The following is a 57671-nucleotide window of genomic DNA, read 5'->3' on the forward strand; positions in this document are numbered from 1 at the left end:
ATATGTCCATGTATGGGCTGGAGGACTACACCACCGTGCGGCATGTGATGTTCAAGCACTGATCGGATCTGACCGTAGGACCGGCTTTAGCCGGGAGAGCGCCCTCCCGGCTAAAGCCGGTCCTACGGCTTTTTTTCCTCGTGAATCTCCCTGACAAAATAAATCCATTTGAGTGATTTTATTAGCAACACCCACTCATTTATACGGTCAACCCCACAGTGCCTCAAAAAACATGGAGAATGGTCGTTATCCGGATCAAGCCGGGCCCACCCGCTTGATCAACAGGGACGACCGTTCATGCGCAATTCGGCCTTCATGACTTGCCGCCTCAGGAGCCTGCCACTGTGATTACCTCCCTGGACTTCCCCGCAGGCCACAGCGAGACCGCGCGGGCAATCAGGGCTATCGACTGGCATGAGTCCGCCCTCGGCCCCCCGCAGCAGTGGCCTGCGGCACTGAAAACCGCGTTGAACCTGATCCTCAACTCCCCGGAGTCGATGTACGTGCTCTGGGGGCCGCAACTGCTGTTTTTCCATAACGATGCTTATGCGCCGATCCTCGGCCCGCGCAAGGCCAACGCCCTCGGCGCGGTGATGCAGGAGCTGTGGGGCGATGTATGGGACCAAGTGTCAGCGATGATCGAGCAGGCCCTGAGCGGCCAGGCGTATCAGTGCCAGGACCTGCCCCTGACCATGGCCCGTTTCGGCGTCGCCGAACAAACCTGGTGGTCGTTCTCTTTCTCTCCCCTGTTCGATGAACACGGCAACATTGTCGGCATGTTCTGCACTACCCGGGAAACCACCAAACGCGTGCTCAACGAGCAGGCCCTGCGTATCAGCGAGGCCAGGCGCATGGAGCTGATCGCCGAGGCAGAGCAGGCACAGGCCCTGCATGTGATCGAGGAAGCTCTGCACCAGTCGCAGAAGATGGAAGCCGTCGGCCAGTTGACCGGTGGTCTGGCCCATGACCTGAACAACCTGCTGATGGGCGTCACCGGCAATATCGAATTGCTGCAAAACCGCGTTGTTCAGGGACGCACCAGCGAATTGGGGCGTTATATCACCGCCGCCCTTGAGGCTTCGCGCCGGGCGGCTGCCCTGACTCATCGCCTGCTGGCCTTCTCCAGGCGCCAGACCCTGGCCCCCAAGACCACCCATATCAATCAGCTGGTCGAGGGCATGGCGGACTTGATCAGCACGACCATCGGACCGTCCATTGTCATGCAGATCCAGGGTGCCGAGGAGTTGTGGCCGACCATTGTCGACCCACACCAGCTGGAAAACGCCCTGCTCAACCTGTGCATCAATGCCCGGGATGCCATGCCCGACGGCGGCCAGTTGCTGATCGAGACCCATAACCGCGTGTTCGACAAAGGTTGCGCTACCCAGGGCGAACTGGCCTCGGGGAGCTATATCGAGTTATGTGTCAGCGATACCGGCACCGGCATGACGGCGGACGTAGTAGCGCGCGCATTCGATCCATTTTTCACCACCAAGCCCATCGGCATGGGGACCGGCCTGGGCCTGTCGATGATCTATGGGTTTGCCCGCCAGTCCGGTGGTGACGCACGGATTGATTCGACGCCCGGCACAGGCTCGAAATTCCACCTGTTCCTGCCGATGCAGCAAGGTCAGAACAGCCCGGTCGAGAGCAGCCCGGGACCCGAGCAACACGCAGTCAGCAGCAACGATGGGGGCACAGTGCTGGTGGTCGACGACGAACCGGCGGTGCGCCTGCTGATTACCGAAGTGCTCGAAGAACTCGGCTATGACGTGTTACTGGCCCACGACGGCGCAGAGGCGCTGACCATCCTGCAATCCAAAGCCGTGATCGACCTGCTGATAAGCGATGTCGGCCTGCCCGGCGCCATCAATGGCCGCCAGGTCGCCGACGCCGCCCGCAGCCTGCGCCCGGCCCTGAACGTGCTGTTCGTGACCGGTTATGCGGAGAATGCCGTCCTCGGCGAAGGCGCCCTTGAGCCGGGCATGCATGTGCTGACCAAGCCGTTTTCCATTCCGGCGCTGACCGGGTGGATCGGCAGGTTACTGGAAGGGAATGCGCAGGAAAATTGATGCCCTTGGTCTGTAGGAGATCCTGCAACATCGCGCAGCAAACATTTGAGCAGGGCAAGAAACAAATTCTGTGGGAGCGAATTCATTCGCGAATAGGCCGGTACACCCGACGCATGTATCGTCTGAAATAGCGCTTTCGCGAATGAATTCGCTCCCACAGAGTATTGGTGATTCAGCAGTTTGCACGTTGTTTGATAAGGGCTCTCATTTCACAACATAAACGGCATCGAGTTTGACGACTCAATCACGCAAATCCGACTCATGAATCGGCTGGTCGCGATGGGTCGCGCGCTGATACTGCGCAGGCCAGGTCGCCAGGCGTCCGCCCAGGTCGTCATCGGCATGCAGCGGCCAGTACGGGTCGCGCAGCAGCTCACGAGCCAGCAGGATAATGTCGGACTGCCCGGTGCGCAGGATATGTTCAGCCTGGGCAGGCTCGGTGATCATCCCGACAGTACCGGTGGCGATACCGGCTTCCTTGCGTACCCGTTCGGCGAAGCGCGTCTGGTAGCCGGGGCCGACCGGGATTTCCGCATTGGCCGAAGTGCCGCCTGACGACACGTCGATCAGGTCCACACCCAGGTCTTTCAGGCGTCGCGCCAGTTCCACGGTTTCATCCGGGTTCCAACCGTCTTCGACCCAGTCGGTGGCCGAGACGCGGACAAACAGTGGCAACTCTTCGGGCCAAATGTCACGAATGGCCTGGGTCACTTGCAGGGTCAGGCGGATGCGATTCTCGAACGAGCCGCCGTACTGGTCCTGGCGCTGATTGCTCAGGGGCGAGAGAAATTGGTGCAGCAGATAACCATGGGCAGCGTGGACTTCGACCACCTTGAAACCCGCCGTCAGCGCCCGCTTGGCTGCGGTGACGAATGCCTCGACCACCTCCTGAATCTGGCTTTCGCTCAGTTGCACCGGCTTGGTGTAGGTCGGGTCAAAGGCGATGGGCGACGGCGCCCAGGGAATCCAGCCGCCTTCGCTCTCCGGCACGCTGCCATGCTTGCCCAGCCACGGCCGCCAGGTGCTGGCCTTGCGCCCGGCGTGGGCCAACTGGATGCCAGCTACGGCGCCTTGAGCGGTGATAAAGCGCGTGATGCGTTGCAGCGGCTCGATCTGTTCGTCGTTCCACAGCCCCAGGTCTTCCGGGGTGATGCGGCCGTCACGGGTCACGGCCGTGGCTTCGGTCATGATCAGGCCCGCGCCGCCAACCGCACGACTACCGAGATGGACCAGATGCCAGTCATTGGCCAAGCCATCGACGCTGGAGTACTGACACATGGGCGATACTGCGATGCGGTTGCGCAGGGTCAACTGGCGAAAGGTGCAGGGTTCAAGCAACAGGCTCATGGGGACCTCTCAGACAAGGAAATCGGACTGTTCTGACAATCTTTAGAGACTAGTCGACAATCCGATCGCCACTGGGGTTCCTGAGATGCTCCGGGTCAGCGCGGGGCGATATGCACCACCATCAACTGCACCGTCTCATTGCCACGGAATTCGTTGACGTCCAGCTTGTAGGCCAGCTCGACCCAGCGAATATTCGGATTGGGCCAGATATCGCGGTCCACACCAAAGGCAATGCCGTCGACCTTAAGGCTGCCGCATTCGCTCTTGAGCACCATCTTCAGGTGACGTTCGCCCACCACCCGTTGTTCGACCAGCTGGAACACGCCATGGAACAACGGCTCGGGGAAATGCTGCCCCCAAGGGCCGGCATTGCGCAGGGCGCGGGCCAGCTCCAGGTGAAACTCTTCCACGGCCAGGGTGCCGTCCGACAGCAAACGACCGGTCAGGTCGTCCTCGGCGAGATGGCGACGTACTTCCTCGTCGAAGGCCTGGGCAAACAGCGGGAAGTTGGCTTCGCTCAGGGTCAGGCCGGCCGCCATGGCGTGGCCGCCGAACTTGCTCATCAAGGCTGGATGGCGGGCATTGACTGCCTCCAGCGCATCCCGAATATGGAAGCCCGGTACCGAGCGGGCCGAACCTTTGAGCAAGCCCTCCCCGGCATCGGCAAAGGCGATGGTCGGGCGGTGATAACGCTCTTTGAGGCGCGAAGCGAGAATCCCGATCACGCCCTGATGCCAGTCGGCATCGAACAGGCACAGGCCGAACGGCATCGACTCCAGCGGCAGGTCCTTGAGCTGCGCCAGGGCTTCGTGCTGCATGCCCTGCTCGATACTCTTGCGGTCCTGGTTCATGCCATCCAGTTCCTGGGCCATTTCCCGGGCACTGGCCGGATCGCTGCTGAGAAGGCACTCGATGCCCAGGCTCATGTCATCCAGGCGCCCGGCGGCATTGAGCCGCGGGCCGATGATAAAACCGAGGTCAGTGGACGTGATGCGCGAAGCCTCGCGCTTGGCCACTTCCAGAATCGCCTTGATGCCCGGCCGGGCGCGACCGGCGCGGATCCGCTCAAGGCCCTGATGGACCAGGATGCGGTTGTTGGCGTCCAGCGGCACCACGTCGGCAACGCTACCCAAGGCCACCAGGTCGAGCAATTCACCGATATTCGGCTGCGGCGTGCTGGCGTACCAGCCCATTTCGCGCAAGCGCGCACGCAGTGCCATAAGCACGTAGAACATCACGCCAACCCCGGCCAGGGCCTTGCTCGGGAACGGGCAGCCAGGCTGGTTGGGGTTGACGATGGCATCGGCCAGCGGCAGCTCGGCACCGGGCAAGTGGTGGTCGGTGACCAGCACTTGCAGGCCCGCAGCCTTGGCCGCCGCCACGCCTTCGATGCTGGAAATACCGTTATCCACCGTCACCAGCAACTGCGGCTTGCGCTCCAGGGCGACGGCAACGATTTCCGGGGTCAGGCCGTAGCCGAATTTGAAGCGGCTCGGCACCAGATAATCGACATGGGCCGCACCCAGCAGGCGCAAGCCCAGCACACCGACGGTACTGGCGGTAGCGCCATCGGCGTCGAAGTCGCCCACGATGAGGATGCGTTGACGCTGCTCCAGTGCCGTAACCAACAGATCAACGGCAGCATCGATGCCCTTGAGTTGCTGGAACGGGATCAGCCGCGCCAGGCTTTTATCCAGTTCGGCTTCACTGGCGACGCCACGGGCTGCATACAAACGGGTCAGCAGCGGCGGCAGATCGCCCAGAAATGGCAGGGTCGCAGGCAGCACACGGGGTTCGATACGCATTGATCAGCCGCGCTCGCCCGCAAGCCATTGCAACTGCACTTCGTGCTGGCCGCGATCGTCGGTGACGAAAATGGTGCCTTCACTGATCATCACATCCCACTTGATGACCCGAGGCATGTCCTTGGCCAGGGTTTCCAGGATTTCCTGGGGCACGGCGGCAATATTGACGTTTTTCAGGGTCTTGATCGCAGGAATCACCTTGCCTTCCCAGACACGCAGGCTACCGTAGGCCAGCAGGCTGGTACGTTCGGTACGACGCGAGCACCAGGTCAGGCGATCGGCGTCCGGCTGGCCGACTTCGATCCAGTGCAGAACGCGATCATCCAGGCTTTTTTCCCACAGCGCCGGCTCGTCGACTTCCGACAGGCCACGGCCAAAGGACAACTGCTCGTTGTACCAGAAGGCGTAAGCCAGCAGGCGCACGGTCATGCGCTCTTCGGTTTCCGAGGGGTGGCGGGCGATGGTCTGCTTGACGCTCTCGTAAACCCCGCGGTCGAGGTCGGTGAGGTTCAATTCGAATTTGTAGGTCGTGGACGGCTGGGCCATGAACGGACTTCTGGAAGCGGAGAAAGGCGGCAAGTCTAACCGATGCCGAGGCGGCGAACGATAAAAGCACAGGGTTGACTGCTGGCATATACCCCCTTGATGGCGGCAATCGCCCGCCCTTAAGGGCTTTCGGTAAAAAATCCACTGGCGCGAAGATGGCCGCATGCCCTTTAATTACCGACCAAAGTCTCAAAAGACTCATCCGTTTTTACCCCCTAGACTCTCTATCCGGACTATCCGGGTAGTAACGGGGGCTTTTTGCCGGGCGCTTGCCCTTCCTGCATGCAACATTTTTCGGGGATGACATCAGCGAATGGTCGGACACGCCTCAAGAATTGCGCGCTCATGCATGAGTTCATTGCTATTGGGACTGGCCCTGTCCAGCATCGCCGGCCCGAGCCAGGCCAAGGACACCCTGACCTGGCTGCTGCGTGACCTGCCACCGTCGACGATCTTCGCCGGGCCTCTTGAGGGCAAGGGGGTCATTGATCAATTGATGCCGTTGCTGATCGCACAAATGCCCGAATATGACCATGTGACGATGCGGGTCAATCGCGCCCGTGGCATGCAAATGCTGCAAGAGACGTCCCTGACCTGCGACCCGACCCTGATCTGGACCGCCGAACGGGCGAAGACCATTGCCTTTTCAATCCCGACTTATGCCGTGCTCAGCAATGGCCTGATCGTGCGTAACGATGACGTGGCCATATTCAAACCGTTCATCCAGGAAGGCCATGTCGATCTCAGCGCCCTTCTCGCCAGCAAGACAGTAAAACTGGGGGTTGTCGCCGAGCGCAGCTATGGCGCGGTCATCGATCAGATTTTGAAGGGCGTCGCACCCAGCGAAATCAACGTCCATTACGGTAACAATGCCATCGGTAGTCTGCTGCAAATGGAACGTATGGGCCGGCTGCAGGCGCTGATCAGCTTTTGGCCGGAAGCCCGCTACCTGGCACAACAGCAAGGCATTGACCCCGAAGAGTTGCATTTCCTGCCGATAAAGGACGCTCCCAAGTACCAGTTCACCCATTTCGGCTGCTCGAATACGCCAGAGGGCCGCCAGGCAATCGAAATCATCAATCGGGAAATGCGCTCGCTGCGCCAGACCCGGCTGGTGGAGTTGTACTCGCAATGGCTCGATGGCAAGACGCGCAAGGATTATCTGGAAGATGCCCGGCATTTCTATGACAAGCAGTGAGGGATCGCGGCGCTTGTAGAGGGAGACACAACCCTGTGTATCCGAACGAGATTCCGGACAAAAGAAACCCCGAGCAGCGGGGAGACTACTCGGGGTAAACCGCGGTCCATTCGGACCCGAACGACAGGCCACAATCACCGGAGCACAATGTTTGAACCTGCCGTACTTCATAGGAGTACCGCACAAACATAAGGTTCCCGCGAGTTAAACAAAACCTGCCGAAGCAGTGAACGCACGGCTTGATGCGACGTGGCGCAGGGCAGCAATCATGCTTGGCTCAAGACGTCCTTCGGCGATCAGCAGGTCCCGGTGAAACCCGTCCACGACATCCGTCAGCAGACGCTTGTCACGCAACTGCTCGGCCGAGACGACGCGCTCGAGCACAACCGTGCCGGCGGCATCTTTCAGGGTAACCAGACACTCGCCCCGAGAACCGGCAGCGCCCAGGCTGGCGTGGTACGGGGTCAGCGCTTCGCTTAGCAACAAGCTGATATTTTCCATCTGGATCACCACTCAACAGTTTGAATGCAAAGGTGCTTATCAATGACCTTCGGCCAATGCAGAAAGTTCGTCGGCACCATGTGCGGGTGAGTTGCGGCTACCCGAAGCTTCGAGCATGCCAGCGGATTGTGACAGAGAGAAAACTGACTGCCGGTCCACGGCGGGCGGGCCTTGCCAGTGTGTATAGGGCAATGGGCCAGATAAACGGGCCAACGCGAAACTGTAGGAAAAATCGCGAATAATTATCTCCATGCCTTACAGCTCGTCCATCACATGCAGGCAATCACAGGTCGCGGGTTCATGTGCAATAGCAGCCATCAATCCGGTCAGGGACGTCCTCGACCACCTTGCCATGGAGCCATACCGTGAGTGCTCTTATTGATCGAACCTTGCGCATCATCCTGGCGGACGATCATCCGATTTTCCTGATCGGGCTGCGGGTCGTGCTGGAACAGGACCATCTCGCCCAGGTGGTAGGCCAGGCCGGCAGCCCCGACGAACTGCTGCAACTGCTGCAGCGTCAGACCTGCGACGTGCTGGTCACCGACTTCATGATGCCGACCGAGCAGCAGAATGACGGCCTGCGCCTGCTGCAACGTATTCGCCGGGACTTTCCCGAACTGCCCATTGTGGTGGTCACGACCCTGAACAACGCCGCGCTGTTTCGCACCATACTGGCACTGGGCATTCAGGGCCTGCTCAGCAAAGCCAGCGTAGCCAGTGAACTGCCGGAGGCCATCAGCAAGGTACGACGGCAGTCCACTTACATGGCTGACTCCGTTCGTCGTACGTTACTTGAGGCCGGGGATTACGGGACGGACGAGAGCACGCCGGTACACAAGTTATCGCCCCGCGAGCTGGAAGTGATGCGCATGCTGGCCAGCGGCAATTCCGTCATTGGCATCGCTACCCGCCTGAACCGCAGCAAGCAGACCGTCAGCGCACAGAAGATCAGCGCCATGCGCAAACTGGGGTTGGTCAACGATGCCGCGCTGTTTCTCTACTTGCAGGAAAACGGGCTGTCCTGAAGGGGCGTCATGCTGCGTTGAGCTCGATCCGCGATCCAGACGAAAAGGTCCGTCGTGCCCATCGGGCGGGCGATGAAGTAACCCTGCACTGCCGAATCTCCCAGGCACAGCAGGGAGTGAAAGTCATCGAGAGTCTCCACCCCCTCCACCACCACATCCAGGGCCATGCGCCGGGCGATGAGCATGGCGCCGCTCACCGCAGCGCACTTGCGCTCGTCGTCAGCCATGCCACGAACGAATTCGGCGGGAATCTTCAGCTCGGAAAAAGGCAGTTGCAGCAGACGCTGGATGTTCGAAGCACCAGTGCCGAAGTCATCGATGGACAACTTGCAGCCCTTCATGCGCAGACGCAGCAGCCCTTCGAGTTGCCAGGCGACCGGCTCATCGCCGCCCCACTCGACGATCTCCAGGGTCAGCACCTGCGCGGGCAAGGCAAAACGTCTGAGCAGGCCTGAGACCCGACTGGCGAAATCAGCCCTCTCGAGTAATACCGGAGCGATATTGACCGCCACTGGCAGCGGCTCACCTTGTACCCGCAAATGCTCGGAGGACAGGCGCAGAGCATGCTCCATGATCCGCCAGGTCAGTGCCTCCAGTTGGCCCGCTTGCTCAATGGCCGCCATGAAAGTGCCCGGGGTCAACAACCCATGGCGCGGGTGCTGCCAGCGTGCCAGGGCCTCGACGCCGAGCAGTTGGCCCTTGAGGCTGACCTTGGGTTGAAAGTGGGCAATCCATTGCCCGGCGATGGCCTGCGGGTCCATGTCACCGCACAGGCTCGCGTAACTGAAGGATCGGCGCAGCGACGGCAGCCGGGTTACGGAGCAAGAAGGTGGCCGTTCGTCAAAGCGTTGCAGCAGTCCAGCCAGGACCATGGCCGATGCAGGCTTGGGCACGCAGCCCAGCACCTCGATGCCCTGCTTGCGCGCCAGGTGCGCAACGGCGTCCAACACACCGCGCTCAACACCGCTGACCAGAATCAGCGCGCGAGCTGCCTGGCTTTGCGCCAGATAGGCGATGAACGCGATGCCATCGGGGCCTTCCATCTGTAAATCGCATATTGCGATATCAACCCCGCCCCCCCTCTCCAGAGCCCGGCAGGCATCGGCGACGCTGGACGCCACCCGCACATCGAAAATCTGGTTGGCATTGAGCATCTGATGCAGGGCCATCAGCTGGAAAGGGTTGTCTTCGAGAATCAAAACCTTGAGCGCGTGCATCACTGGGCTCCCAACATCAGCAAACCTGCACTCTAGCGGTACCGTCGGGCCCGCCACATAGGACGAGTCTTAAAGTGCGCAAACGGCCAACTGCTGTGCGATATCGGCCCGCAGCCGATCAATCGACAGCTCCAGCTCCGGCCAGTGAGCCCCGAGATCATGCGGCCCCTGCGAGCGGAGCCGGCCATTCAACTGCGCACAGGCTCTGGCCAGGGGTGCCGCATTGATCAGACAGGCCGCGCCGTTGAGACGGTGCAGCGAAGCCTCCAGCATGCGCAGGTCCTGCCGTTCCACCGCCGCGCGTATGACGTCCCGTTCTTCGAGCAGGTTTTTGTCCAGCTCATTCAACAGACGCTGCATCTGCTCTTCATTGGCCTGAGTCATGCGCCGCAGTGTCCCTGGATCGAAGCTCGACTCCTTGAATCGCTGAGCCAGCAAGCTCGACAACTGCGTCAGCGACACCGGTTTGACCAGCAGATCGTCCATACCCGCCTGGACGCAGCGCGGCTTTTCCTCAAGGGTCGCATTGGCGGTACAACCAATGATCACGCCTGGGCGGCGTTGCTCCTGACGTTCCAGGCGACGCAGGGCTTCGGCCAGAACATAGCCGCTCATGCCCGGCATATTGCAATCGGTAATAACCCCGTCGAAGCTGCCGTCGCACCAATGCTGCAAAGCCGCATCGCCGTGTTCGGCGCACACAACGTCGTGGCCGAGAAACTCCAGTTGCCGGGCCAGGACCAGACGACTGGCCGACAGATCGTCCACCACCAAAAGGCGCAAACGCCGCTCGGCAGTGGTTATCGGCGCTTGCACAGGCTCAGCACAAATGGGCGGCGTCATACTGCGCGCCAATGGCAATTCGAGACTGACCCGAGTACCCCGACCTTCGACACTGCTCAGGGTAATCTGCCCTTTCATCAGCTCGACCAGTTGCTTACAGATGCTCAGGCCCAGACCGCTGCCCCCAAAGTCCGCCGCCGTCTTGCCGCTGCCCTGAATGAACGGCTTGAACAGATTCGGGAGTTGCTGCGTCGCAATACCTGCTCCTGTGTCCTCGACAGTGATCCGCAGAAGGGCCTCGTCAGGGCCGGACTCAAGGGCCTCGACGCGAATCGTCACCGAACCCCGAACAGTGAATTTCAAGGCATTGCCAAGCAGATTGTGCAGAACCTGGCGCAGGCGCAACGGGTCCAGCCAGTAATCGCCTTCGGCCTCGGCAGCGAACAGCAGTTGCAAGTCGAGCCCCGCCTGCCGGGCGCGACCGTCGAACAACTGGCGAATGTTGTCCAGCAACGGCCGCAAGGACGTGACGACGGGCGCCAGTTGCATGCTGCCTGATTCGATCTTGGCCAGGTCGAGGCTGTCGCCGATCAGCTCAATCAGTTCCCTCGCCGAGCGATAAGCCACGTCCAGACCTTCGCCGAGGGTTTCACCTCGTTGCAGCGCCTGCTCACTCTCCAGCTCCAGCAGACCGATGATGGCGTTCATCGGCGTGCGAATCTCGTGACTCATGCTCGCCAGGAAAGCGCTCTTGGCCTCGCTGGCCTGATCCGCCCGGGCGCGCGCTTCCTCGAGTTGCGCCTGCAGGCGTTTGCGTTCGGTGATGTCGATCCAGCCGCCCAGCAGGCCCTGTAACTGCCCATCGGCGCGGAAGAACGGCACCGTCCATTGCCAGACATCAACCTGCCGATCCGACAGCCTGAGGCGGCGATCAGCAAACACCGGAGCCGGTGGCTGAGTGCGCAACAGGGTCATGTGATCTGTATGCAGCAGCTCGGCGCTCTCGCGGGGGATAAGATTGATATCGATCAGGCGTCGACCACTCATTTGCTCGAAGCTCAGGCCAAAGCTCTCCTCATAACTGCGATTGCACGACAGCAGACGCCCCTGCAGGTCACGGACGTAGATGGGGATAGGAATGCCGTCGAGCAGCGCGTGCTTGAACGCCAGTTGATCATTGAGCTGCTCTTGCGCCTTGCGCCGCTGCCGAATCTGTACCTTCAGGCGACTGCTCCAGAGCAGCGACACCAGACCCAGCAGCAGTGCCAGCACGACTGTCCAGTGAACCCACTGGGGGACTCGCTGCCATAACGACGGTGCGGGAATCAGCGCACCGCTGAGCCACTTCACGCGAATCGCCCGCATCTCGGCCACGGGAAACTCTTCCAGCGCCTTGTTGAGGATGCTGAGCAGCTCTGGCTGGGATTTCACCACGGAGAAGCGATCCGGCGACCACAGCCCCTCGACCTGGCGGCCAACCCTGAGTTTGCCTGGCGGAAACAGGTGGGCACCGGCCTCATTCTGGATCGTCACCTGCGCCTTGCCTTCGCTGACCATCCGGCGGGCATCGTCGTAGGTGGCGACGGACAACAGGCGGATACCCGGATATTCGCGCTGGATCAACTCCTCCAGGGCATGCCGGGCGGGCAACGCGAGGACGTGACCATTGAGCTCACGCAGGGTGTCGGGCGACGGTGCATCGTCCCTGACGACAAACACCCAACTGTTGCCACCGAACGAATAGGTGAAATTAAGAAAACGTTTGCGCTCGACGTTTTCCGCAAGGGTGGTATTCATGTCGGCCTCGCCGGCCCGCAACATCTTGAGCGTGGCCTGGGTCGAAGGGCTTTCCTTGAACACGAATTGCAGACCGGTCAGACGCGAAACCCGCGCCAACACCTCGATATTCAAGCCGATCCACTGACCGTTCTTGTCCCGATAGATGTAAGGCGGATGCTGAGCGGCAACAACGCTGACTACCGGGTGCCGGGTAATCCAGTGTTGCTCGGCGCGGCTGAAGGTGATGCGCTGGCTGGTTACGTCAGAACCCAGGCCGAGGGTCCAGCGGCCGAGGATTTCCCGGCTCACAGAAGGCTCGATACTTCCCAGAGCGGTGTCGATAAGACGTAGCAGGCGTTGATCATTCTGGCGCGTAGCGAAGGCGAATCCCACGGCCGGCAGCGCACTTTCGAATTTGATCTGCAGATCCAGATAGGGCCGCAAGGCCAGGTATGCGCGCGCGATGACTTCATTGCCAACGAAGGCATCGACCTCGCCCTGGCCAACTGCCTCCAGCGCACTGAACAAATTCGGCGCCAGGACGATTTCACTGTCCGGGTAAGCCTTGCGCAGTGCCCTGGCATCGGCATAACCGTCGAGCACCACCACTCGGTTGCCCTGCAGCCCAGGCATTATCCGGGTGTCGCTGCCACGTCCGACCACCACAGACCGGTCGGGCATGTACTCCGCCGAAAAGCCCAGCTTGTCTACGCCGCGCTCGAAGCCGTTGGCGCTGGTAAGAATATCGATGCGGCCATCGTGCAAATCACCGATGGCGTCATCACGCTGGGCGAAACCGACGACCGTGACAGGGATGCCCAACCGGCTACTGATCAGGCTCAGGTAGTCGGCGCTGATGCCTTGATAGCGATTCTGATCACTGGTGATATCGATAGGCTCGTAATCGGCAATGGCGATGCCGACCCGCAGTTTCTCGCGCCGGGCAAGCCACTGCCGGTCGGCATCATCGAGGACCAATGGCGCGACCGTGACAAACGGCGGCGGCAGGCCGAACGGCAGACTCTCGGCGGCCATTGCCGATTGTCCGGCTATCAGCAGCAAACATAAAAACAAGACAGGAGTAAAGGCGCCATACACAAGCCTGAAGGAGGCTCGCTGGTAGGTTTGTTTCACAGCCACAGACAATCCGTATGAGTTCTTGAACCCGCAAAGTGTGGCACGCAGAAAGCAGAAGGCCCGCCAAGTGGCGGGCCCTAAGTTGTTACACAACGATACCGTTAGAGCGGCTTGCCACGATTACCATGCTGACTGACGAAGGCCTGTATGGCTTTCAGGTCATTTGGCAGAACGGTGCAACGTTCTTCGCGCTCGAACAAATCAGACAAATGTGCAGGCAGCTCAAGCGCTTTTCCTACACCCGCCTTCTCCACTGCCTCGGGGAATTTGACCGGATGCGCCGTCCCCAACACCACCATCGGAGTGTCCAGGCTGCGGCGGCAGGCGCGCGCGGCCTTGACGCCGATGGCGGTGTGCGGATCAAGCACTTCACCGGTAGCGGCAAAGACTTCGGCGATGGTTTCGCAGGTCTGCTCGTCGCTGACAGCCAGGGAGTCGAACAGCTTGCGGGTCTCGTTCCAGCGGTCGTCTTCGACGCTGAAACCGCCACCCTGCTTGAAGGTGTCCATCAGACCAGCAATGGCCGCACCGTTGCGCCCATGCATGTCGAACAGAAGGCGCTCGAAGTTCGACGAGACCATGATGTCCATGGACGGCGACAGCGTGGCGTGCAGGGTTTCCTTGACGTACTGATTGCCGCTCATGAAGCGGTGCAGGATGTCGTTGCGATTGGTTGCAACGATCAGCTGGCTGATCGGCAGGCCCATGTTGCGTGCCAGGTAACCGGCGAAGATATCGCCGAAGTTGCCGGTCGGCACCGAAAACGCCACCGAGCGAGCCGGGCCGCCCAGCTGCAGGGCTGCGTGGAAGTAGTAGACGATCTGGGCCATGATCCGCGCCCAGTTGATCGAGTTGACGGCGACCAGACGGGTGCCCTTGAGGAAACCCTGGTCGGCGAAGCTGTTCTTGACCATTTCCTGGCAGTCGTCGAAGTTGCCTTCTACCGCAATGTTATGGATGTTTTCGCCGAAGATAGTCGTCATCTGCCGACGCTGAACTTCCGAAACACGGTTGTTCGGGTGCAGGATGAAGATGTCGACGTTGTCGCAACGGCGGCAACCTTCAATGGCTGCCGAGCCGGTATCACCGGACGTGGCGCCAATGATCACCACGCGCTCGCCACGCTTGGCCAGCACGTAATCCAGCAGGCGACCCAGCAGTTGCAGGGCGAAGTCCTTGAACGCCAGGGTCGGGCCGTGGAACAGCTCCAGCACCCATTCATTGCCATTGAGCTGACGCAGCGGCGCAACAGCGCTGTGGGCGAACACGCCGTAGGTTTCTTCGAGAATCTTCTTGAAATCGGAATCGGGAATGCTACCGGTCACGAAGGGGCGCATGACCCGGAAAGCCAGCTCGTGATACGGCAGGCCGGCCCAGGAAGCAATTTCTTCCTGGGTGAAACGTGGCAGGTTCTCCGGAACATACAGACCGCCGTCACTGGCCAGGCCAGCAAGCAACACGTCTTCGAAATTCAGGGCTGGCGCCTGGCCGCGAGTACTGATGTAGCGCATGGGGATAAAACCTTTGGTTTAGCTGCAAGCTTCAAGTTTCAAGCTGCAAGTTAAAAGCGAATCGTGATCGCTCCTGGCTTGCAGCTTGAGGCTGACAGCTTGCCGCTGCTGTTAGTTGAGATGTTCGACGCGAATACGAACCACCGGCCCGACGACGTCCTGCAAGGCTTCCAGCGCCTTGATGGCTTCGTTCATATGCTGTTCCAGCACGCGATGCGTCAGCAGGATCATGGGTACGAGGCCGTCGTGTTCTTCGACTTCTTTCTGCATGATCGATTCGATATTGATCCCGCGCTCCGACAGGATGCTCGCCACCTGGGCCAATACGCCCGGATGATCCTTGCCCTGGATACGCAAGTAATAGGCGCTCTCGCAGGCTTCGATCGGCAGGATCGGATGGGCCGACAGGCTGTCCGGCTGGAACGCCAGGTGCGGCACGCGATTCTCCGGGTCGGAAGTCATGGCACGAACCACGTCCACCAGGTCGGCGATAACCGAGGAAGCCGTTGGCTCCATGCCGGCACCGGCACCGTAGAACAGCGTCGAACCGGCGGCGTCGCCGTTGACCATCACGGCGTTCATCACGCCATTGACGTTGGCGATCAGGCGGTCGGCCGGGATCAGGGTCGGATGGACCCGCAGTTCGATACCCGAAGCAGTGCTACGGGCCACGCCCAGGTGCTTGATGCGATAGCCCAGCGCTTCGGCATAGTTGACGTCAGCAGTGGTCAACTTGGTGATGCCTTCGGTGTAGGCCTTGTCGAATTGCAGCGGGATACCGAACGCGATCGATGCCAGGATGGTCAGCTTGTGCGCGGCATCGATGCCTTCGACGTCAAAAGTCGGATCGGCTTCGGCGTAACCGAGAGCCTGGGCTTCAGCGAGCACGTCAGGGAAGGTGCGACCCTTCTCACGCATCTCGGTGAGGATGAAGTTACCGGTGCCGTTGATGATCCCGGCAACCCAGTTGATGCGGTTGGCCGACAGGCCTTCACGGATGGCCTTGATCACCGGGATACCACCGGCAACTGCGGCTTCGAACGCAACGATCACACCCTTCTCGCGGGCCTTGGCGAAGATCTCGTTGCCGTGCACGGCGATCAGCGCCTTGTTGGCAGTGACCACGTGCTTGCCGTTTTCAATGGCCTTGAGCACCAGCTCGCGAGCCACGGTGTAGCCGCCAATCAGTTCGATGACGATATCAATTTCGGGGTTGCTGGCGACCGCGAACACGTCGGTCGTGGTCGGTGTACCGGTAATCTGGCAATTGGGGTTGGGTGTGCGAACGGCAATTTGCGCCACTTCGATTCCACGCCCGGCACGGCGGGCAATCTCCTCGGCGTTGCGCTGAAGAACGTTGAAGGTACCGCCACCGACAGTACCCAGCCCACAGATGCCTACTTTGACCGGTTTCACTATGAACTCCCCGTAAAACGACCGGCTTGGGACCGACCGTGGAAAACAGCCGCAAAAAACATGCGGCTCTCTGAATGGTTTATTTAGCGGCCAGGGCCAGCTTGGCGACTTGCGGTGCCGGTTGATAACCCGGAATCAGCTGACCGTCAGCCAGGACAATGGCAGGCGTGCCATTGACGCCGATCGACTGGCCCATGGCGAATTGCTTGGTCACTGGATTGGCGCACTTGGGCGCTTCGATATTCTTGCCGTCGACCATGCGGTTCATGGCGTCCTTGCGATCCTTGGAGCACCAGACCGCCTGCAATTGCTCGTCACCCGGCGAGCCGAGGCCCTGGCGCGGGAACGCCACATAACGCACTTCGATACCCAGCTTGTTCAGCGCGGGCACTTCGGCGTGCAGCTTGTGGCAGTACGGACAGGTCGTATCAGTAAACACAGTGATATGGGATTTGGTCTCGCCAATCGCCGGATAGACCACCATTTCGGCAGTCGGGATGCCATTGATGGTTTTCGAAATGGCCAGGCGTTCGGTCTTCTCGGTCAGGTTGACCGGCTTGCCACCCTGGATCTGATAGAGGTTGCCCTGCATCACGAACTGGCCGTCGGCGCTGGCATAGAGTACGCGCCCCCCTTGCAACTTGACCTCATACAGGCCGTTGAGCGGGCTGCTGGCGATGCTGTCCACGGGCAGTTCCAACTCAAGAGACGCCAGGGTCTTGCGGATGGCTTGCTCAGCGGCGGCATCCGCCTGGGCGAACATACTGAAGCTGTTGGTCAGCACTACGGCAGCGGCAGCGATAATCCGGGTCACGCGCATGAAAAATCCTCGAGCGGTGGGCAGCGGGGTGGCTCTGAAAACAGGGATGGCCAGCCTCAATCTGCGAAACCGGCAAAGCCTATCACATAAGGTAAGCGAGGCCGACAGCGCGCACGCCTGTTTACCCTCGCGGGTGATGTTTGGCATGCATCTCTTGCAATCTGGCCCGAGCCACATGGGTGTAGATCTGCGTGGTCGACAGATCGCTGTGGCCCAGCAGCATCTGCACCACCCGCAAATCGGCGCCATGGTTGAGCAGATGGGTGGCAAAGGCATGACGCAAGGTGTGGGGTGACAAGGCAGCACTGATGCCCGCCACTTTCGCCTGATGTTTGATGCGGTGCCAGAAGGTCTGCCGGGTCATCTGCTCGCCGCGCTGGCTGGGGAACAGCACATCGCTGGGGCGGCCGTTGAGCAGTTCGCCGCGACCGTCTCGCAGATAGCGCTCAACCCAGACAATCGCCTCCTCGCCCATGGGCACCAGCCGCTCCTTGCTGCCCTTGCCCATGACCCGTAGCACGCCCTGACGCAGATTGACCTGGTCCAGGGTCAGGCTGATCAACTCAGTGACCCGCAGGCCGCAGGCATACAGCACCTCAAGCATGGCGCGGTCGCGCTGGCCGATGGCTTCACTCAGGTCAGGCGCCGCCAACAGGGCCTCCACGTCAGCTTCCGACAGCGATTTGGGCAGTGGCCGACCCAGTTGCGGCATGTCGACCTGTAAGGTTGGGTCAATGGCGATCAGTTTTTCCCGCAGCAGATAGCGATAAAAGCCACGTACGCCAGAGAGAAAGCGCGCTGTCGAGCGCGGTTTGTAGGCATTGTCCAGACGCCAGCCAAGATGATCGAGAATGGCATCGCGACTGACACCGACCAGCTCGATGCCCCGCTCCTGCAACCAGCCATTGAAAAGCGCCAGGTCGCTGCGATAGGAATCGCGAGTGTTGTCCGAAAGGCCTTTTTCCAGCCAGAGCGCGTCGAGGAATTGGTCTATCAGAGGGTGATCGATGGCGGGCATGGTTGGTTCGAGGGCTTGCAGGGAAAGCGGGGAGGATACCGCATTCAGTCATAAAAACAGCAAGCACAGGAATGATCGAAGGGGGAGTAAATGTGGGAGCGAATTCATTCGCGAAAGCTCGGCTCCAGGCGATAGAGATGTATCGATTGTATCGGCCTCTTCGCGAATGAATTCGCTCCCACCGTCCGCCCCGGCGGGTAGGTTTTCGAGCTTCTCGCGGACAACAAAAAAGGCAGCCCGCAGGCTGCCTTTTTTTGCATCGGAAGCTGGACTTAAGCCAGTTTTTCCTTGATGCGAGCTGCTTTACCGGACAGGTCACGCAGGTAGTACAGTTTGGCCTTGCGAACGTCACCGCGACGTTTCACAGCCAGGCTGTCGATTTGCGGGCTGTAGGTCTGGAAAGTACGCTCTACGCCAACACCGTTGGAGATTTTACGAACAGTGAAAGCACTGTTCACGCCACGGTTACGCTTGGCAATTACTACGCCTTCGAACGCCTGCAGACGTGCGCGGTCGCCTTCCTTCACTTTCACCTGAACGACAATAGTGTCGCCCGGGGCAAAGGTAGGGATCTCTTTGGTCATCTGCTCTGCTTCGAGTGCAAGAATGATTTTGTTAGTCATGCTGTGCTCCTAAGGTAATCCGTCTGGATCAACCATCGATACGTTAACTATCGTCCCGCTCGCGGATGTATTCCGCCAGCAGCTTCTTCTCTTCTCCAGAAAGCGAGCGGCTTTCCAGAAGATCGGCGCGTCGTTCAAAGGTCCTTCCAAGGGACTGCTGTAAACGCCAACGCCGGATGTGTGCGTGGTTGCCACTCAGCAACACGTCGGGAACACGCTGATCCGCATACACCTCCGGTCGGGTGTAATGCGGGCAATCCAGCAGACCGTCCGTGAAGGAATCTTCCTCCGCGGAGTCCACATGCCCTAAAGCTCCAGGCAGCAGTCGCGTAACCGCATCGATCAGTACCATTGCCGGCAGCTCGCCACCAGACAGTACGTAGTCACCAATCGACCACTCTTCATCGACATGAGCATCAATAAAACGCTCGTCAATGCCTTCATAGCGACCTGCGATCAGGATAAGTGCTTCTTCCTTCGCCAGTTCGCGTACCGCAGACTGATCCAGCTTGCGGCCTTGTGGCGACAGGTAAATCACCTTCGCCGCTTCCCCCGCCGCCTGCCTGGCCTGAACCAGAGCATCCTCCAGGGGCTTGATCTTCATCACCATGCCCGGACCACCGCCAAACGGGCGATCGTCCACAGTGTGATGTCGATCCGCTGTGTAGTCCCGCGGGTTCCAACAAGTCAGCTGCAACAGCCCTTGTTTCACCGCACGACTGGTAATCCCATACTCACTGATGGCAGAAAACATCTCGGGAAACAGACTGATCACTTCTATGCGCAGGCTAGCCATGGCCTAGAAGTCCGCGTCCCATTCCACCTTCATCTCGCCAGCACCCAGGTCAACGGCCAACACGCATTGCTCGGTATAGGGCAACAGGCGTTCACGATCATCCAGACTGCCCGCGCAGGGCTTTACCACCATTACATCATTCGAGCCGGTTTCAAGAAGATGATCGATTTTCCCGAGCAGTTGCCCGAGTTGGTCGATGACCTTCAGACCTACGAGCTGGTACCAGTAGTACTCGCCGTCGGTCAGATCAGGGAACAGGTTACGCGGCACGCAGATCTCATAACCGGACAGAAGACGAGCTTCCTCACGATCATCGAGACCCTTGAGCTTTGTGACCAGGAACTTGCCTTGCAAGCGTCCGCTGACCAGCTCTGCCTGTTTTACGCTCCCTTCGCGCCGAAGCGTCCAGTTCGTGTAGTCCAACAGGTTTCCAATTGGATCGGTAAAGGAATACACCTTCACTTCGCCGCGAACGCCATGTATTGAGAAGATTTTGCCGATAACGATCAAATCGTCGGCAGAGGCTGGCGTCGCGTTCATATTGCTCAGGCCGCAGCCTTAGCGTTTTCCTTGAGCAGCTGTGCAACGCGCTCGGAAGTTTGTGCACCAACGCTCAGCCAGTAGTTGAGACGCTCTTGGTTCACGGACAGACGGATTTCCTGACCACGGGCAACCGGGTTGAAGAAACCGATTTGCTCTTTGTGCGAACCGTCACGCGCATTGCGGCTGTCGGTTACGGTCAGGTGGTAGAACGGGCGCTTTTTAGAGCCGCCCAGGGCAAGACGAATAGTTAGCATTGAACATCGTTCCTGTAGTCGGTGCTGCAAATCTAAGATGCACAGCGGGCATGGGTGCCCGAAAGGCCGCATATTCTAAGGAATATCCAGACTTTTGCAAATGACTTTTTCCGGCGCCTATCGGCATGCCATCCAGATCTGCTATGGAGCCGTCGATTAAAACGGCAGATAAAAGCCCGCAAGAGCGGGCCTGCCGGGGATTGCTCCCCGGATGAACGGTACGCAGACGGGTCTGCGCACCGCTCAATTACATTTTTGGCATGCCGCCGCCAGGCATCATTCCGCCCAGGCCGCGCATCATTTTGGCCATTCCGCCCTTGGCGGAGAACTTCTTCATCATCTTCTGCATCTGCTTGTGCTGCTTGATCAGACGCCCGATGTCCTGCACCTGGGTGCCGGAACCCATGGCGATACGACGCTTGCGCGAACCGCTGATCAGGTCCGGGTCACGACGCTCGGCCGGGGTCATCGAGTTGATGATGGCTTCCATCTGCTTGAACTGCTTCTCGGCCGCGCCCTGGGCATTGCCCATCTGCGCCAGGTTCACACCGCCCATGTTCGGCAGCTTGTCCATCAGGCCGCCGAGGCCGCCCATGTTCTTCATTTGTTGCAACTGGTCGCGGAAGTCTTCGAGATCGAAGCCTTTGCCTTTCTTCAGCTTCTTCGCCAGCTTGTCGGCTTTCTCTTTATCGAGGCCTTGTTCGGCCTGTTCAATAAGGCTGAGCACGTCGCCCATGCCAAGGATGCGCGAGGCGATACGATCCGGGTGGAAAGGCTCGAGAGCGTCGCTCTTCTCGCCCATACCGATGAACTTGATCGGCTTGCCGGTAATCGCTCGCACCGACAGCGCCGCACCACCACGGGCGTCACCGTCGACCTTGGTCAGGATCACACCGGTCAGGGGCAGCGCGTCACCGAAGGCCTTGGCCGTGTTGGCGGCGTCCTGGCCGGTCATGGCGTCGACCACGAACAGCGTCTCGGCCGGCTTGACTGCGGCGTGCAGGGCCTGGATCTCGCCCATCATCTCGGCGTCGATGTGCAGACGACCGGCGGTGTCGAGGATCACCACGTCGATGAATTTGAGTCTGGCTTCTTTAATAGCCGCGTTGGCGATATCCACCGGCTTCTGGCTGATATCGGACGGGAAGAAGGTCACGCCGATGTCGCTGGCCAGGGTTTCCAGTTGCTTGATCGCCGCCGGACGGTAAACGTCGGCCGAGACCACCATGACGGTTTTCTTCTTGCGCTCTTTAAGGAAGCGCGCCAGCTTGCCGGCAGTCGTGGTTTTACCCGCGCCCTGCAGACCGGCCATCAGGATCACGGCAGGCGGAGTCACGTTGAGGGTCAGCTCTTCGTTGGCCACCCCCATCATTTCTTCCAGCTCGGCCTGGACGATCTTCACGAACGCCTGGCCCGGCGTCAGGCTGCGCGACACCTCGGTGCCCACCGCCCGGTCCTTGACCTTGTTGACGAAGTCCTTGACCACCGGCAAGGCGACGTCGGCCTCCAGCAGCGCCATCCGCACTTCACGCAGGGTGTCTTTGATGTTGTCTTCGGTCAGCTTGGCCTTGCCGGTGACATGGCGCAGCGTCTGCGAGAGACGGTCAGTTAGATTTTCAAACATGCGCGATCCTTTCAGGTTCTCGAAGAACCCCGGTTGATGCGGCCCGGCCCGTGAAAAATGGCGCTCGGCGAGCCTGCGGTTTGAGCAGGTCGCGGATTATAGCGAAGACTCTGCGCGGCGGACACCATCGGTCTTTCGTGCAGCGTCGGTTCTATGCCAAACTCAGCGCCTTTCGGGCCCGTCCATCAGGATCTATGTTCCCTCTACCACCCAGTCTGCTCCCCAGCATCGCCGCCGCTATCCTTTATGCCGCTGCGACTATTTACCAGGGCATGCGCCTGCGTCAGGCCATCAAGGTCGACAAACGCCTGCTGGGCCTGCTCGGCACGCTCGCGGTCATTGCCCACGCCATCGGCCTGTTCACCCAACTGGTGCGCCCGATCGGTATGGGTCTGGATTTTTTCAGCGCTTCGAGCCTGATCGCCCTGGCGGTGATTGCGGTGACCCTGATCGCCTGCCTGCGCATCCCGGTGGAAAACCTGCTGGTGCTGCTGTTTCCCCTGGGTTTCGTCACCGTATTGTTCTCCCAGTTCGCGCCGACCGGCACCGTACAGACCATCGTCGAAGAGCCCGGCATCCTTAGCCATATCCTGCTGTCGATCCTCGCCTACGGCATGTTCACCATCGCGGTGTTCCAGGCCCTGCTGTTGCTTGTGCAGGATCATCGCCTCAAGCACAAGCACCCGGCCGGCCTGATCAAGAATTTCCCGCCACTGCAGACCATGGAAAGCCTGCTGTTCGGCTTTCTCTGGGCAGGGTGGATCCTGCTGTCGCTGTCGCTGATTTCCGGCTGGTTGTTCGTCGAGAACCTGTTTGCCCAGCATCTGGTGCACAAAACCCTGCTGGCCTGCCTGGCCTGGATCGTGTTCAGCGTGCTTCTGTGGGGCCGTACCCGCCTGGGCTGGCGCGGACACAAGGCCATTCGCTGGACCCTGGGCGGCTTTCTCCTGCTGATGCTGGCCTATTTCGGCAGCAAGCTGGTACGCGAATTCATCCTGCACATCTGACGGGCGTTGATTATGGATAACCTGCCCATTGGTCCACTGCTGGGAGTGCTGGCCCTGCTGACACTCTGGTCGGGGCTGCTGACTGCCGTCGAGATCGCCCACTATCGGCTCAAATTTCGGCAGAACCCCAGCCGCCCCGCAGCAGCTGCACTGCCACAACCGGCGTTCGAGCTGAACAGCCTGATCCTGGGCAACACCCTGATCAAAGTGCTGATCACCGTGATCTTCACGCTGTTGGCGCTCAATCAGTGGTTCTACCACGGCGCCACCGTGGCCTGGCTCGGTACGACCGCCTTGCTGCTGATCTTCGTCGAACTGATTCCGCGTCGTCTGGCTGCGCGCTACCCGGCAGGCGTCGTCCTGCTCGGCAATGGCGTATTGCGTCTGCCAATGAAGCTGCTGTGGCCGCTGACCTGGCTGTTCAACTGCATCGCCCGCAGCCTGTTGCGCCCGTTCCTGCCGCGCGAGGCCGCTCCGGGCACGCCGCAGGATGAAGACGAGCCGACACCCAAGTCCCACCACGATGGCGTCATGGACCACCACCCCGGTCGTGCCCACGTCCTGTCCGGCATCCATGCCCTGGACAGCTTCACCGTCAATGACATCCTGGTGCCGCGCAACGACGTCGACGGGATCAACCTGGACGACAGCATCGAGCAGATCATCGACCGCCTGATGATCTCCCGCCATACGCGCCTGCCGGTCTATCACAACGACATCAACCAGGTGCAGGGCGTGCTCAATACCCGGCAGATCAGCCATCTGCTACCCAAGCGCGAACTGACCAAGGAAACCTTGCTGGCCGCCTGCTACGAACCCTATTTCGTCCCGGAAAGCACGCCGCTGCAATTGCAGCTGCTGAATTTCCACAAACAGCAGCGCCGCCTGGGCGTGGTGGTGGATGAATACGGTGAAGTGCAGGGCATAGTCAGCCTGGAAGACATCCTCGAAGAGATCGTCGGCGAATTCGAGAGCGAGCACTCCCTGGACAACCCGCACATCCATCCGCAGGCCGATGGCCGCCTGGTGGTGGATGGCGCCGCGTCGATCCGCGAGTTGAACAAGAGCCTGGGCTGGCACCTGCCGTCCGATGGTCCCAAGACCCTCAACGGCCTGATTACCGAAGCCCTGGAAACCATCCCGGACAGTTCGGTGTGCCTGAAGATCGGCCCGTATCGCCTGGAAATCCTGCAAACCGAAGACAATCGGGTGACGCGGGTGATGATGTGGCAGAAATCCATGGTCCGTCCCGTCAATTGACGGGCATTGGGCACTTGTTCTGAGCGTTGCGCCCTTCCTATAATCGCCGACAGCTTACCCAGCCCCGCCGATCCGCGTGCTACCCGCACTGAGCGTGATCCGGCCAGTCACCAGCCAATCGTTTCCTGGCGTCCGCTCACACCCTGAGCGCGAACCAACGCCCTCGGCCCTCATCCGGGCCAACCTGATCGCGCTGTAACCAGAATAATTAACCATTGCCGCAGTGACCCGTCTCTCGACGAGCGCTGACAGGCAAGACGACTGTCAGGGATATCCGAATGACCACCACCTCCGCCTTGGGTGAGCACAGCGAGCAGGCCGCTCCAGCCAACTCCGCCGCTCGCGTCGCCACCGCCAGTTTCATCGGCACCGCCATCGAGTTCTACGATTTCTACGTCTACGCCACCGCCGCCGCGCTGGTGATCGGGCCGGTGTTCTTCCCGCAGACCTCCAGCACCGCACAGATGCTGTCGGCTTTTCTTACCTTCGGTATCGCCTTCCTCGCTCGCCCGCTGGGTTCGGCGCTGTTCGGCCACTTCGGTGACCGCATCGGCCGCAAATCGACCCTGGTGGCTTCGCTGCTGCTGATGGGTATCTGCACCACACTGATCGGCGTGTTGCCGGGTTATGCGGTGATTGGCTCATGGGCACCGATCCTGCTCTGTGTGCTGCGCTTCGGCCAGGGCCTGGGGCTGGGCGGTGAATGGGGCGGTGCCGCACTGCTGGCGACGGAAAACGCGCCCAAGGGCAAGCGCGCCTGGTTCGGCATGTTCCCGCAACTGGGCCCGTCCATCGGCTTCCTGGCGGCCAACGGTCTGTTCCTGACCCTGGCAATGACCCTGACGGACGAGCAGTTCCGCAGCTGGGGCTGGCGCATTCCGTTCCTGCTCAGCGCCGTACTGGTAGTGATCGGCCTGTATGTTCGCCTGAAGCTGGAAGAAACGCCGATTTTCGCCAAGGCCATCGCCCGTCACGAACGCCTGAAAATGCCCATTGCCGAACTGTTCTCGCAATACTGGGCGCCGATGTTGCTGGGCGCGGCATCGATGGTGGTGTGCTACGCACTGTTCTACATCTCGACGGTGTTTTCCCTGAGCTACGGGGTCAAGAGCCTGGGCTACAGCCGCGAGACCTTCCTCGCCATGCTCTGCTTCGCCGTCCTGTTCATGGCCGCCGCCACGCCGTTGTCGGCCTGGGCCAGCGACCGCTTCGGGCGCAAACCGGTGCTGATCATCGGTGGTGTGCTGGCGATTCTCTCCGGCTTCCTCATGGAGCCGCTGCTGACCCACGGCACCACTTGGGCGGTGACGCTGTTCCTGAGCATCGAGCTGTTCCTGATGGGCGTGACCTTCGCCCCGATGGGCGCCCTGCTGCCTGAATTGTTCCCGACCCGCGTGCGCTACACCGGCGCCTCGGCGGCCTACAACATCGGCGGCATCGTCGGCGCCTCGGTGGCACCGTTCTTCGCCCAGCAACTGGTGGAAATGGGTGGTTTAAGCTGGGTCGGCGGCTACGTCTCGGTGGCCGCGCTGATCAGCCTGATCGCCGTGTTGTGTCTGAAAGAAACCCGCCATACCGATCTGGATACGATTGCCTGACCGTATCCTGAATATGCGGGACCGGCATCAACGGTCCCGCATGAGCAACGCCATCCCCGGCCAAAGCGGGCCTCGCCCGCAACGCCACCTCGAAACTTTGTCACTTCATTTGATCGAACGAGCGCAGCGCCGACATACTGGCCCTATGCTTCAACCCGACACGCATCTGTCCAGCCCTCATGCTCACACGCCCGGCAGGCAGGGATGTATGAAGCGCCTGCACCCCAGTCAAATGACCTAATGTAACGAAAGGGACTCCATCCGGATGAGCACAACCACCTCCCTCGCATTATTTGGAGGTCAACCGTTGTTCGCGCAGCCAATCGCTAATGAGCAACTGGCCAATCGCGATCCCGAGCGTTTCTTCGCCCTGGCGGAGGATTCCTTCAAGCGCCGTCGTCTGACCAACCAGGGTCCTGTGGTCGACGAACTGGAGCAGCGCCTGTGCGACCTGCATGGCACCCGTCATTGCATCGCCTTCGCCAATGCCTGTTTTGCGATCATCCTGGCATTACGCGAACTGGCACGTCCCGGCGCAAGCAGGGTGATATTGCCTTCGCTGACCTTTCGCGGCCTGCCCCATTTGATTCGCTGGGCCGGGCTGGAGCCGCAGTTCTGCGATATCGATCCCCTGACCCATACATTGTCACCAACCTGTCTGGCACAGTTGATCGATAGCAATACCGCCGCGGTGCTCGCTGTGGATAACGTCAACGGTCTGTGTGACATCGATGCACTGGAACGCCTGACGCTGGATGCCGGCATTCCCTTGTTGCTGGATGCCGTGTACGGCATCGCAGGCCGCTACACCACCGGCGGCGATGACAACGTGGGGTCGCGCGGCAGCGCTTCGGTGTTCAGCCTGAACGCCAGCACCTTGATAAACGGCTTCGAAGGCGGCTACCTGACCACCAACGACGACCAACTGGCAGCGAAAATGCGTCGCCAGCGCAACTTTGGCTTTGGCCAAGACGCTGTCTCCGTCGAGCTGGGCCTGAATGCCAAGCTCAATGACCTGCACGCCGCCATGGCACTGTCAAATCTTGAACATCTGCACGCCATTATCGCGGACAACCAAAGGCGCTTTGCCAGTTACCAGCAATATTTCCAGGACCTGGCCTGGGTTTCTTTCGCTGACTACAGCCAGTCTCCCGGCACGTTCAGCCAGATCCTGCTGAAAGTCGAGGCCGATGCGCCCTACAGTCGCGATGAGCTGATCCGTATCCTGCGTGCGGAAAACGCTCTGGTACAGCCGTACTACTCACCGCCGCTGCATCATCAGGAGCCGGGGACGCGAGCGTTGCCCATCACTGACAGTATCAGCCGTCACTTCATTCAGATGCCAGCCGGCGATCCGGTCGACGAAATGGACATCCGGCGCCTGGCACAGCTATTCAAAAGACTGGAGCAGGACGCTGCAGCAATCGGCGAGCGCCTGGGCAGAGGACCGCAATGAGCGACAAGCCAGCATTCACTGCGCCGTTGCCGGTCGGCCAGTTGAACATGCCGGACCCTGGCGAGTTTCGCGAGATGTTCGAGGGCATTTTTGCCCGGCGCCGCTACACCCACCATGGCCCCTTGGAGCTGGCCGTAGACGAAGCCCTCGCCGGACATTTCGCCGTGCGCCATGCCATTGCCGTGGTCAATGGCACCCTCGCGTTGACGCTGCTGTTGCGCGCCATGGAGCTGCGCGGCGAGGTGATCGTGCCCTCTTTCACCTTCCCGGCCACCGTACAGTCATTGGTCTGGGCCGGACTCAGGCCGGTATTCTGCGACGTCGACCCCGCCACGCAGATGCTCGATGCGAAACGGGTCGAAGCGCTGATCACTGCTGACACTTCGGCCATTCTCGGCGTGCATATATGGGGTCGTGGCTGCGATCCCCACGGGCTGGCCAGGCTCGCCAAGGATCGCAGCCTGCAATTGCTGTTCGACGCCGCCCATGCCACCTCCTGCACCTTCGAGGGCCAACGTATCGGCGGTTTCGGGCGGGCGGAAATTTTCTCGTTCCACGCCACCAAAATCCTCAGCGGCGCCGAGGGTGGCTGTATCACCACCAACGACGACGCCCTGGCCAGTCGCCTGCGCACCTTGCGCAGCTTTCAAGCCAGTGACGAGCACGCCGCCGGGATATTGCGCATGAACGCCGGGCTGTCGGAAGCACAAGCGGCCATGATCTTGCTGGGGTTGCGCCATCTGCCGCGCTTCATCGAGGAGAACCGTGAGCGCTATGAGCTTTATCGCCAAGGGCTCAAGGGTATCAACGGCCTGGAATTCGTTGATTACGCTGCGGGCGAACAAAGCAATTATCAATTTGCGGTGGTGCGCATCGAGCCAGAGATCCTGGGCATGAGCCGGGATGAGCTACTGGAGTGGCTGCAAGCCAGAAATGTACTGGCCCGTCGTTACTTCCACCCGGGCGTCCATCGGACAGAGCCTTTCGCCAGTGATATGGCGGCTAGACTCAGCGTGACGGATGAGCTGTGCCAGGTGTTGTTGCAACTCCCCACCGGTCAAGCCATTACCCATGACCATGTCCGTAGTATCTGTGCGCTGATCCAATCGATATCAACCGAACAGCAGCCGACGAATACCACATGATCAACACACTGGGCATCATGCAACCCTACTTCTTTCCCTATCTGGGCTATTTCCAGCTTATTGCATCAGTAGAGCGAGGAGTGATCTTCGACACCGCGCAGTACGGGCGCAAAAGCTGGATGAGCCGTAACCGGATCCTTGATGGCAAGGGCGCCTGGCAATATATCAATGTACCGGTTAGCACAACGCTGGGGAGTTCGATTCAAGCAACAACCGTGATCGACTCCAGTGCCGCATTGCAGCGCATCCTCGCCCAATTGGAACTCTACCGGGGCAAGGCGCCGTTCTATAAGCAGGTTATTGAACTGGTCAAAAGCGTATTTGGTGCGGTCGTGAATAACAGCATCAGCAATCTGAATACTCAGTCGCTGAAAGTTGCCTGTGATTATCTGAACCTGAAGTTCAACTGGGCCCCTCACTCAACCATGAATCTGCAACTGCCGCCCATTGAGCACCCCGGCCAGTGGGCATTGGAAATCAGCAGCCAAATGGGAGCGAGGCGTTATATAAACGCGCCAGGTGGCAGGGAGATTTTTGTCGCCAGCGAATGGCAGGAGCGCGGGATTGAGTTGCGTTTTCTTGACCTGTCGAGCTTCATTTACTCCACCGGCACTTTCCCGTTCATCGAGAATCTTTCGATACTCGATGTACTGATGTGGAACGAGCCGGGCGAGGTAACCACCTACATTCGCGAGCAGACCCGGCTTGCCTGCTGATCGAACTCAGACCCTGCGCAGGGCATGGGCCTGAGGTCTGGCGGCCATGAAAGCCTGCACTTCTGAGATCACGATGACCAAGGTGTGCAGCCCGCCATTGCACCAGGACGATGGCGGGTTGGTTGAGAGGTTTTCCTTACAGTTGCACCTTCACCGACCGTGAAGCGCGAGTGGCTTTGGCACGCGCGGTTTCCACCGACTCGTCACGAGCCAATGCCACACCCATGCGGCGCTGGCCGTTGACTTCCGGCTTGCCGAACAGGCGCAGGGCGGTGTCCGGCTCGCTCAGGGCCTGCTCGAGATTGGCGAACGCGGTCTGGGTCGATTTGCCTTCAACCAGTATCACTGCCGAAGCCGATGGGCCGAACTGGCGGATCAATGGAATCGGCAGGCCGAGGATGGCGCGGGCGTGCAGGGCGAACTGTGACAGGTCCTGGGAAATCAGGGTCACCAGGCCGGTATCGTGAGGGCGCGGCGAGACCTCGCTGAACCACACTTGATCGCCCTTGATGAACAGCTCGACACCGAACAGGCCGCGACCACCCAAGGCCTCGGTGACTGCCTTGGCAACGCGCTCGGACTCAGCCAGGGCTACCGGGCTCATGGCTTGTGGCTGCCACGACTCCTGATAGTCGCCCTTCTCCTGACGATGGCCGACCGGCGCGCAGAAAGTAGTACCGCCGACATGACGCACGGTCAGCAGGGTGATTTCGTAGTCGAAATCGATAAAGCCCTCGATGATCACCCGGCCCTTGCCGGCACGACCGCCTTCCTGCGCGTAATCCCAGGCAGTCTGGATATCAGCGGTGCTTTTCAGCAGGCTCTGGCCCTTGCCCGAGGAACTCATCACTGGCTTGACCACGCACGGGAAGCCCAGGTCTTCCACGGCCTTGCGATAGTCTTCGAAGGTATCGGCGAAATGGTAAGGCGAGGTCGGCAGGTCCAGCTCTTCAGCGGCCAGGCGACGGATGCCTTCACGGTTCATGGTCAACTGCGCGGCACGGGCGGTCGGAATCACGGTGAAGCCTTCGGACTCCAGCTCGACCAGGGTCGCGGTGGCGATGGCTTCGATTTCCGGCACGATGAAGTGCGGCTTCTCGGCTTCGATCACGGCACGCAGGGCGTCGCCGTCGAGCATGTTGATCACATGGCTGCGATGGGCAACCTGCATGGCTGGCGCATTGGCATAACGGTCGACAGCGATCACTTCCACGCCCAGGCGTTGCAGTTCGATCACCACTTCCTTGCCCAGCTCGCCGCAGCCGCAGAGCAAAACACGGGTCGCGGTAGGCGACAGTGGAGTTCCGATTTGAGTCATCTCAGGTCCTCGTGGAGCAGATATCGAGGGCAGCTCGCCATTGTGCGAGCGACCGCTGTGGAGAAAGGCGCGCAATTTACCACGAAGCCCCCACGATTTGGACCTTGGGGCCGATGAGCTACGCACAGAATCTGTGGGAGATCCCGCGCTGTCACGCAGCAAACATTAACCGGGGCGGGGCGCAAATCTTAAGGGAGTGAATTCATTCGCGATGAGGCCGGTACATTCGGCGCATCTTCATCGCCTGCCCCCCCGCTTTCGCGAATGAATTCGCTCCCACAGAGTCTTCGTCATTCAGTACGTTGCGCGTTGTTTGATGAGGGCGAGGCGTCAAACCGAAGGCGCCACCGTCCAGAGCACGCCACTGGCCTTGGCCCGCTCATGGCACAGCACGAGCACTGCACGCCGCTCGTCGTTGCTCATGCGTCCCCAGCCGGTAATTTCCGCGACGCTGCGCTGGCAGCCGATGCAGATATCGTCGTTATCCAGGGCACAAATGCTCACGCAGGGGGAGCGAACCGGTTTTTCCGTCGTCATCATTCGTCCTGGGGCGCCAGGTCCCGCGCATAGCGCTGGGCATTGTGGACATAGTGGGCGGCGCTGGCCTCAAGCATTTTCTTCTGGATGTCGGTCAGCTCGCGCACAACCTTGCCGGGCGAGCCCATGACCAGGGAACCGTCGGGAATCACCTTGCCCTCGCCGATCAGCGAGTTGGCGCCGATGATGCAGTACTTGCCGATCTTTGCGCCGTTGAGAATCACCGCGTTGATGCCGATCAGGCTGTAATCGTCGACGCTGCAACCGTGCAGCATGGCGTTATGGCCAATGGTTACGCCCTTGCCGATGTCCAGAGGCGAGCCCATGTCCGTGTGCATCACGGTGCCATCCTGCACATTGCTGTTCTCGCCGATATGGATCAGCTCGTTGTCGCCGCGCAATACCGCGTTGAACCAGACACTGGCGCCAGCTTCCAGCTTGACCTTGCCGATCAGCGTGGCGTTTGGGGCCACCCAGCTTTGCGGGTCGGTTTCGACGCGGGCATCACCCAGTCGGTATTTCATACGGTTGTCCTCAGGCAGGCCATGCTCGAACGGCTGGCGCTTTTTATAAGGTAATCGAGTGTGCGGGCGGCTGATGCAGGCTGATCTTGCTGTCATAGAGCACATTGATCAGCTCGACGATCATGATCGCGGTCAGGCCCCAGATCTTGTACTCGCCAAAGCGATAACTGGGCACATACCAGCTACGGCCCTGGTAATCGATGCGATGGGTATGTTCGCGCACGTCCTGGCGAAAGAATGACAGCGGCACACTGAACACCGCAGCGATTTCGCCGTCGTTGGGTCGGTATTCGACAAAATCCGGAATCACCCCGACATAAGGCGTGACCTTGATCCCATGCTTGGAGATCAGCGGGCTCAGCGGGCCGATGATTTCGACCAGCCCTGGCGGCAGGCCAATCTCTTCTTCCGCTTCGCGCAGTGCGGTGAAGACCAGGTCAGGGTCTTCGGGGTCGCGGCGGCCACCGGGAAACGCCACTTCGCCGCCATGGGTCGACAGACCGCTGGCGCGCAGGGTCAGGATCAGCTCGGGGTCGTCACTGCGGGTAATGGGCACCAACACCGCAGCCTCGGGAAAACGTCGATCCGTCTCCAGAGTACTCGGCGTATGACTGCTTACTCGTCGAAGTAGCTCGTCCAGCATGGGAAATCTCGATTTGTTGCCTACCCCGCATCATGCACCAAAGCGAGCCAGCGCCCAAGTCCTTGTAGGACAACTTGCCGAGTCGTGACAGGACACGCCAAGATAGCAGCTGACCAAGGACAAGAAAGCCACCATGAAATTTTGCAGCCAGTGCGGCCATACCGTCATACAGCGCATTCCCGAGGGCGATAGCCGCTTGCGCTATGTCTGTGAACAGTGTCAGACCATTCACTACCAGAACCCGAATATCGTCGCCGGCAGCCTGCCGACCTGGGGCCGTCAAGTGCTGCTGTGTCGCCGTGCCATCGAACCGCGCCTGGGCTACTGGACCCTGCCCGCCGGTTTCATGGAGAACGGCGAGACCATGGAACAGGCCGCACGCCGGGAAACAGTAGAAGAAGCCTGCGCCAACCTGAAAGACCTGCAGCTTTATATGCTGGTGGACGTCCCGCACATCAGCCAGGTTCATGTGTTCTACCGCGCCGAACTGGCCAGCCTGGATTTCGCCGCCGGTCCCGAGAGCCTGGAAGTACGGCTGTTCGACGAAGCCGACATTCCCTGGTCCGAGCTGGCGTTCATGACAGTGCACAAAACCCTGGAATGCTTCTTCGCTGACCGCAAGCTTGAGGTATATCCTGTGCGCACTGACGCGCTGCCACCTTCACGGCCCATTTAACTTACCGGGCAACGCGCCGATATATCGATTTTACAGCTGTTTTTTGGGGATACCGTTTCGATGCGCTGGTTGCTCGCCCTCTTCTGCTTTTCATTTATTTCGCTGTCTCAGGCCGCCTTCACCCAGACAATCGTGCCCAAGGGCAGCGAGCAGGCATTCATCGGCAACAAGGTGATCAACACCGAGAACATTGCCGACCGCAAGATCGAGAAAGTGCTGATCCTCAAGTCCGCCCATCAGCTGCAATTGATCAGCGGCGGCGAAGCCCTGAAAACCTATCGTATTTCCCTGGGCAAACAGCCCAAGGGCGCCAAGCTGCAGGAAGGCGATCAGCGCACGCCGGAAGGTTTCTACTGGCTCGACTGGCGCAAGCCCAGCAATAACTTCAACCTGTCGATGCACATTTCCTACCCCAACGTCAGCGACTCGGCCCGTGCCCGCCGCGAAGGCGTCAAGCCGGGCAGCATGATCATGATTCACGGCACGCCGATCGATGAGGAATATCCGGAGTGGTATTTCCATACTCTGGACTGGACCAACGGCTGCATCGCGATGAAAAACACCGATATGCGCGAAGTCTGGGATCTGGTGAAGGACGGCACGATGATTGAGATCAGGCCTTAGGGATTGGATGAGGTTCGACGCAAATAATGTGGGAGCGCATTTGGTGGGAGCGAATTCATTCGCGAAAGCGGTGTTGCAGGCGACATATATGCGCTGAATGTACCGGCTTCTTCGCGAATGAGTTCGCTCCTACAGAACGCCCATAATTCATGACAGATCAGAAATCTTCCAGCCGCCAGACCTCGTAAGCCGGGGTTTCGTAGGGATGGCTCTGCTTGAGCGCCATCACCACCGACTGAATCAGCTCGTCAGCCACGACCAGCTCGACCTTCCATTCGTCCACCCGCTCAACCTCGCCAGCCTGCCCGATAAACGGCGTTGCACCGTCCAGCGGGCGAAACTGGCCCTGGCCGAGCACCTGCCAGGCGCAGCGGTCATAGTCGCCGATCCGCCCTGCTCCAGCGGCGAATACGGCGTCCTTGACCTGCTCCACATGGCTCGGTGGCACGAAGAAGGCGAGCTTGTACATCGGCTGCTTAGTTCACCCACACGCGAGCGTTACGGAACATGCGCATCCACGCCGCATCTTCGCTCCACTCATCCGGACGCCAGGAGTTCTGCACGGCACGGAACACCCGCTCAGGGTGCGGCATCATGATGGTGACGCGACCGTCGCGGCTGGTCAGACCGGCAATGCCACGCGGCGAACCGTTCGGGTTGGCCGGGTAGGCTTCGGTGACCTTGCCGTGGTTGTCGACGAAACGTACGGCAATGGTGCCGGACACGTCGGCCTGCAGCAGGGACTCGTCATTGGCGAACTCGGCATGGCCTTCACCGTGGGCGATGGCGATCGGCATACGCGAACCGGCCATGCCTTGCAGGAAGATCGATGGCGACTCCTGAACCTGAACCATGGCGACACGGGCTTCGAACTGCTCGGAGCGGTTACGCACGAAGTGCGGCCACAGCTCGGTACCCGGGATCAGCTCGTGCAGGTTGGACAACATCTGGCAACCGTTGCACACGCCCAGGGTGAAGCTGTCGGTACGCTCGAAGAAGCCCTGGAAGGCGTCACGGGCACGGGCGTTGAACAGGGCCGACTTGGCCCAGCCTTCACCGGCGCCGAGCACGTCACCGTAGGAGAAGCCGCCGCAGGCAACCAGGCCCTTGAACTCGTTCAGGTCAACGCGACCGGCGAGGATATCGCTCATGTGCACATCGATGGCGTTGAAACCGGCGCGGTCGAAGGCCGCAGCCATTTCCACCTGACCGTTGACGCCCTGCTCACGCAGCACCGCCACTTGCGGACGCACGCCCTTGCGGATGTATGGCGCAGCGATATCGTCGTTGACGTCGAAACCGAGCTTGGCGCTCAGGCCAGGGTTGTCTTCTTCCAGCAACGTGTCGAATTCCTGATCCGCACACTCGGCGTTATCGCGCAGGCGCTGGATCTGGTAGCTGGTTTCTGCCCACTGGCGTTGCAGCAGACGGCGCTGGCCGGTGAAGACCGCCTCGCCGTTGAAGCTGATCGCGACTTCGTCGTTGTTCACCGGCTGACCGATGACCGCGACGCAATCTTCCAGACCGGCAGCACTGAACTGAGCCAGCACTTCGGCGGTGGCGTCCTGACGAACCTGAATCACCGCACCCAGCTCTTCGTTGAACAGGATCGCCGACAGCTCGGCAGAGGTTTCTGCCAGGCCGTCGAGGTGCAGGTTCAGACCGCAGTGACCGGCAAAGGCCATTTCCAGCACGGAGACCATCAGGCCGCCGTCGGAACGGTCGTGGTAGGCCAGCAGGTGACCATCGGCGTTAAGGCCCTGGATCACGGCGAAGAACGCCTTCAGGTCTTCAGCATCATCGACGTCCGGCGCAATGCGGCCGAGCTTGCCGTGGGTCTGGGCAAGAATCGAAGCGCCCATGCGGTTCTGGCCACGGCCCAGATCGATCAGGATCAGATCGGTCTCGCCCTTGTCCATGCGCAGCTGCGGGGTCAGGGTCTTGCGGATATCAGTGACTGGCGCGAAACCGGTGACGATCAGCGACAGCGGCGAGGTCACGCTCTTCTCGGCGCCCTCGTCGCTCCAGCGGGTCTTCATGGACATGGAGTCCTTGCCCACCGGAATGGTGATGCCCAGCTCCGGGCACAGCTCCATGCCGACGGCTTTCACGGTGTCGTACAGGCGTGCGTCTTCACCCGGGTGACCGGCCGCGGACATCCAGTTGGCGGACAGTTTGATATCGGAAATCTTGCCAATGCGCGAAGCCGCGATATTGGTCAGGGTCTCGCCGATCGCCATACGCCCGGACGCCGGAGCGTCGAGCAGGGCCAGCGGCGTGCGCTCACCCATGGCCATGGCTTCGCCGGTGTAGACGTCGAAACTGGTGGCGGTCACGGCGCAGTCAGCCACCGGAACCTGCCACGGGCCGACCATCTGGTCACGGGCTACGAGGCCGGTGATGGTACGGTCGCCGATGGTGATCAGGAAGCTCTTGCTGGCCACGGCCGGGTGATGCAGCACGCGCTGCACGGAATCTTCCAGCGCGTGGGCGCTTGGGTCGAAGTCATCGCCCAGCTCTTGCTCGCGGACCGCCGAACGGTGCATGCGCGGCGCCTTGCCCAGCAGCACTTCCAGCGGCATGTCCACCGGGCTGTTGCCGAAGTGGCTGTCGGTCACGGTCAGTTGCGGCTCGGCCGTAGCCTCGCCCACTACCGCGAAAGGGCAGCGCTCGCGCTCACAGATGGCTTTGAAGCGCTCGAAGTCTGCCGCGCCGACCGCCAGGACATAACGCTCCTGGGATTCGTTGCTCCAGATTTCCAGCGGTGCCATGCCCGGCTCGTCATTAGGCACGTTACGCAGTTCGAAGCGACCACCACGGCCGCCGTCGTTGACCAGCTCAGGGAAGGCATTGGACAGGCCGCCTGCGCCGACGTCATGGATGAAGCTGATCGGGTTCTTGTCACCCAGCTGCCAGCAACGGTCGATGACTTCCTGGCAACGGCGTTCCATCTCGGGGTTTTCCCGCTGCACGGAAGCGAAGTCCAGGTCCGCCGAACTGGTGCCGGTGGCCATGGAGGAAGCTGCGCCGCCCCCCAAGCCGATGAGCATGGCCGGGCCGCCCAGGACGATCAGCTTGGAGCCGACCAGGATCTCGCCCTTCTGCACGTGCTCTTCGCGGATGTTGCCCATACCGCCAGCGAGCATGATCGGCTTGTGATAGCCGCGCACTTCATCACCGTGAGGGGTGCTGATGGACTGCTCGAAGGTACGGAAATAGCCGGTCAGGGCCGGACGACCGAATTCGTTGTTGAACGCGGCGCCGCCCAGCGGGCCTTCGATCATGATGTCCAGCGGCGTGACGATGCGCTCGGGCTTGCCGTACGGCACTTCCCAAGGCTGCTCGAAACCGGGGATGTTCAGGTTGGAAACGGTGAAACCGGTCAGGCCGGCTTTGGGCTTGGCGCCACGACCGGTTGCACCTTCGTCGCGGATCTCGCCGCCGGAACCGGTGGAGGCGCCCGGGAACGGAGCAATTGCGGTCGGGTGGTTGTGCGTCTCGACCTTCATCAGGATATGCACCGGCTCCTGCACCGCGCCGTACTGGCGGGTCTCAGGATTCGGGAAGAAACGTCCGGCAACACTGCCGACGATCACTGAAGCGTTGTCCTTGTAAGCCGACAACACGCCTTCGCTGTGCATGACGTAGGTGTTCTTGATCATGCCGAACAGGCTTTTTTCCTGACTCTCGCCGTCGATATCCCAACTGGCGTTGAAGATCTTGTGGCGGCAATGTTCGGAGTTGGCCTGGGCGAACATCATCAGTTCGATGTCGTGGGGGTTGCGCCCCAAGCCATTGAAACTGGTGACCAGGTAATCGATTTCGTCTTCGGCCAGGGCCAGGCCCAGCTCGACGTTGGCTTTTTCCAGCGCGGCGCGACCGCCACCAAGGATGTCCACCGCCGTCAGCGGCTTGGGTTCGGCATGGCTGAACAGCCCTTCGGCCTGATCCAGGGACGCCAGCACCAGCTGGGTCATGCGGTCGTGCAGACCGTCGGCAATCAGCTGGGCCTCGGCTTCGCTGAATTGACCCTCTACATAAAAGGCAATGCCGCGTTCCAGGCGCTGAATCTTGCTCAGGCCGCAGTTACGGGCGATATCGCTGGCCTTGCTCGACCACGGCGAAATCGTGCCGAAACGCGGCAGTACCAAGAACAGGCGACCACGCGGCTCTTGAACCGGCACACTCGGGCCGTATTTCAGGAGGCGAGCAAGCACCTGCTGGTCTTCGCCGGTCAGGACGCCGGAGACTTCAGCGAAGTGGGCGAATTCAGCGTACAAGCCACTGACAGCCGAAACTTTTTGTTTCAGTTGTTCCAGTAATTTGCTGTGGCGGAAGGCGGAAAGGGCAGGAGCACCGCGCAGGATCAACATCTTCGGGACAGCCTCGGGAAGGGGGTGTGCTTTGAGGCCGTGCATTCTAGCCTAAACGGACCCTTTCGGCACCCGAAACGGCTGAATCCGAGCCAGGCGGTTATCGCTCGTACCTGTCCGGCATCTGAACGGCAATTCTCTAGCAGACGCGAGCCTCGCTGTCGAGATATGGCGACGGGTGTCCTTTGCGTATACTGCACCGATGTTTTCCCGATCAGATTTCCGCCCTCGTTGCGCCAAATGGCTCATCGCCACCGGACTCTTCCTGATGCTCAGCGCCTGTGTGGATAAACCCAACACACTGGAGCGAGTAAAGGAGGACGGTGTACTGCGCGTGATCACCCGTAACAGCCCGGCCACCTATTTCGAAGATCGCAATGGTGAAACCGGTTTCGAGTACGAACTGGTCAAGCGTTTCGCCGAAAATCTCGGCGTGGAACTGAAGATCGAAACCGCTGACAACCTCGACGACCTCTTCGACCAGATGCACAAGCCCGGCGGCCCTGTCCTCGCGGCGGCCGGCCTGATCGACACGGAGAAACGCAAACAGCAGGTGCGTTTCTCCCATCCTTATCTGGAAGTCACCCCCCAGGTCATCTATCGCAACGGCCAGTCCCGCCCGACTGACGCTGGCGATCTGGTGGGCAAGCGCATCGTGGTGCTCAAAGGCAGCAGCCACGCCGAACAGCTGGCGGCGCTGAAAGCCAAGAACCCGGCCATCGAATACGAAGAATCCGACGCCGTGGAAGTGGTCGACCTGTTGCGCATGGTCGACGAAGGGCAGATCGACCTGACCCTGGTCGACTCCAACGAACTGGCGATGAACCAGGTGTACTTCCCCAACGTGCGCGTCGCCTTCGACCTGGGTGAAGCGCGCAACCAGCGCTGGGCCGTGGCCCTGGGTGAAGACAATAGCCTGCTCAACGAGATCAACGCCTACCTCGACAAAGTGCAGAAGAACGGCATGCTGCAACAGCTCAAGGACCGTTATTACGGCCATGTCGATGTTCTGGGCTATGTCGGCGCCTACACCTTCGCCCAGCACTTGCAGGAACGCCTGCCCAAATACCAGAAGAACTTCCAGGCCTCGGCGAAACAGTCCCAGGTGGACTGGCGATTGCTTGCGGCCATCGGCTATCAGGAATCCCTGTGGCAGCCCGACGTGACGTCAAAAACCGGCGTACGCGGCCTGATGATGCTGACCCAAAATACCGCCCAGGCCATGGGCGTGGCCAACCGGCTGGATGCCAAACAAAGCATTCAGGGTGGGGCCAAGTACTTTGCCTACATAAAGGAACAGCTGGACGACAAGATAGAAGAGCCGGATCGTACGTGGCTCGCTCTCGCTTCCTACAACATCGGTAGCGGTCACCTCGACGATGCGCGCAAATTGGCGGAAAACGAGGGCCTGAATCCAAATAAATGGCTCGACGTTAAAAAAATGCTGCCCCGCCTGTCGCAGAAACAGTGGTACCGCAAGACCCGCTACGGCTACGCCCGGGGTGGCGAACCGGTAAGCTTCGTGGCCAACATCCGCCGCTATTACGACATCCTCACCTGGGTAACCCAGCCGCAACTGGAAGGCAGCCAGGTCGCCGATGGCAATCTGCATGTACCGGGGGTGGACAAGAAGCCGCCTGAGCAGGCGCCGAAGTTGTAAGTCAGCTGATTCGTTGGAGCGAGGCTTTAAACTGATGCCAGCCGACCTTAAACCTTCGCCCGACGCATCCTGAAAAACTCACTCAACATCGCCCCGCACTCCTCCCCCAGTACCCCGCCCTCATACAGCACCCGATGATTGAGAAAACCCTGGGCAAAGAACTGCCCCTGGCTCTGCACAATCCCGGCCTTGGGTTCCAGGGCGCCATACACCACGCGCATGATCCGCGAATGCACGATCAAGCCGGCGCACATGCTGCACGGCTCCAGGGTCACATAAAGAGTGGTGCCCGGCAGGCGATAGTTGCTGACGGCCTGGGCGGCATCGCGGATGGCGACCATCTCGGCATGGGCGCTCGGGTCATTGCCACTGATCGGCCGGTTGAAGCCGCGGCCAACAATGACGCCATCCTGCACCACCACGGCGCCCACGGGCACCTCGCCCAATAGCGCGCCCTCGGCGGCCAGGGCCAATGCCTCACGCATGAAATACTGGTCGTTGCTGCGATCAATGATCGGTGGCTGCCTCATCATGACACCTCGATAGCGGCCATAAGCCCGGTTTCCATATGATCGATCACATGGCAGTGGAACATCCACACGCCGGGATTATCCGCTACCAGGGCCACGCGGGCACGCTCGTTGCGCCCCAATAGAAAGGTATCGGTGAAATACGGAATGATCGGCCGCCGATTCGACGCCAGCACCTTGAAGCTCATGCCATGCAAATGGATCGGGTGCTGATACTGGGTCATGTTCTTCAGCTCGAAGATGTAGCTCTTGCCCTTGACCAGTTTGGCGATGGGTCGGTCGGCGCAAGTCTTGTCGGTGATGTCCCAAGCCTGGCCATTGATCTGCCACAGGCTCGGCGGCTTACCGTTCTCCACATTGACCGACACCGCCCCCGCCCACTCGATATTGAAGTTGAGCTTCTCGGCGTTCTCCAGATCCGGCTCGGCAATCGGATTAGCGGGCAACGCGGGGGGCCACTCACCCGGCGCATCGCTATTGGCCACCGAACGGAAGGTGCCCAGGCGCACCGGGCCATTACGCAGCGACAACTCCTCACCCGCAGGCGGCGCCTTGATCGCCAGGCAAATACGCATGCCCGGCCCCAGCCAGTAATCCTCACCCAGCGGACGCGGCGCCACCGGATTGCCATCCAGCGCGTAGATCTGCGCCTCGGCACCCGGCAAGTTCAGGCGATAAGTCACGGTGTTGTCGAGGTTGAGAATACGCACCCGGGTAATCTGCCCCTCAGGCAGGTCGATCACCGCCTGAGGCACACCATTGAGGGTCGACAGCCGCCCCGCCGTGCCCTCGCGCGCCGCTTCGCGGGTCACGCTGAACTCGGTAAAGGCGCCAACCTCATCGACATGCCAGCTCTTCAAACTCACCGAGCGCTCATGGCGGAAGCCCGTGGGCTCGCGTTCCTCGACAATCAACGGCCCGACCAGGCCACGCCCCAGCTCTTCGCTGCTGCTGACGTGGGGGTGATACCAATAACTGCCGGCGTCGGGCACCAGGAACTTGTAATCAAAATACTCGCCCGGCTTGACCGGCAACTGCGAGACATAAGGCACGCCGTCCATCTCCAGCGGCAAACGGATGCCATGCCAGTGAATGGTGGTCTCCACCGGCAGCTGATTGATAAAGCGCACGCGCAGCCACTCACCCTGGCGCACCCGCAGCTCGGTGCCCGGCGCCGAACCGCCAAAGGCCCAGGCCGGAGTCTGATGGCCGGTGACCAGCTCGACATCCAGCGGTGCTGCGATCAACTCGAAGTCATGGCCTTTCCCAGGGCCGCTGCGCCCCAGCCAATAGCGCGACAAACCATCGGCGCCGAGCCCCACCACGGCAAGCCCGGCCATACCTCCGAGAATTTGTCGACGGGTAAAGGACATAAACGCGCGCACCTGTAAAACGAGAAAGAGACGCACCTGAGAGTCGATGCGAGGGGCGAATAGGATACAGGTGCGCTTGTGAAAAATTAAGGGAACGCAAGGTCGCAGCTCCGTGGAAAAGCCACGCCCCCCGTTATCACGCCTTCAGCGCGCAAGAATCATCGCGAAGTAACCGAACACCGTCAGCAGAATCCCGGAGACCGCATAGGCCACCGGAAAGCCGATCCAGGGCACGGTGCTGTCGATTTCCTTGGCCGCCTCACGCGCCGGGCCAGAATGGCTTCGTGCCCCCGCCACACCCCCCATGAGAATCGCCGGGTTGATCTTGAACACATGAAAGCCCACCGCCCAGACGATAAACGGCGGAATCGTACAGGCGACAAAGCCAAGGACAAAGATCTTCAGCGCAATGATCGCGCTGATCTGTGAAACCAGATTCGCCCCCGCATTCACTCCGACAATCGCGACAAAGAAAATCAGCCCCATGTCTTCGAGAATGTTGCGTGCCGCATTCGGTGTATTGCCGAAGAAGCGTACCCGCGAGACCAGCGACGAGACGATAATCCCCGACACCAGCAAGCCACCGGCATTGCCCAGCCCTACTGCCGCGCCAAATGCCGGGACTTGAATCAGACCGATCAACAGCCCCAGCACCATGCCCAGTGATAACGTGAGCAGATCGGTCGCAGTGCTCGGCCGCGCCACTTTGCCGAGCAATGCCGTGGCCTTGTCGATGGCGCTGCGCAGGCCGACCAGATGCATGACATCCAGACGTTGCAGGCACGTTTCCAGGCCAACAGGGATAGGCGCACCACCGCGCTCGATACCGACCAACTGCACTTGCCCGGCAATCGGCGACTGGCTGAATTCCTTGAGCGCCTTGCCGATGGCGTCGTGATGAGTGACCAGAATCACCGCCTCATCCAGCGGTATATTCAGCGCCCGGGCATCCGGCACTTCCGGCCCGATCAGGCCCATGTGATCAGTCAGCGCGTCCAGGCTGCCGCCCAAGGCAATCACATCTCCCTGTTGCAACACCAGGGCCGGGTCGGCACCAAGCAACTTATCGCCCCGCTCGACATTCTCGATCTGGTACTGCGCAAACCGCACGCGAAATTGCACGATGCTCTGCCCGACCAGCTCTGCATTCATCAGTCGATACGCCCGCAGATCAAAGGGCCGATAACCGCTGAGCCCGGCATCGTCGACGTTCGGCACCCCATGTTCGACCTCATACTCCTTGGCCGCCTTGCGCGCATCGACGCCCCACCAGCGCGGCAGATATTTGCAGATCAGGATGATGCCGACCGTGCCCCAGATATAGGTAATGCCATAGGACAGCGCGATCATCGCCGTCGCCGCCGCAGCGGTGGTGCCCGGTGGCAACGGCACTACGCCGGAGGTAATGGCCTGTTCGGCTGAACCGATGGCCGCCGACATGGTTTGCGAACCGGCAAGAATGCCGCCCGCCGCGCCCACCGGCAGCGATAACAGGCGCACACCCAGAACCACGATGCCAAGTCCGAGGAAGGACGACAGAATCGCCAGGAAGGTGAACTTCAGGCCGTCGCCCTTGAGACTGTTAATAAATGAAGGCCCGACACGCAGCCCGACGCCGTACATGAACAGGTAATAGAACAGGCTCTTGGTGAAGTTATCGAGCGCGAAATGCACGCCGTAATACGACGCCCAGGTCGCAATGGCACAACCGATAACGATAGCTCCCGCCACCGCGCCCAGGCCATACCCCTTGATGGTGCCGCGCCCGACCCAGACGGACAGGCCGACCACAAGAAATAGGAGAATGTAGGGGTTGTCATGCAGAAAAGTAAAAAAGGCTGTCACGATGATTCGTACCCCGCAATGAAACGCTGAAGGCACCGGACCTCAAGGCCCGGTGTGTGGGCAATGCGTTCAGGCGAGGTTAGGGGTGTCGGCCGGGATCACCGGTGCGGCGATGGCTCCATGGCTGAAGCTGGGCCCGGCGTCGGAGTGCACCAGCGGATTTTTCTGCAGGAAATCGATGGCCTTGCGCAGGTCGTCGAGCAACAGCGCGACCAGGTCACGACTCACGCCATGGCGTATGAGAATGCGCTGCACCACAATATTCTGACGATCCGACGGCAACGGGTAGGAAGCAATCTGCCAGCCGCGCATACGGACACGCTCCGACAGGTCATAGAGGCTGAAGCCGTGGTCGACGCCGTCCTTGAGCTTGTAGCAGACCGCCGGCAGCCCATCCTTGCCGTCGTACACCAACTCCAGGGGCGCGAACTTGACGATCTCCGCCGCCAGCCACTGCGCCGTATCGGAACAGGCCTGCTGGATACGCGTGTAGCCGTCGCGCCCGAGCCGCAGGAAGTTGTAGTACTGGGCAATGATTTCGCCGCCTGGCCGGCTGAAATTCAGGGCAAAGGTGGCCATATTGCCGCCCAGGTAATCGACGTAGAAGATCAGTTCTTCCGGCAGATCCTCAATGGAACGCCAGATCACCCAGCCCACGCCCAATGGCGCCAGGCCGTATTTGTGGCCCGAGGCATTGATCGATTTGACCCGCTCGATGACGAAGTCCCACTGCAACTCTCGTTGAATGAACGGCGCAATAAAACCACCGCTCGCCGCATCAACATGAATCGGAATATCCAGGCCCAGGTCGCGCTGCATCGCGTCCAGTTCGCCGGCCAGTGCGGCGACCGGCTCGTAGATACCGGTGAAGGTCACACCCAGAGTCGCGACGACGCCGATAGTGTTCTCATCGCAGTACTCACGCAGATCCGCCGGTCGCAGCCCCAGAGCGTCACCGCGCAACGGCACTTCGCGAATTTCCACATCAAAATAGCGAGCGAATTTCTTCCAGCAGATCTGTACCGGACCACACACGAAGTTCGGTTTGTCAGTCGGTAGGCCAGCGGCTTCCCGGCGTTTTTTTCCAACTCCACTTGAGCGCCAGGCCACCGAGCATCGCTGCCTCGCTGGAACCCGTGGTCGAGCAGCCCACGGCCTGCCAGGACTTCGGCGCATGCCACAGGTCGGCAATGATATGCACGCAACGGTTTTCGATTTCGGCCGTCTGCGGATACTCATCCTTGTCGATCATGTTTTTGTCGAGGGCATCAGCCATCAACTGCTTCACCTCAGGCTCGACCCAAGTGGTGCAGAACGTCGCCAGGTTTTGCCGGGAATTGCCATCGAGCAGCAGCTCGTCCCGTACCAGGTTGTAGGCGGACGACGGCGTCGTCGAATGGTCCGGAAGACGGTATTTGGGCAACGTGTGCTGGGAAGAACCACTCGAATAGACATCTTCGATGGCTTGGTCTTGAGTCTCTGCGGTCTGGTGAAGTGCCATGAAATCCTGCTCTTGAATGAGGGAAATGGCGTAGACGTTGATTGCGCCAAAGGCGGATCAGGCTGCGTCAGGAGAAAAGCGATAGGACGGTAAGGAAGCTCAAGCCTTAGGGGACATGGCTTTGAGAGGAGGGAATTGCGCGTGGCGGCAATGAATGGAAAGCGCGAGCACAAGCGGCTCTGGATGGACCGCGCGCAGTGTTACATGTATTTCAGCCCGGAAAGATGACATGGATCAATGAAACTGCGCATTAATAAAGCGCCGAGCCTGCCTACCGCCGTGGGCACGCCGTTGATAGTGATGATCGCCACAAACCCTACTGAATCAACCGAGCTCCGTGGGAAATTCCATATTTGGAGATTCCCCCCGAACATAGAATCTCCCACATAGTTGCCGATACCGTACGCAACACTTAACGCAGACAGAGCCAATGAATCCGCTGCCACAGGATTTGTTACCACATCTGCCAAGTGTTTGCTGCTGGACAGCGCTACATCGAAGATGGGGCAGGATCGCAAGGAAATCTGCGCTCGCGACTCATCAGTCGAACTTGATCAGGTCCTTGAAGATCAGTTGCCCCCAGCTATTTCCCCGTGCCTGCACGAGCAGTCCACCTTCCGATAGCCCGCCCAGTTTGATTGGTGAGAAGCCGAGAGTTTCTGCAAGAGCAGCAATCTCCACTGCAGCGCCGTCATCGTCGCTCGCCAGGAACACGACTCGCCGGCCGCCCTGTACGGCCGGATCCTGCTCAAGAACGGCAGCGACCAGATGGTTGAAACCTCTGACCAGTCTTGCACCGGTGAAGGCCTGCGCAACGACCCTGGAAGACGGCTGATCTCCCAACGCCTCAGGGGGCACGCCATAGGCATTGGTCACATCGACGATGATCTTGTCCTTCCAGCTCGGCAGCGCCTTCGCGACCTCCTGGTGCGACTCGTAACGGACAGCCAAAAAGATGATGTCCGCCTCAATGGCTTGCTCCAGTGTTTTGGGGATGATCCCAGGACCGATCACAGCCGCTGCGGATGCAAAGCTTTGCGGCTCGCGCGTGGTTGCAACGGATACCTCAATGCCGCTTCGGGCAAATGCCTTGGCAAGGGCCTGGCCGATATTGCCGAAGCCGATAATTGCGTAACTCATAAAGCCTCCTCAGGTTGGCTTGGCGTTAGATCTGCGCTAACCCACCATCAACAGCCAGTTCACTGGCAGTCATGAAACTGCTGTCACGGGACGCAAGAAACGCCGCCGCCGCGCCGAGTTCCGAAGGCTCAGCCATACGCTGCAGCGGATTCATCGCAGCGAAGACCTTCATGCCCTCCTCGCCCAATGCGGCCTTGGCCAGGTCAGTCGCGGTCGGCCCAGGCGACAGCACGTTGACCCGAATACCAGTGCCCTTCAGGTCCTGCGCCCAGGATTTTGCCAGGTTGCGCACGGCCGCCTTGCTCGCGCTGTAGGCACTGAATGCCGGGGCGCCCGTGGTGCCGGCGCTGGAGCCGGTGAGGATGATCGAACCACCCTCGCCCATCAGCGGCAGCGCCTTCTGCACCGTGAAGATCGAGCCTTTCACATTGGTATCGAAGATCTCGTCAATGTGTTCGCCAGTGATATTGCCCAGCGCCAGCGGACTGCCCGCCCCGGCATTGGCGAAAACAATATCGAGGCTCCCGCGCTCGGCTTTCACAGCCGCATAGAGTCGGTCGAGATCATCCGGATCGGCGACCGAGCCCTTCACCGCACGGGCATTGGGCCCGAGTTCGGCCACCGCAGCGTTGAGAGCTTCCTGACGACGGCCGAAGATAAAGACAAAAGCGCCCTCTTCAATAAAGCGCTTTGCCGCCGCCAAGCCGATGCCGGTCGCGCCACCAGTGATCACCGCGGTCTTGCCATTCAATCGGGTCATGTCATGCATCCTCGTAGGAGTTCTACGCAAACAGGGCCTGTTTGCTTGAGGACGAGTATGCAGAGCTGATAACCTATCGACCAGTATGCACATTTTGGTAAGTATGGAAAAAATGACAAATTCTGCGGAAATCTGCGACACCGGCTGCGGGCTCAACGCCACGCTGCGCATCATCTCGGGCAAGTGGAAACCGTTGGTCCTGTTTTTCCTGCGCAACGGCCCGGTACGCTACGGTGAGCTCAAACGCCTGATCCCCGGCGTCAGTGACAAGGTGCTGATCCAGTCCCTGAAAGATCTGCAAGCCGATCGCGTGCTATCGCGAACCGACTACAAGGAAGTGCCCCCACGCGTCGACTACGCCCTCACCCCACTCGGCCGCAGCCTGGCCGAAGCGATCATTCCACTGTGCACCTGGGGCACGGAGAATGCGGTGCAGATGGCAAGTATCTTTGCTGAGCAGGATGCTTTGGCTTAGCCGGGGTGCTTATGCCAGACCCAAAAAGCCAAAAGCCCGCAATTAAGCGGGCTTCAGGGTGTTTTTTGCTAATGGCTGCCGGTCAGTGCCGGATGCGCATCACTCCCACTCAATCGTCGCAGGCGGCTTGCTCGACACGTCATAAGTCACGCGGGAGATGCCTTCGATCTCGTTGATGATACGGCCACTGACGGTTTCCAGCAGTTCGTAAGGCAGGTGCGCCCAACGTGCGGTCATGAAGTCGATGGTCTCTACAGCGCGCAGTGCTACAACCCACGCATAGCGACGGCCATCGCCTACAACGCCAACGGATTTCACCGGCTGGAATACGACGAAAGCCTGGCTGACTTTGTGGTACCAGTCGGCCTTGCGCAGTTCTTCGATGAAGATATGGTCGGCGCGACGCAGCAGGTCGGCGTATTCCTTTTTCACTTCACCGAGGATACGCACGCCCAGGCCCGGGCCCGGGAATGGGTGGCGGTAGACCATGTCGTACGGCAGACCCAGCTCCAGGCCCAGACGACGGACTTCGTCCTTGAACAGTTCGCGCAGGGGCTCGACCAGTTTCAGGTTCATTTCTTCCGGCAGGCCGCCCACGTTGTGGTGCGACTTGATCACGTGGGCCTTGCCGCTTTTCGCGCCAGCCGACTCGATCACGTCCGGGTAGATGGTGCCCTGGGCCAGGTACTTGATGTTGTCCAGCTTGCAGGATTCGGCATCGAACACGTCGATGAAGGTACGGCCGATGATCTTGCGCTTCTTCTCTGGATCGCTCTCGCCCGCCAGGTTGCCCAGGAACTGCTCCTCGGCGTTGGCGCGGATCACCTTGACGCCCATGTTCTCGGCGAACATGGCCATCACCTGCTCACCTTCGTGCAGGCGCAGCAGGCCGTTGTCGACGAAGACGCAGGTCAGTTGCTCGCCGATGGCCTTGTGCAGCAGTGCTGCAACCACGGAGGAGTCAACGCCGCCGGACAGGCCCAGCAGGACGTTGTCGGTGCCGACCTGGGCACGGATGGTGGCGATGGCGTCTTCCGCGATCTTCGACGGTGTCCACAGTGCTTCGCAGCCGCAGATATCGAGGATGAAGCGCGACAGAATGCGGCCGCCCTGCTTGGTGTGGGTCACTTCCGGGTGGAACTGCACGCCGTAGTAGCCACGGGTGTCGTCGGCCATGCCGGCGATCGGGCAGCTCGGGGTGCTGGCCAGGATGTGGAATTCTTCCGGCATCTTGGTGACCTTGTCACCGTGGCTCATCCATACGTCGAGGCCGAACAGGCCGTCGGCGTCAATATGGTCTTCGATGCCGTCGAGCAGGCGGCTCTTGCCGACCACGTCGACACGGGCGTAACCGAACTCACGCAGGTCGGAGCCTTCTACCTTGCCGCCCAGTTGCTCGGCCATGGTCTGCATGCCGTAGCAGATACCGAAGACCGGCACGCCCAGGTCAAACACCGCCTGTGGGCAGCGCGGGCTGTTGGCTTCGTGCACGGACTCGGGACCGCCGGCGAGGATCACGCCTTTGGGCGCGAACTCGCGAATGGCTTCATCGTCCATGTCGAACGGGTGCAGTTCGCAGTACACGCCGATCTCGCGCACGCGGCGAGCGATCAGTTGGGTGTACTGAGAACCGAAGTCGAGGATCAGGATACGGTGAGCGTGAATGTCGAGGGACATGGGAAAGGCTCTGAAGAGCAGCTGCGAGCTTCAAGCCGCAAGCTGTAAGCTAATCGGGATGTACGCGATGGCTGCGTCACCACAGCCATCGCTTGCAGCTAAAAGCTTGGAGCTTATAGCTGGTCGGCTTTAGCCGACCCTGTAATTAGGCGCTTCTTTGGTGATCTGTACGTCATGCACGTGGGATTCGGCCATGCCGGCACCGGTGATGCGGACGAACTCAGGCTTGGTGCGCATCTCTTCGATGTCGGCACTGCCGGTGTAGCCCATGGAGGAACGCAGCCCACCCATCAGCTGATGGATGATGGCCGACAGCGAGCCTTTGTAGGCAACACGGCCTTCGATACCTTCCGGCACCAGCTTCTCGGCGCCTTCGGACGAATCCTGGAAGTAGCGGTCCGAAGAGCCCTGGGCCTGGGACATGGCGCCCAGCGAGCCCATGCCGCGGTAAGCCTTGTAGGAGCGGCCCTGGAACAGTTCGATCTCGCCCGGTGCTTCTTCAGTACCGGCGAACATCGAACCCATCATCACGCAGCTTGCGCCGGCAACGATGGCCTTGGACAGGTCGCCGGAGTAGCGGATACCGCCGTCGGCGATCAGGGGAATACCCGTGCCTTCAAGGGCTTCGGCAACGTTGGCGATGGCGCTGATCTGTGGCACGCCGACACCGGCGACGATGCGCGTGGTGCAGATCGAGCCAGGGCCGATACCGACCTTGACCGCATCGGCGCCAGCGGCAACCAGTGCCTTGGCAGCGGCGCCAGTGGCGATGTTGCCACCGATGACCTGGACTTCAGGGAAGTTCTCTTTGACCCAGCGAACGCGGTCAATTACGCCTTTGGAGTGACCGTGGGCAGTGTCGACCACCACCACGTCAACACCGGCGGCAACCAGTGCGGAAACGCGCTCACCGGTGTCCTTGCCAGTACCGACAGCGGCACCGACGCGCAGACGACCCTGGTCGTCCTTGCTGGCCAGCGGGTAGGCCTTGGATTTTTCGATGTCCTTGACGGTCATCATGCCCTTGAGGGCGAAGTTGCCGTCAACGATCAGGACTTTTTCCAGGCGGTGCTTGTGCAGCAACTCGCGCACTTCGTACTTGTCGGCGCCTTCGCGCACGGTGACCAGACGCTCTTTAGGCGTCATCACTTCGCGCACGGGGATATCCAGACGGGTTTCGAAGCGGATGTCGCGGGACGTCACGATGCCGACCAGGTCGCCATTGTGCAGCACCGGAACACCGGAAATGTTGTTCTGACGGGTCAGTTCGAACAAGTCGCGAACTGTGGCGTCGGCCTCGATGGTGATCGGGTCCTTGACCACACCGGCTTCGAACTTCTTGACCTTGCGAACTTCGGCAGCCTGCTGCTCGATGGTCATGTTCTTGTGGATGATACCGATACCGCCTTCCTGAGCCATGGCAATGGCCAGACGGGCTTCAGTCACGGTGTCCATCGCAGCGGAGACCAAGGGGATATTCAGTTCGATGCCACGGGTCAAACGGGTTTTCAGACTGACTTCATTAGGCAGTACCTCGGAATAACCGGGCACAAGGAGAATGTCGTCGAAAGTAAGGGCTTCTTGGCTGATACGCAGCATCGCGGGGGCTCCCAGGCGGGAAATTGGAAGCGCGCCATTATACCCAGACACCCCCCGTCACTCAATGTAAACCTCAGGCTAATTCACGATTACCTTATAAATATACTTTTACCCAGGAAACCGGACGGTCCAGGCGCTCGGCAAACTCATCAAGAAAGCTTTGTTTGAACGAGGCTTGCAGCCAGTCATTAAAGATAAAACCGAGGTTGGAAAAGCCGCAGGGCTCAAGAAACAGAAAGCCATTGATGTCATCTTCGTGACGGCATTCGGGGCAGGTGAAGTTATCGGTATGGCCGGGCATCCAGTCTTCCAGGCTGTCGAACAGCGCCTCGCCGATCTCGCGCCGGCACTCCGGGCAGCCGGCTTCCTCGGCAAAATCCTTGAGCGGGGTATAGATGCAACGCTTGGTGACAATCTCCAGGCCGTTGACCGCCTGGCCGAACGGCAGCGCGTCGGGGTGTTCCACCACACGGCGGGCGCCGGGGGCGATGGCGTAGGCCATCTTGTTGTAGGTCCGCCCGCAGGTACTGAGCTGTTCCTCGACCACATCGAGTTTCACCAGCCAGCGCAGGATCAACCGCGCCCGGGCTTCGTGGCCGGGGAAGGAGGATATCTGCGGGACGATAATGCTTTGGGTGTTCATTTAAAAACCTGTGCCGTGTGCGCTTCTATATATGAAGGTGCGTTTTGTGGGAGCGGATTCATCCGCGAAGCGGTATCCCAGACACTGAAGCCATATCGAATGTACCGGCCTCTTCGCGAATGAATTCGCTCCCACAGACGACTGGCCGCGGATTATACCCATTCCCCGGCAATGCCTTTATGATGCCGCACATGATTAAAGACCCCTTCGCAAGACTCGGCCTCGACCGGGAAGTCCTTACCGTCAGCCAGCTCAATGGCCGTGCACGGGTGTTGCTGGAAGATGTGTTCAGCAATATCTGGGTCGAGGGCGAGATCTCCAACCTGTCGCGCCCAGCCTCGGGCCATGTCTATTTCACCCTCAAGGACTCCGGCGCCCAGGTGCGTTGCGCGCTGTTCCGCCAGAGCGCGGCGCGGGTGCGGCAGGCACTGAAGGACGGTTTGCAGGTCAAGGTACGCGGCAAGGTCTCGCTGTTCGAAGGTCGTGGCGATTACCAGTTGATCCTCGATACCGTCGAACCGGCCGGTGATGGCGCCCTGCGCCTGGCCTTCGAGGCGCTCAAGGACAAGCTCAACGCCGAAGGCCTGTTCAGTGCCGAGCGCAAGGTGCCGCTGCCCCTGCATCCGCAACGCATCGGCATTGTCAGCTCGCCTACCGGCGCGGTGATTCGCGACATCATCAGCGTATTCCGTCGCCGCGCGCCTCAGGTCGAACTGACTCTGATTCCTACGGCCGTTCAGGGCCGCGAAGCCATCAACCAGATCGTCCGCGCCCTCAAGTTGGCCGATGGCCGGGGCTTCGATGCGCTGATCCTGGCCCGGGGCGGTGGCTCTCTGGAAGACCTGTGGTGCTTCAACGAAGAAGCCGTGGCCCGGGCCATCGATGCCTGTGTCACGCCGATTGTCAGTGCGGTGGGCCATGAAACAGATGTATCGATCAGCGATTTCGTCGCCGACGTCCGCGCACCGACGCCCTCGGCCGCCGCCGAACTGCTGGCCCCGGATACCAGCGACCTGCATCGCCGCGTGGAAAACCTGCAACGCCGCCTGATCAGCCGCATGCAGGATCGCCTGATGCGTGACCGTCTGCGTCTGGAAGGGGTGTCGCGACGCTTGCGTCATCCCGGCGAGCGTCTGCGTCAACAGGCTCAGCGCCTCGATGAGCTGGACCTGCGCCTGCGTCGCGCCTTCGAGCAGCTGGGCCATAAGCGTCAGGTGCGTCTGGCCCACCTGCAAAGCCGCCTCGCTGCTCAGCATCCGGGCCGCACTCTGGCCTTCCTGCGTCAACGCCTGGAAGTACTGGCCGAGCGCCTGCCCCGAGCGATCCGCGAGAATCTCAAGACCCGCCGCCTGCAATTGCAGAGTCAGGTGCAGACCCTGCATGTGGTCAGCCCGCTGGCCACCCTGGGCCGGGGCTACAGCATCCTGCTCGACGAGCGCGGCCATGCCATCCGCCGCGCCGAACAGACAAAACCTGGCCAGCGCCTGACCGCGCGCCTGGGCGAAGGCGAGCTGCAAGTGCGGGTCGAAGACAACCACCTGACGCCCGTCACCCTCTCTTTACTGGATTGAGCCAAACCATGCTGCGTGTTATTGCCCCTCTGTTCGCCCTATGCCTGGCCCTGCCCGCCTACGCCGACAGCTATATAAGCCGCGCACTGAACAAGCCGGTGCCCGGCGGCGTCGCAGTGGTCGACCTTGGCGCTGCCGCCCAGGCACCCAAGGCCACGTTCCAGGGCAAACAGGTATTGGTGGTCAAGGAACAGGACAACCACTGGCTGGCCATCGTCGGCCTGCCCCTGACCCTCAAGCCCGGCAATCAGCAAGTCAGCAGCGGCAATCGCCAGCTGAGCTTCGTGGTCGGCAGCAAGAAATACCCGGAGCAGCACATCACTTTACAGAACAAGCGCCAGGTCAACCCTGAACCCCAGGACCTCAAGCGCATCGAGAAAGAGCAAGCCTTGCAGTTCGCCGCCTATCGCAGCTTCAGCCCCGTAACCCCGAGCAACCTGATCCTCGACAAGCCGGTGGATGGCCCGCTGTCGAGCAAGTTCGGCGTGCGCCGCTTCTTCAACGGCGAAGAGCGCAACCCGCACTCGGGCCTGGACTTCGCTGTGCCGGCCGGTACACCGATCAAGTCGCCGGCTGCTGGCAAGGTGATTCTGATTGGCGACTACTTCTTTAACGGCAACACGGTATTCGTCGACCACGGCCAAGGCTTTATCAGCATGTTCTGTCATATGTCGAAAATCGACGTGAAGGTCGGCGATGCCGTGCCTCGTGGCGGCGTCGTAGGACGCGTCGGCTCCACCGGCCGCGCGACCGGGCCGCATATGCACTGGAATGTCAGCCTCAATGATGCGCGGGTTGATCCGGCGATCTTTATTGGCGCTTTTCAGCCTTGAAAGTCATCGCGTTCCGGATCCAGCCAGCGCAGAGCTTCTGCACGAAGCTCTTCGCTGAATCCGCTGACCTCTTCCTCGGTCAGCAACTGCCTCACGCATATACCCATCAAATAGAGTCGAGCATGGGTACGGGAAAAACCGACGCTATCGAACACGTCTCTTACTTCCTTGATCCCGGCATTCAAAGCGTCACGGGTTTCATGGACCAACTCCCGGCTGGTTTTGCCCTCGCTGGTAATAGCTTTTTGCGCTTCGACCAAGATGCGGTCATATAAGCGCTCCACAGCCAGGTCTCGTAGCTTGCTGAACAATTTCCAATCAGACTCTTTCATCGAGATACTCCTGATCAGGAAGAAATACAGATTTTAACCAATGGCGCAACAACCAGCCTGCGCAGCGACGAAATACCACGCAATAAAAATTCAAATAGCGCTGAATTTCAGAGATTAATCCTGTCATCTCAGTACAAGACAAAGATTCCTATCAATTTTCCGCAACAGCTTGCCAACTTTCACCCCAATGGGTACGGTTGGCCTTATGAAAACTGCTCAAACCCTCATTCTGTTGCGCCAGCATTGCTGTCTCAGCCTGGTCAGTGCCCGACTGCCAAGCTAGATCGCTGTGCCTCGCCCTGTCTCGTTTAATACGGTGGCCGCCTCTTCTCGGCCTCTTCAGTACCCAAGGATTAGCTTCCATGACCATGCTCAAAGACCCTTCGACCAAGTACCGTGCGTTCCCTGTCATCGACTTGCCTGATCGCACCTGGCCATCCAAGACCATCACCGAAGTGCCGATCTGGTGCAGCTCCGACCTGCGCGACGGCAACCAGTCGCTGATCGAGCCGATGGATGCAGTGAAAAAGCTGCGCTTCTGGAAAACCCTGGTCCAGGTGGGCGTCAAGGAAATCGAAGCGTCGTTCCCGGCAGCGTCCCAGACTGACTTTGACTTCGTCCGCACCCTGATCGAAGACGGCCATATCCCGGACGACACCACCATTCAGGTGCTGACCCAGGCTCGTGAAGACCTGATCGCCCGCACTTTCGAATCCCTGCGCGGCGCGAAAAAGGCCATCGTGCACTTGTACAACGCCACGTCGCCGTCCTTCCGCCGCATTGTCTTCAATCAGGACAAAGCCGGTGTCAAAGAGATCGCCGTCAACGCCGCCAAGCTGTTCGTCAAATACGCCGCCCAGCAGCCGGAAACCCAATGGCAGTTCGAGTACTCCCCTGAGACCTTCAGCGCGACCGAGCTTGAGTTCGCCAAGGAAGTCTGCGACGCGGTCATCGAAGTCTGGAACGCGACGCCGCAGAACAAGGTCATCCTCAACCTGCCAGCCACCGTTGAAGTGGCAACGCCGAATATCTATGCCGACCAGATCGAATGGTTCTGCCGCAATATCACCCGCCGTGACAGCGTGCTGATCAGCCTGCACACCCACAACGACCGTGGTACCGGCGTTGCCGCCACCGAGCTGGGCCTGATGGCCGGTGCCGATCGCGTCGAAGGCTGCCTGTTCGGCAACGGCGAGCGTACCGGCAACGTTGACCTGGTGACCGTGGCACTGAACATGTACACCCAGGGCCTCAACCCGCAGTTGGACTTTTCCGACATCGACGGCGTGCGCAAGGTCGTTGAAGAGTGCAACCAGATTCCGGTGCACCCGCGCCACCCGTACGTCGGCGATCTGGTTCACACCGCGTTCTCCGGCTCGCACCAGGACGCCATCCGCAAGGGTTTCGCCCAGCAGAAGGAAGACGGCGTCTGGGAAGTGCCTTACTTGCCGATCGACCCGGCCGATATCGGTCGCAGCTACGAGGCGGTGATTCGCGTCAACAGCCAGTCCGGCAAAGGCGGCATTACCTATCTGCTGGAACAGGAATACGGCATTGCCCTGCCGCGTCGCATGCAGATCGAGTTCAGCCAGGTAGTACAGGGTGAAACCGACCGTCTGGGCCTGGAAATGACTGCGCAGCAGCTCTACGCCCTGCTGCACAGCGAGTACCTGCAGGCCAATACCCCGTACGCGCTGGTCAGCCATCGCCTGCAGGAAGAAAACGGCCATAGCAGCGTTGAAGTCGAAGTGTCCAGCATCGGCCAGGGCGAAACCAACCTGGTCTGGCGCGGCAAGGGCAACGGTGCTCTGGAAGCGCTGGTGGCCGGTCTGCCAGTGCCCGTGGAGATCATGGATTACAACGAACACGCCATCGGCGCAGGCACTACGGCCAAGGCTGCTGCCTACATCGAACTGCGGGTCAACGGCGAGCGTGCGGTGCACGGCGTGGGTATCGATGAAAACATCACCACGGCCAGCTTCAAGGCACTGTTCAGCGCCCTGAATCGTGCGCTTAGCCAGGCTCAGGCCAAGGCGGCGTAAACGCTGCGGTGATAAAAAAAGGCCCTTTTCAGGGCCTTTTTTATTGCGTGTGTCCGGATATGCCGACCTGGGTTGATGTACATGTAGGAGCTGCCGCAGGCTGCGAACCGGTTTACACGACATACCGCTTTCGCAGCCTGCGGCAGCTCCTACAAAAAACCATTCCAATTCAGCGGCTGTAGTTACCGCAATACTCGGTCACGCAGTGGTGTCGACACTACCCTTGGCCTGGGCCTGCATCATCTGCATCAATGCCCCCTGCTCGGCACCCAATTCGGCGGTAGTTCCGGATATCTGCTGCTGGATCGCCATCACCTGCTGCGCCTTGATCTCTTCGGGAGCCTTGGATTGCTGCGCGGCCGCCAGTTGCTTCATCTGTTCCTGCAGGCGCTTCTGGGTTTCCTTGATCCGCTCTTTCAACTGCTCGATGGCCTGCTCGGCAGGCGAACCGCCGGAACTCTTGGCACCCGAGCCATTGGTGTTCTGGGCCGGTTTGGACACCGAGGCTTTCAGGTTCACACCCACTGTAGTGGCATCAGGGTTGGCTTTATCCTGATCAGCTTTAGATGCAAGCGTGAACGCGCTGCTGTAGAGGTTCAGCGAACTCGTATTGATGGTGGTCATGGCGAACTCCTGTTATGTAGAGCGGCTATCGACCAATACCGGCAAAACTTGAATCAGCGACAAGACAAAGAGCCCGCAACCTGAGGTTGCGAGCATCTTGTGTCACACCGGGTAACGCTTGAAAACGAATCAGGCGGTAGTGTCGATACCGCCGCTGCTTTCCAGTTGCATCAGGGCTGCCTGCTGGGTCGACAGGGTTGCCGTGGTGCTGGCAATCTGGCTTTGAGCAGCCATGACTTTCACCTGTTTCTCTTCGTCGGAGCCCTTGGCCGCCTGCGCGGCAGCGAGTTGCTGCTGTTGTTCCTGCAACTGCTTCTGGGTTTCCTTGATCTGGGCTTCCAGCTTCGCGATGCTGTCCTGGGTCGCGGTGCTCGACGACGAACCACCACCACCGCCACCGGCCGCACCACCACCGGACGACGCCTTGGCGCCGCTCACATCGGCAGTGGCCGTGGTCGAAGAGGTGCTGCTGGAATCAGTCGCAGTGGTGTCGTCGGTCGTATTGCTCTTCACCGAAACAGTGAACGAAGACGAGTACAAGCTGAGGGATGAGGTGCTGATGCTGGTCACTTGGGGAGCCTCCTGATTGATATGGCTAATATCGACCCCCGCGCCCCATAACTGTAGCTAATTAGTGTATCTCGAATGTATCAGCGTCGAGATATGCCGGAAACCTCGAGCGGTAGGCCGCGAGTTCCGTGGCGCTCAGGGTCACTTGGAATACGCCGTCGGCCTCCCCTGCGCCAAACAGGCTTTCACCCTGGAAGTCCAGCACCTGGCTGTCACCGGTATAGGCGAAGCCTTTGCCATCAGTGCCGATACGATTGACCGCCGCGACATAGCAGAGGTTTTCAATGGCCCGGGCTGGCAACAAACGGTTCCAGTGCAGGCGACGGGCGCCGGGCCAGTTGGCCGTATAAATCAGCAGGTCGGTGTCCTGGGCCGAACGGCTCCAGACCGGGAAACGCAGGTCGTAGCAGATCAGCGGGCGCACGCGCCAACCCTTGAGCTCGAACAGCACCTGGCGCTCACCAGGACTGTAGTGCTTGTGCTCACCGGCCATGCGGAACAGGTGGCGTTTGTCGTAGTGCTGTAACTCGCCATCAGGACGCGCCCACAGCAGGCGGTTGCGATGACTGCCGTCGGCGGCGCGGACAATCACGCTACCCGT

52 protein-coding genes (2 of these 52 cut by a window edge) are annotated in these 57671 nt (G+C 60.3%); 17 read left to right on the plus strand and 35 right to left on the minus strand.

The genetic code is table 11. The features are described 5' to 3' along the window. Positions 1 to 62, plus strand: the 3' end of a protein-coding gene (locus M2401_RS21345) for a gamma-aminobutyraldehyde dehydrogenase (RefSeq protein WP_259105823.1). 1363 nt of this gene lie to the left of the window's left edge; 62 of the gene's 1425 nt are visible here — the last part of the coding sequence; its start codon lies beyond the left edge, outside the window; the stop codon is at positions 60 to 62. 435 nt (positions 63 to 497) lie between these two features. Beyond that, positions 498 to 2072, plus strand: coding sequence for a response regulator (locus tag M2401_RS21350; protein ID WP_409033965.1), 1575 nt, complete (start codon positions 498 to 500; stop codon positions 2070 to 2072). Positions 2073 to 2312: 240 nt separating this feature from the next. Here the strand turns inward: M2401_RS21350 and M2401_RS21355 are convergent, their stop codons facing one another. The 3 genes from M2401_RS21355 to M2401_RS21365 form a co-directional block, all read right to left on the minus strand. After that, positions 2313 to 3419 carry an NADH:flavin oxidoreductase/NADH oxidase gene (locus tag M2401_RS21355; protein ID WP_259105825.1) on the minus strand — a complete coding sequence of 369 codons (1107 nt, stop codon included), beginning with the start codon at positions 3417 to 3419 and terminating at the stop codon, positions 2313 to 2315. A 95-nt stretch (positions 3420 to 3514) separates the two neighbouring features. Continuing rightward, positions 3515 to 5224, minus strand: coding sequence for a single-stranded-DNA-specific exonuclease RecJ (gene recJ / locus M2401_RS21360; RefSeq protein ID WP_259105826.1), 1710 nt, complete (start codon positions 5222 to 5224; stop codon positions 3515 to 3517). 3 nt (positions 5225 to 5227) lie between these two features. After that, on the minus strand, positions 5228 to 5770 hold the full coding sequence (locus M2401_RS21365; RefSeq protein WP_259105827.1) for a YaeQ family protein: 543 nt from the start codon (positions 5768 to 5770) through the stop codon (positions 5228 to 5230). A gap of 349 nt (positions 5771 to 6119) precedes the next feature. On the opposite strand from M2401_RS21365, the gene M2401_RS21370 reads away from it, so the two are divergent. After that, the gene (locus tag M2401_RS21370) at positions 6120 to 6968 is read left to right on the plus strand and encodes a TIGR02285 family protein (protein ID WP_259105828.1); all 849 of its coding nucleotides are present in this window, start codon (positions 6120 to 6122) and stop codon (positions 6966 to 6968) included. A gap of 204 nt (positions 6969 to 7172) precedes the next feature. Here M2401_RS21370 and M2401_RS21375 read toward each other — a convergent pair whose 3' ends face one another. Then, entirely contained in the window at positions 7173 to 7469 is a 297-nt protein-coding gene (locus M2401_RS21375) for a DUF3509 domain-containing protein (RefSeq protein WP_259105829.1), read from the minus strand. Between the two features lie 365 nt (positions 7470 to 7834). On the opposite strand from M2401_RS21375, the gene M2401_RS21380 reads away from it, so the two are divergent. Beyond that, positions 7835 to 8497, plus strand: a complete 663-nt coding sequence (locus M2401_RS21380) for a response regulator transcription factor (protein ID WP_259105830.1) — start codon at positions 7835 to 7837, stop codon at positions 8495 to 8497. Here M2401_RS21380 and M2401_RS21385 read toward each other — a convergent pair. The 11 genes from M2401_RS21385 to ffh form a co-directional block, all read right to left on the minus strand. After that, positions 8470 to 9714, minus strand: coding sequence for an EAL domain-containing protein (locus M2401_RS21385; RefSeq protein ID WP_259105831.1), 1245 nt, complete (start codon positions 9712 to 9714; stop codon positions 8470 to 8472). The genes M2401_RS21380 and M2401_RS21385 overlap by 28 nt on opposite strands. A gap of 69 nt (positions 9715 to 9783) precedes the next feature. Continuing rightward, positions 9784 to 13311 (minus strand): ATP-binding protein, encoded by a 3528-nt coding sequence (locus M2401_RS21390; protein WP_259105832.1) that lies wholly within the window; start codon positions 13309 to 13311, stop codon positions 9784 to 9786. Positions 13312 to 13514: 203 nt separating this feature from the next. Next, positions 13515 to 14924: a threonine synthase gene (thrC, locus tag M2401_RS21395; RefSeq protein ID WP_259105833.1), complete on the minus strand. Its 1410-nt coding sequence runs from the start codon at positions 14922 to 14924 to the stop codon at positions 13515 to 13517. A 111-nt stretch (positions 14925 to 15035) separates the two neighbouring features. Continuing rightward, a complete protein-coding gene (locus tag M2401_RS21400; protein WP_259105834.1) occupies positions 15036 to 16340 on the minus strand; it encodes a homoserine dehydrogenase in 1305 nt (434 codons plus the stop codon). 79 nt (positions 16341 to 16419) lie between these two features. Continuing rightward, positions 16420 to 17160: a bifunctional protein-disulfide isomerase/oxidoreductase DsbC gene (dsbC, locus tag M2401_RS21405; RefSeq protein ID WP_259105835.1), complete on the minus strand. Its 741-nt coding sequence runs from the start codon at positions 17158 to 17160 to the stop codon at positions 16420 to 16422. Between the two features lie 121 nt (positions 17161 to 17281). Beyond that, positions 17282 to 18178, minus strand: a complete 897-nt coding sequence (gene xerD, locus M2401_RS21410; protein ID WP_259105836.1) for a site-specific tyrosine recombinase XerD — start codon at positions 18176 to 18178, stop codon at positions 17282 to 17284. A 272-nt stretch (positions 18179 to 18450) separates the two neighbouring features. After that, positions 18451 to 18801 (minus strand): 50S ribosomal protein L19, encoded by a 351-nt coding sequence (rplS, locus tag M2401_RS21415; protein WP_259105837.1) that lies wholly within the window; start codon positions 18799 to 18801, stop codon positions 18451 to 18453. Positions 18802 to 18844: 43 nt separating this feature from the next. Continuing rightward, complete coding sequence (gene trmD, locus M2401_RS21420) at positions 18845 to 19597, minus strand: tRNA (guanosine(37)-N1)-methyltransferase TrmD (RefSeq protein ID WP_259105838.1); 753 nt, start codon at positions 19595 to 19597, stop codon at positions 18845 to 18847. Between the two features lie 3 nt (positions 19598 to 19600). After that, positions 19601 to 20137, minus strand: coding sequence for a ribosome maturation factor RimM (rimM, locus tag M2401_RS21425; protein WP_259105839.1), 537 nt, complete (start codon positions 20135 to 20137; stop codon positions 19601 to 19603). A 5-nt stretch (positions 20138 to 20142) separates the two neighbouring features. Further along, positions 20143 to 20394, minus strand: a complete 252-nt coding sequence (rpsP, locus tag M2401_RS21430) for a 30S ribosomal protein S16 (RefSeq protein ID WP_259105840.1) — start codon at positions 20392 to 20394, stop codon at positions 20143 to 20145. A gap of 247 nt (positions 20395 to 20641) precedes the next feature. Then, positions 20642 to 22018: a signal recognition particle protein gene (ffh, locus tag M2401_RS21435; RefSeq protein ID WP_259105841.1), complete on the minus strand. Its 1377-nt coding sequence runs from the start codon at positions 22016 to 22018 to the stop codon at positions 20642 to 20644. A gap of 194 nt (positions 22019 to 22212) precedes the next feature. On the opposite strand from ffh, the gene M2401_RS21440 reads away from it, so the two are divergent. The 6 genes from M2401_RS21440 to M2401_RS21465 all read left to right on the plus strand — a co-directional run bounded on the left by M2401_RS21440 (position 22213) and on the right by M2401_RS21465 (position 29200). Next, positions 22213 to 23025, plus strand: a complete 813-nt coding sequence (locus tag M2401_RS21440) for an inner membrane protein YpjD (RefSeq protein WP_259105842.1) — start codon at positions 22213 to 22215, stop codon at positions 23023 to 23025. Between the two features lie 12 nt (positions 23026 to 23037). After that, positions 23038 to 24285 (plus strand): HlyC/CorC family transporter, encoded by a 1248-nt coding sequence (locus M2401_RS21445; RefSeq protein ID WP_259105843.1) that lies wholly within the window; start codon positions 23038 to 23040, stop codon positions 24283 to 24285. A 278-nt stretch (positions 24286 to 24563) separates the two neighbouring features. Then, positions 24564 to 25883, plus strand: coding sequence for an MFS transporter (locus M2401_RS21450; protein WP_259105844.1), 1320 nt, complete (start codon positions 24564 to 24566; stop codon positions 25881 to 25883). Positions 25884 to 26190: 307 nt separating this feature from the next. Beyond that, on the plus strand, positions 26191 to 27339 hold the full coding sequence (locus M2401_RS21455; protein ID WP_259105845.1) for a DegT/DnrJ/EryC1/StrS aminotransferase family protein: 1149 nt from the start codon (positions 26191 to 26193) through the stop codon (positions 27337 to 27339). Further along, positions 27336 to 28484, plus strand: coding sequence for an aminotransferase class I/II-fold pyridoxal phosphate-dependent enzyme (locus tag M2401_RS21460; protein ID WP_259105846.1), 1149 nt, complete (start codon positions 27336 to 27338; stop codon positions 28482 to 28484). Before M2401_RS21455 ends, M2401_RS21460 begins: the two co-directional genes overlap by 4 nt. Continuing rightward, positions 28481 to 29200 carry a WbqC family protein gene (locus tag M2401_RS21465; protein WP_259105847.1) on the plus strand — a complete coding sequence of 240 codons (720 nt, stop codon included), beginning with the start codon at positions 28481 to 28483 and terminating at the stop codon, positions 29198 to 29200. Before M2401_RS21460 ends, M2401_RS21465 begins: the two co-directional genes overlap by 4 nt. Positions 29201 to 29336: 136 nt before the next feature. Here the strand turns inward: M2401_RS21465 and purT are convergent, their stop codons facing one another. The 4 genes from purT to M2401_RS21485 all read right to left on the minus strand — a co-directional run bounded on the left by purT (position 29337) and on the right by M2401_RS21485 (position 32222). Next, positions 29337 to 30518, minus strand: coding sequence for a formate-dependent phosphoribosylglycinamide formyltransferase (gene purT, locus M2401_RS21470; RefSeq protein ID WP_259105848.1), 1182 nt, complete (start codon positions 30516 to 30518; stop codon positions 29337 to 29339). A 330-nt stretch (positions 30519 to 30848) separates the two neighbouring features. Then, the gene (locus M2401_RS21475) at positions 30849 to 31058 is read right to left on the minus strand and encodes a DUF1289 domain-containing protein (protein ID WP_259105849.1); all 210 of its coding nucleotides are present in this window, start codon (positions 31056 to 31058) and stop codon (positions 30849 to 30851) included. Further along, complete coding sequence (locus M2401_RS21480; RefSeq protein ID WP_259105850.1) at positions 31055 to 31579, minus strand: gamma carbonic anhydrase family protein; 525 nt, start codon at positions 31577 to 31579, stop codon at positions 31055 to 31057. Before M2401_RS21480 ends, M2401_RS21475 begins: the two co-directional genes overlap by 4 nt. A gap of 43 nt (positions 31580 to 31622) precedes the next feature. Next, on the minus strand, positions 31623 to 32222 hold the full coding sequence (locus M2401_RS21485) for a CoA pyrophosphatase (protein ID WP_259105851.1): 600 nt from the start codon (positions 32220 to 32222) through the stop codon (positions 31623 to 31625). A gap of 133 nt (positions 32223 to 32355) precedes the next feature. Here M2401_RS21485 and M2401_RS21490 point away from each other — a divergent pair, with 133 nt between their 5' ends. Together M2401_RS21490 and M2401_RS21495 are read left to right on the plus strand one after the other, a co-directional pair. Beyond that, on the plus strand, positions 32356 to 32898 hold the full coding sequence (locus tag M2401_RS21490) for an NUDIX hydrolase (RefSeq protein ID WP_259105852.1): 543 nt from the start codon (positions 32356 to 32358) through the stop codon (positions 32896 to 32898). A gap of 60 nt (positions 32899 to 32958) precedes the next feature. Then, on the plus strand, positions 32959 to 33522 hold the full coding sequence (locus tag M2401_RS21495) for a murein L,D-transpeptidase family protein (RefSeq protein ID WP_259105853.1): 564 nt from the start codon (positions 32959 to 32961) through the stop codon (positions 33520 to 33522). A 157-nt stretch (positions 33523 to 33679) separates the two neighbouring features. On the opposite strand, the gene M2401_RS21500 is transcribed toward M2401_RS21495, so the two are convergent. Both M2401_RS21500 and purL read right to left on the minus strand, forming a co-directional pair. Next, positions 33680 to 33991 carry a YqfO family protein gene (locus M2401_RS21500; protein WP_259105854.1) on the minus strand — a complete coding sequence of 104 codons (312 nt, stop codon included), beginning with the start codon at positions 33989 to 33991 and terminating at the stop codon, positions 33680 to 33682. Between the two features lie 7 nt (positions 33992 to 33998). Further along, a complete protein-coding gene (purL, locus tag M2401_RS21505; RefSeq protein ID WP_259105855.1) occupies positions 33999 to 37895 on the minus strand; it encodes a phosphoribosylformylglycinamidine synthase in 3897 nt (1298 codons plus the stop codon). A 202-nt stretch (positions 37896 to 38097) separates the two neighbouring features. On the opposite strand from purL, the gene mltF reads away from it, so the two are divergent. Beyond that, a complete protein-coding gene (gene mltF, locus M2401_RS21510; protein ID WP_259105856.1) occupies positions 38098 to 39555 on the plus strand; it encodes a membrane-bound lytic murein transglycosylase MltF in 1458 nt (485 codons plus the stop codon). 47 nt (positions 39556 to 39602) lie between these two features. On the opposite strand, the gene tadA is transcribed toward mltF, so the two are convergent. The 7 genes from tadA to M2401_RS21545 all read right to left on the minus strand — a co-directional run bounded on the left by tadA (position 39603) and on the right by M2401_RS21545 (position 46704). Then, entirely contained in the window at positions 39603 to 40085 is a 483-nt protein-coding gene (tadA, locus tag M2401_RS21515; RefSeq protein WP_259106007.1) for a tRNA adenosine(34) deaminase TadA, read from the minus strand. Next, positions 40085 to 41458 carry a multicopper oxidase family protein gene (locus M2401_RS21520; protein WP_259105857.1) on the minus strand — a complete coding sequence of 458 codons (1374 nt, stop codon included), beginning with the start codon at positions 41456 to 41458 and terminating at the stop codon, positions 40085 to 40087. The genes tadA and M2401_RS21520 overlap by 1 nt, the downstream gene beginning before the upstream one ends. A gap of 144 nt (positions 41459 to 41602) precedes the next feature. Further along, on the minus strand, positions 41603 to 43303 hold the full coding sequence (locus tag M2401_RS21525; RefSeq protein ID WP_259105858.1) for an aspartate:alanine exchanger family transporter: 1701 nt from the start codon (positions 43301 to 43303) through the stop codon (positions 41603 to 41605). A 69-nt stretch (positions 43304 to 43372) separates the two neighbouring features. Beyond that, complete coding sequence (locus tag M2401_RS21530) at positions 43373 to 44413, minus strand: glutamate decarboxylase (protein WP_259105859.1); 1041 nt, start codon at positions 44411 to 44413, stop codon at positions 43373 to 43375. Continuing rightward, positions 44352 to 44804, minus strand: coding sequence for a pyridoxal-dependent decarboxylase (locus tag M2401_RS21535; RefSeq protein WP_259105860.1), 453 nt, complete (start codon positions 44802 to 44804; stop codon positions 44352 to 44354). Before M2401_RS21535 ends, M2401_RS21530 begins: the two co-directional genes overlap by 62 nt. A gap of 540 nt (positions 44805 to 45344) precedes the next feature. Next, on the minus strand, positions 45345 to 45944 hold the full coding sequence (locus tag M2401_RS21540) for an NADPH-dependent F420 reductase (protein ID WP_259105861.1): 600 nt from the start codon (positions 45942 to 45944) through the stop codon (positions 45345 to 45347). A 25-nt stretch (positions 45945 to 45969) separates the two neighbouring features. Beyond that, the gene (locus M2401_RS21545) at positions 45970 to 46704 is read right to left on the minus strand and encodes an SDR family NAD(P)-dependent oxidoreductase (RefSeq protein ID WP_259105862.1); all 735 of its coding nucleotides are present in this window, start codon (positions 46702 to 46704) and stop codon (positions 45970 to 45972) included. 112 nt (positions 46705 to 46816) lie between these two features. Between M2401_RS21545 and M2401_RS21550 the strand changes: the two genes are divergently transcribed. After that, positions 46817 to 47179 carry a helix-turn-helix domain-containing protein gene (locus tag M2401_RS21550; RefSeq protein ID WP_259105863.1) on the plus strand — a complete coding sequence of 121 codons (363 nt, stop codon included), beginning with the start codon at positions 46817 to 46819 and terminating at the stop codon, positions 47177 to 47179. A 99-nt stretch (positions 47180 to 47278) separates the two neighbouring features. Here the strand turns inward: M2401_RS21550 and guaA are convergent, their stop codons facing one another. From guaA to M2401_RS21565, 3 genes are all read right to left on the minus strand, one after another. After that, the gene (gene guaA, locus M2401_RS21555) at positions 47279 to 48856 is read right to left on the minus strand and encodes a glutamine-hydrolyzing GMP synthase (RefSeq protein WP_259105864.1); all 1578 of its coding nucleotides are present in this window, start codon (positions 48854 to 48856) and stop codon (positions 47279 to 47281) included. Between the two features lie 129 nt (positions 48857 to 48985). Then, positions 48986 to 50455: an IMP dehydrogenase gene (gene guaB / locus M2401_RS21560; protein ID WP_259105865.1), complete on the minus strand. Its 1470-nt coding sequence runs from the start codon at positions 50453 to 50455 to the stop codon at positions 48986 to 48988. A 94-nt stretch (positions 50456 to 50549) separates the two neighbouring features. Further along, positions 50550 to 51098 carry a sugar ABC transporter ATPase gene (locus M2401_RS21565; RefSeq protein WP_259105866.1) on the minus strand — a complete coding sequence of 183 codons (549 nt, stop codon included), beginning with the start codon at positions 51096 to 51098 and terminating at the stop codon, positions 50550 to 50552. A gap of 191 nt (positions 51099 to 51289) precedes the next feature. Between M2401_RS21565 and xseA the strand changes: the two genes are divergently transcribed. Both xseA and M2401_RS21575 read left to right on the plus strand, forming a co-directional pair. Beyond that, complete coding sequence (gene xseA, locus M2401_RS21570; RefSeq protein WP_259105867.1) at positions 51290 to 52669, plus strand: exodeoxyribonuclease VII large subunit; 1380 nt, start codon at positions 51290 to 51292, stop codon at positions 52667 to 52669. An 8-nt stretch (positions 52670 to 52677) separates the two neighbouring features. Next, positions 52678 to 53502, plus strand: a complete 825-nt coding sequence (locus M2401_RS21575) for a M23 family metallopeptidase (RefSeq protein WP_259105868.1) — start codon at positions 52678 to 52680, stop codon at positions 53500 to 53502. On the opposite strand, the gene M2401_RS21580 is transcribed toward M2401_RS21575, so the two are convergent. Further along, positions 53493 to 53834 (minus strand): hypothetical protein, encoded by a 342-nt coding sequence (locus M2401_RS21580; protein ID WP_259105869.1) that lies wholly within the window; start codon positions 53832 to 53834, stop codon positions 53493 to 53495. The genes M2401_RS21575 and M2401_RS21580 overlap by 10 nt on opposite strands. A 362-nt stretch (positions 53835 to 54196) precedes the next feature. On the opposite strand from M2401_RS21580, the gene leuA reads away from it, so the two are divergent. Next, positions 54197 to 55876: a 2-isopropylmalate synthase gene (gene leuA / locus M2401_RS21585; RefSeq protein WP_259105870.1), complete on the plus strand. Its 1680-nt coding sequence runs from the start codon at positions 54197 to 54199 to the stop codon at positions 55874 to 55876. Between the two features lie 198 nt (positions 55877 to 56074). Here leuA and M2401_RS21590 read toward each other — a convergent pair whose 3' ends face one another. The 3 genes from M2401_RS21590 to M2401_RS21600 all read right to left on the minus strand — a co-directional run. Then, positions 56075 to 56500 (minus strand): hypothetical protein, encoded by a 426-nt coding sequence (locus M2401_RS21590; RefSeq protein ID WP_259105871.1) that lies wholly within the window; start codon positions 56498 to 56500, stop codon positions 56075 to 56077. A 129-nt stretch (positions 56501 to 56629) separates the two neighbouring features. Beyond that, on the minus strand, positions 56630 to 57070 hold the full coding sequence (locus M2401_RS21595) for a hypothetical protein (RefSeq protein WP_259105872.1): 441 nt from the start codon (positions 57068 to 57070) through the stop codon (positions 56630 to 56632). A gap of 61 nt (positions 57071 to 57131) precedes the next feature. Continuing rightward, a protein-coding gene (locus M2401_RS21600) for an amidohydrolase (RefSeq protein ID WP_259105873.1) crosses the window boundary here: on the minus strand, positions 57132 to 57671 show its 3' portion. The gene runs 252 nt beyond the window's last position; 540 of the gene's 792 nt are visible here — the last part of the coding sequence; its start codon lies beyond the right edge, outside the window; the stop codon is at positions 57132 to 57134.

The sequence above is a fragment of the Pseudomonas sp. JUb42 genome, from assembly GCF_024807945.1.
Taxonomy (GTDB): domain Bacteria; phylum Pseudomonadota; class Gammaproteobacteria; order Pseudomonadales; family Pseudomonadaceae; genus Aquipseudomonas.

Bases quoted from the DNA above. Each gene is read 5' to 3' on its own strand.
- M2401_RS21350 (WP_409033965.1), top strand. From the start codon at position 498: ATGTACGTGCTCTGGGGGCCGCAACTGCTGTTTTTCCATAACGATGCT.
- M2401_RS21355 (WP_259105825.1), bottom strand. From the start codon at position 3,419: ATGAGCCTGTTGCTTGAACCCTGCACCTTTCGCCAGTTGACCCTGCGC.
- recJ (WP_259105826.1), bottom strand. From the start codon at position 5,224: ATGCGTATCGAACCCCGTGTGCTGCCTGCGACCCTGCCATTTCTGGGC.
- M2401_RS21365 (WP_259105827.1), bottom strand. From the start codon at position 5,770: ATGGCCCAGCCGTCCACGACCTACAAATTCGAATTGAACCTCACCGAC.
- M2401_RS21370 (WP_259105828.1), top strand. From the start codon at position 6,120: ATGAGTTCATTGCTATTGGGACTGGCCCTGTCCAGCATCGCCGGCCCG.
- M2401_RS21375 (WP_259105829.1), bottom strand. From the start codon at position 7,469: ATGGAAAATATCAGCTTGTTGCTAAGCGAAGCGCTGACCCCGTACCAC.
- M2401_RS21385 (WP_259105831.1), bottom strand. From the start codon at position 9,714: ATGCACGCGCTCAAGGTTTTGATTCTCGAAGACAACCCTTTCCAGCTG.
- M2401_RS21390 (WP_259105832.1), bottom strand. From the start codon at position 13,311: ATGGCCGCCGAGAGTCTGCCGTTCGGCCTGCCGCCGCCGTTTGTCACG.
- thrC (WP_259105833.1), bottom strand. From the start codon at position 14,924: ATGCGCTACATCAGTACTCGCGGCCAGGCGCCAGCCCTGAATTTCGAA.
- dsbC (WP_259105835.1), bottom strand. From the start codon at position 17,160: ATGCGCGTGACCCGGATTATCGCTGCCGCTGCCGTAGTGCTGACCAAC.
- xerD (WP_259105836.1), bottom strand. From the start codon at position 18,178: ATGCCCGCCATCGATCACCCTCTGATAGACCAATTCCTCGACGCGCTC.
- rplS (WP_259105837.1), bottom strand. From the start codon at position 18,801: ATGACTAACAAAATCATTCTTGCACTCGAAGCAGAGCAGATGACCAAA.
- trmD (WP_259105838.1), bottom strand. From the start codon at position 19,597: ATGGCTAGCCTGCGCATAGAAGTGATCAGTCTGTTTCCCGAGATGTTT.
- rimM (WP_259105839.1), bottom strand. From the start codon at position 20,137: ATGAACGCGACGCCAGCCTCTGCCGACGATTTGATCGTTATCGGCAAA.
- rpsP (WP_259105840.1), bottom strand. From the start codon at position 20,394: ATGCTAACTATTCGTCTTGCCCTGGGCGGCTCTAAAAAGCGCCCGTTC.
- ffh (WP_259105841.1), bottom strand. From the start codon at position 22,018: ATGTTTGAAAATCTAACTGACCGTCTCTCGCAGACGCTGCGCCATGTC.
- M2401_RS21440 (WP_259105842.1), top strand. From the start codon at position 22,213: ATGTTCCCTCTACCACCCAGTCTGCTCCCCAGCATCGCCGCCGCTATC.
- M2401_RS21445 (WP_259105843.1), top strand. From the start codon at position 23,038: ATGGATAACCTGCCCATTGGTCCACTGCTGGGAGTGCTGGCCCTGCTG.
- M2401_RS21450 (WP_259105844.1), top strand. From the start codon at position 24,564: ATGACCACCACCTCCGCCTTGGGTGAGCACAGCGAGCAGGCCGCTCCA.
- M2401_RS21460 (WP_259105846.1), top strand. From the start codon at position 27,336: ATGAGCGACAAGCCAGCATTCACTGCGCCGTTGCCGGTCGGCCAGTTG.
- M2401_RS21465 (WP_259105847.1), top strand. From the start codon at position 28,481: ATGATCAACACACTGGGCATCATGCAACCCTACTTCTTTCCCTATCTG.
- purT (WP_259105848.1), bottom strand. From the start codon at position 30,518: ATGACTCAAATCGGAACTCCACTGTCGCCTACCGCGACCCGTGTTTTG.
- M2401_RS21475 (WP_259105849.1), bottom strand. From the start codon at position 31,058: ATGATGACGACGGAAAAACCGGTTCGCTCCCCCTGCGTGAGCATTTGT.
- M2401_RS21480 (WP_259105850.1), bottom strand. From the start codon at position 31,579: ATGAAATACCGACTGGGTGATGCCCGCGTCGAAACCGACCCGCAAAGC.
- M2401_RS21485 (WP_259105851.1), bottom strand. From the start codon at position 32,222: ATGCTGGACGAGCTACTTCGACGAGTAAGCAGTCATACGCCGAGTACT.
- M2401_RS21490 (WP_259105852.1), top strand. From the start codon at position 32,356: ATGAAATTTTGCAGCCAGTGCGGCCATACCGTCATACAGCGCATTCCC.
- M2401_RS21495 (WP_259105853.1), top strand. From the start codon at position 32,959: ATGCGCTGGTTGCTCGCCCTCTTCTGCTTTTCATTTATTTCGCTGTCT.
- M2401_RS21500 (WP_259105854.1), bottom strand. From the start codon at position 33,991: ATGTACAAGCTCGCCTTCTTCGTGCCACCGAGCCATGTGGAGCAGGTC.
- purL (WP_259105855.1), bottom strand. From the start codon at position 37,895: ATGTTGATCCTGCGCGGTGCTCCTGCCCTTTCCGCCTTCCGCCACAGC.
- mltF (WP_259105856.1), top strand. From the start codon at position 38,098: ATGTTTTCCCGATCAGATTTCCGCCCTCGTTGCGCCAAATGGCTCATC.
- tadA (WP_259106007.1), bottom strand. From the start codon at position 40,085: ATGAGGCAGCCACCGATCATTGATCGCAGCAACGACCAGTATTTCATG.
- M2401_RS21520 (WP_259105857.1), bottom strand. From the start codon at position 41,458: ATGTCCTTTACCCGTCGACAAATTCTCGGAGGTATGGCCGGGCTTGCC.
- M2401_RS21535 (WP_259105860.1), bottom strand. From the start codon at position 44,804: ATGGCACTTCACCAGACCGCAGAGACTCAAGACCAAGCCATCGAAGAT.
- M2401_RS21540 (WP_259105861.1), bottom strand. From the start codon at position 45,944: ATGAGTTACGCAATTATCGGCTTCGGCAATATCGGCCAGGCCCTTGCC.
- M2401_RS21545 (WP_259105862.1), bottom strand. From the start codon at position 46,704: ATGACCCGATTGAATGGCAAGACCGCGGTGATCACTGGTGGCGCGACC.
- M2401_RS21550 (WP_259105863.1), top strand. From the start codon at position 46,817: ATGACAAATTCTGCGGAAATCTGCGACACCGGCTGCGGGCTCAACGCC.
- guaA (WP_259105864.1), bottom strand. From the start codon at position 48,856: ATGTCCCTCGACATTCACGCTCACCGTATCCTGATCCTCGACTTCGGT.
- guaB (WP_259105865.1), bottom strand. From the start codon at position 50,455: ATGCTGCGTATCAGCCAAGAAGCCCTTACTTTCGACGACATTCTCCTT.
- M2401_RS21565 (WP_259105866.1), bottom strand. From the start codon at position 51,098: ATGAACACCCAAAGCATTATCGTCCCGCAGATATCCTCCTTCCCCGGC.
- xseA (WP_259105867.1), top strand. From the start codon at position 51,290: ATGATTAAAGACCCCTTCGCAAGACTCGGCCTCGACCGGGAAGTCCTT.
- M2401_RS21575 (WP_259105868.1), top strand. From the start codon at position 52,678: ATGCTGCGTGTTATTGCCCCTCTGTTCGCCCTATGCCTGGCCCTGCCC.
- M2401_RS21580 (WP_259105869.1), bottom strand. From the start codon at position 53,834: ATGAAAGAGTCTGATTGGAAATTGTTCAGCAAGCTACGAGACCTGGCT.
- leuA (WP_259105870.1), top strand. From the start codon at position 54,197: ATGACCATGCTCAAAGACCCTTCGACCAAGTACCGTGCGTTCCCTGTC.
- M2401_RS21590 (WP_259105871.1), bottom strand. From the start codon at position 56,500: ATGACCACCATCAATACGAGTTCGCTGAACCTCTACAGCAGCGCGTTC.